The sequence below is a fragment of the Mycobacterium sp. 134 genome, assembly GCF_048282715.1.
Classification (GTDB): Bacteria; Actinomycetota; Actinomycetes; order Mycobacteriales; family Mycobacteriaceae; genus Mycobacterium; species Mycobacterium septicum.
Map to the genome: position 1 here is coordinate 115343 of NZ_JBLVUN010000005.1, position 54142 is coordinate 169484.

Below are 54142 nucleotides of genomic sequence, written 5' to 3' on the forward strand. Positions count from 1 at the left end.
CTCCCAGGAATTCACCGGGCTTGACGGCTGGCCGTTCGGGTCCCGTCGACTATGTGTGCCATGTGCGTGGGCCTACAGCCACAAACTCAGCACCGCGCCCTCGTTGTTGATCACCCCCACCACGGTCGAGGAGTACTCCAAAGGCACCGACCTGTTGGCAGTGCTGTTGGCTGGGCCGCTGACCACCAGCGCTGCGGTGGTATTCCCGACGTCGCGACGCCGCCACATCCTGCCGGCGGCCAAGTGGGGGTGCCTGGCCGTGGATGGCCTGGTGCTGCGCTGGGATACACGAGCAGCCGAGAGGCTCAGGGATGTGGCATGGCTGCGCGGCGAGATCGGAGCAACATGGCCCCAGCTCGGTCAGCCGGCCCCACCCGCTCGTCTACTGACCAGTCGGCCCTCTGATCGGTGGGCGCCGATCATGCGGGCATGGGAGCAGCTGGCTGATTGGCGATCAGTGCCGCCACTGTGGGATGCCGCGCGGATCCTGACCAACCGCCCGCGCGGTGAAAGTGGTGTCGCGGCGGTGATCTGATCACGTTGTGCGACGTATGGTCAGATCACCTGGTAGGAGTGGGAAGGCAAGGCTTGTGCGGGTGCGAGATCTGAGCGTCCGGCGGCGGGCCCGCGATGGCATTGCTGGTTGGCGATGACGGCATCGGACGGACACGACCTGCAGGCGTTGCGGGCGATCGCCGCTGGCCGGCGGGGTCCCGCGGCCTACTCGCACCTGCTCACTCGGATCGGGGAACACCTCGATGCGCATGACGGGTTCGTTTCCTGGAGCGGAGGAAAAGACTCCACCGTCGTCGTCGACCTTGCGCGCCAGGTCGATCCGAACGTGCCGGTCGTGTTCTATGACAGTGGACTGCAGTTCCCCGAAACGCTGGACTACCTTGCCGATCGGGCCGATGAGTGGAACCTCAATTTCGAAGTTGTTCCCGCAGAACCCGATCTGCTGACCGTGCTGATTGCCGGCGGCGGGTTCGACCATGACGCCCCAGACCGTCGCCTGCGTGGTGAATTAGCCGACATCATGATCACCGGCCCAGCCGCCCGCGCCCACCGTCGGCATGGGCCTGGATCCATGTGGGGAGTGCGCGCCGAAGAATCCGCTGGGCGCCGGCACCTGTACCGGGAGCGATTAGCCATTGAAACTGCCGCACACCCCGAGCTGTCGCGGCAGGAGGTGCGTGCCAGGTACGGAGGCATCGTGCGCCGCACCGACGGCACCGTCACCTACGGACCGATCTGGGACTGGCAGCGCCGCCACGTCTTCGAATACCTCGCCGGCCGCGGTGTACCCCTGAACCCGGTCTACACGAAACTCGGTCGCCTCGGTGTTCCCGAACAATTCATCCGCGTTGACTCGATCATCGACGCCGACAAGTTGTCCAATGGGCACGTGGCGTGGCTTCAGAAGGGGTGGCCCGTGCTGTTCAGCCGGCTCGCAGACGCCCTCCCACGCCTACGGGAATGGACATAACCCGGGTACGACGCAGGCGCGCGGTATCATGAGAAGCGTATAGGGCTGGCCACCAGGGTCGAGCCTCCGAAACTTCCGCGAAGGGAAGAGCAGTGAGCACGATGACTATCGAACGCCGAGATTTCAGCAGCCTGCAAAGCAGCTGGAAACCGTCAGATCACCCCGAGAGGGAGCGACCAATCCCCATGGACGAATCATGGCTGCTGGATCCCTTCAAAGTGCCGGAGACAGTCGTTGACGGATCCGATACGTCTTCGGCCTCGGCCAGCGAGGAATCCACCTACCTCTGGTCCGACCTTCTTGCACGTCGAACCGCTCTTGGGTTGCATCCCGAAGTCCTCGCAGAAGTCCTCGATGTGGATCTGGCGAAGTATTGGTCGCGCGAGGCCGGCAACAGGGGGTGGGTCGGTGGCTCTCTGGTCGAGGAGTTGATCGCGATGGAGACCTTTGTCGATCAACTCGTTGGCATGTTCGTCGAGGCTGACGCTGATCAGGCTGCCGCAGACGATGATGACGAGCCCATCGTGCTCTACGCGGTCGGCGGTCAGGCTGAATTTGAGAAGGCCCATCCTGGGGCTGCAACGATCCGCGACAAGATTGCCTACCCGTTCACGTTGCAGCATGTGGCCGTTGGGCGTGCTGCCGCGGAGTTGACTCGTCGGGGGCACCGTGTCGAGGTTTACCGCACCGCAGGCAGTGACGGCCGGCCTGATCGGCGCGCTGACCTGATGGTCCGCCGCGTTGCTGTTGGCTTGACGAAAAATGGTGCCGGCGTCCTGCTGGGCCTGGCGAAGAAGAAGTACTACGACTGGGAGAACGGAACTAAGAAGGCGCCGGCCTCTCTGGGCGGGGGAACTCTGGTGCCGTCGAGCCTGCTAGAAGAGCTGCAGGAGATCGACGACTTCATCGCCGACAGTGCCGCCAGGCTGAAAGTTGCGGACTTGGCCGACGCCGGCATCACTATGGTCGGGATGCTGGACAGCGAGGAGGAATTCCAGAAGGCCTACCCCGATGCGAAGACTCTGCGCGACGGTATTGCTTACCCGTTGAGTGTGCACCGCGTGGCTGCTGCTCGGCGTGCGCAGCAGCTCCAAGCGGGCGGAGCCAGCGTTCGTATCGTGGGTGTACGTCGCGCATAACCTCAGCTGTCGGTAATTCCCACCCCCGCCCCTCCCCGCCGCAGGGGCGGGCCGGGGTGGGAATTACCCAAACGCGTTGCTGGATAGGCAATTGCCGAGCCGATTCTGTCGGTGCCAGTAGGTAGAATCATGCATGTACGGCGAACCAATCGGGTTTGCCCCATGGCCCTGTGGAGGGGACTCGCGCATGAGCGATTTGGAAACCACCGTCACCGTCATCGACGCGGCAGCCCGAGCGCATGTCGGGGTGATTCTGTGGAGCAACCCTGGCATCGGAAAGTCCAGTGTGGTAAGGGCTTTGGCGTCGGCCGATGGGGTTCCGATGGAAACCGTGATCGGGTCGCAACGTGAGCCGGTGGATATCGCCGGTTGGCCGATGGTCGATGACGGCGTTGTCCGTCTGGCGCTCCCCGACTGGGCCAGAAACCTTGTGGACGCCAACGGCGGGTACCTGTTTCTTGACGAGCTGACGACATGCTCGCCAAGCGTCCGCGCTGCCATGCTCACTGTGATTCAGGAACGGATGGTTGGCCGCGTCAAGCTGCCAGATGCGGTCAGGATCGTGGCAGCGGCCAACCCGCCCGATTGTGCGGCAGGTGGCGATGACCTGGACGCTCCGACCGCGAATCGGTTCCTACACATCGAGTTTGAGCCGACCGCCGACGAATGGCTGACCGGTCTGCGGACCAATTTCGCGTCCTTGCCAGCGTCGCGGGCGGTGGCGGCTGACGTTGCACGCCTGGCTGAGGAAATCGGTGCGCTGGCCGCATTCATCGAAGCGCGCCCGAATCTTCGCAACCGGATGCCGACCGTGGACGAGGCGGCAGGACGGCCCTGGCCGTCGCATCGGTCCTGGCATTCGCTGGCGCGAGTGCTCACACATCTACGCCAAGACGACACGGCAGCGATCGCGGCTGCAGCGATGGGCCTGGTCGGTGATGGCGCGGGCAGCGAGTTCGTGCAGTGGCGGGCAAGCGTGGACCTTCCGGCTGTTGCCGACGTGATCGCTGACCCGTCGATCGTGGACTGGGCTGGTGCTCGCCCTGATCGATTGTGGGCGGTGTTGAGCGGCGTGGTGGCGTGGGCGTCGAGCAAGGGCACCAAGGATGCGTGGATGACCGCGTGGGGGCCGCTGGTGGAGGCCGCAACCCACGGCGCTCCGGACGTGGCGGGCGCTGCCGCCCGCGCGTTGAGCGTGGCGATGCCGCCCGGTGCCAAGCCCCCTGCATCTGCGCGGCGATTCAAGGACGTGATGATCGCGGCAGGTCTGGACGAGGGGAACGCGGCGTGATCGAGGTCAGGGCATTGGACGCTGACGAATGGCGCAGGCTGCGGCTAGCGCGTATGGCTGCTGTCGAGACAATGCCCTACTTCGCTCATGCCCTGTTCGCGCTGACACCGGTCGCCGCCCCCGGTCTTGGCACGTTCGCGGTGGATGGTGCGATGAGGTTGTACTGCGACCCAAAGATGTTGGGCACCAACGAGGGATGGACCATTTCTGAGTCTGGGGCGGTTCTGCTCCACGAAGTCGGCCACGTCATCCGCGCCCATTCCGCTCGGGCCGATGCGTTGGGATATCCACTGCACCACAAGATGTGGAACTTCGCTGCCGACGCCGAAATCAACGACGACCTGATCGCGGCTGGACTAGCTTTGCCCGGAAGCCCTGTGACTCCGCACGGCATTGGCTGTGAGGACGGGCACGCTGCCGAGGTCTACTACCGGCATCTGGTGCCGCCCGGTACGCCGTGCAACGACCCGAACGATTCCGACGACGAGGACGGGTACGGATGCGGTTCGGGCGCAGGGGATTTGCCGGTGCCTGGGGAGCTGCCTGCTCACGTAGACCTGGGCAGCGGGCCGGGGCTATCGGGCGCGGCAGTGGACCTGGTGAGGGTTGCCGTTGCAGAGGCCGTGCAGCGCGAGCTGCAGACCGGAGGTATGGGGCGCGGAACCGTCCCAGCGGGCATGGCCCGCTGGGCGCAACGCCAACTCGCCCCGGCAGTAGTTCCTTGGCCCAAGGTACTGCGTGCTGCAGTACGTCGCTCTGTGGAGGACCAGGCGGGGCAAGTGCACCATTCGTGGCGTCGACCTAACCGCCGCGCACCGGCTGGACTGCTGTTGCCGACGCTGCGGGCACCCAAGATCGCCGTCGACCTGGTCATCGATACGTCGGGGTCAATGGGGGAGGACGACCTGGCCGCTGCCTTGTCGGAAACGAGAGCGGTACTGCGCCGCACCGGAGCGACTGTTCGGGTGGTGTGCTGCGACGCTGCGGCCACAGCACCACGGCAGGTTCGCTCGATTGACGACGTGACGCTGACTGGTGGGGGCGGCACCGACTTGCGGGTCGGGATCGATGCGTCGTTGGCCGCGCGGCCAGCTGCCAACGTCGTCGTGGTGTTCACCGATGGCGGCACGCCGTGGCACGAACACCGGTTGGCGGTGCCGATGATCGTGGCCCTGATCGGCAAGCACGCGGTTGATACCACGCCAGCATGGGCCAAGACGGTTCATGTCACCCCGATGGCGGTGGCCGCGTGAGCAAGCAGACTCGTGCACTCGGGTTCGTACAGTGGGCCGAGTCGCTGCTGGCTGGCACCGGATGGTCGCTCGACACTGTTGGCCAGGCTGCCGACCGTGACCGCGACGACCTCGCGACGGCGGCATTGGCAGATGGGTTCGCTGCCGCTGCGTGCGGCCTGGCAGAGGCGAATACCCGAGCGGACGACGCGGGGTGAGCGCAGCGCTGTTCGACCTCGCGTTGCGGGTGGCCGCGCGCGAGCGCTGTAGTCCCGTTCCCCGGCTGCTACATAACCCAGCGCCGGTGCGGGACAACGTGGTGGCAGTTGGTGTGCGCCGCGTGGGGACGGCTGTGCACGTACGGGCGGCGGGCCCTGACGGGCACATTGAGACCGGCAGCGGGCCAGCCGGATTGGCCGCACTGGTGCGGGCTGCCGGATCTTCGGGTTGCGGCCTGGGAACGGGACCGACTGCGCTGATCGCAACGTCAGCGGCGCTGCGGTCGCTGGCAGGGTTGGCCTGCGCCTACGCTGACCCAGCTCGTTGCGGCGATCCCGATGTTGCGGCGGGATCGGCGCTGGCCGGATGGTGGGTGGAACGCGCCGCGCATCCAGGGACCACAGCGGTAGCGAACGTGTTGGCAATCTCGCGACAGCGGTTCGTTCTCGGTGTCACTCCCGGTGCTGATCATGCGGCGGTGTGGCGGCGGGCGCTGGCGGTGCCTGCTGGCCTGGGCGGTCTGCACGCGTGGCATCGCGCGGTGACTGGCGGGCCAGTACTGCCGGGATTGGATGCGCTACGCGAGGACGACGACTGGCTACTGGGGATTCACCAGGAATGTCTCTCGGAGGGGCGTTCGTGGGACCGGGCAGAGACGTTGCACCTTGCAGCGGCGAGATTGGCGAGTCGGTGCGATGCCGCAGACCTCTACGACGCGGCGCTGCTAGGCGACCCGCTGTGGCGGGCACGCGGCGTGCACACCGGATTCGTCTGTCACGGCGAAGCCGTGATCGGGGCAGGACCGCAAGGAAAGCGGGTCACGATCCGAGCGGATCGGCTCGACACCCGGTTAAAGCCGGGAACCGCAGTCGTCGGATGGCCGGGAGTACCAATGTCTGTGATGCCCGATACCGGAAATCGGTTCAGCGGTCAAGTTTTCGATACGTCGGTGACCGAGGACGGCGCGTTGATGGTGACGATCGGCGGACTGCGACGTGGGTATCGGCCCGCAGCCGGGGAACGGGTCACGGTGATGCCCGCACCACCGTCGATATCCACGATCCGATCACGACGCATAGCGATGGCCCGCCTGTACAAGCGTCGGTTCTCATGGCTCTCACAGGGCGTCACGCCGACCGCTGCGCGCCGCCCGGTGCCGTTGGCGGTCATGATCGCAGCCGCCGACGAGGCAGACACCACGGAGGAATGAAATGCGCACATTGCCAGGTGGATTCACCGCACCGACACCAGAGTCACCCAGCATCGCAAGCCTGCCACCGGGTCAGGCCGCCAGTGCGGCGCCGGTGGCAGCGCCGATAGCTACAGATTGGCCCGGGCGCGACCTGCTGGACTCGCCGATGCTGGCGCGGGTGCTACTGGCGGTCTGGGGCGGGGACGCGGCGACGATGGTGGCCGCAGCGCCTGGGAGCGGCAAGTCCCGCTTGGTCGCTCGGCTGGGCAGCGCGCTTACACACCGAGTGGGGCTACGGGTTGCCGTGGCCGCGCAGACCCGCGAGCAAGCCGCCGAGTTGGCGCGGCGCATCACTGCACTCAGCGACCGGGCGTCATTGATCGTGTCCAGTAGCGGAAAGAAGCCCGTCGCGATCGACGGCATCCGCACCGTGGCGGGGGCCAGCGTGCGCTGGCAGCACTCGACGGGCGGTGAAATCCTGATCGGCACAGCGGCGCGCTGGCTCTACGTCGATCCGAACATGGCCGGTGCCGACGTGCTCCTGGTCGATGAAGCGTGGCAATGCACCTACGCCGACCTGGGAGCGTTGGGAGCACTGGCTCGACAGGTGGTCTGCGTTGGTGACCCCGGCCAAGTAGCACCGGTGGTGACCGGATCGACACAACGGTGGGAGGGGCAGGCCACCGGCCCCCATCAACCCGCCCCTGACGCCTTACTGGCAGCCCACGGCGATGCGATCACCGTGCACCAGCTCACCAACTCCTGGCGGCTTGGGCCGCAGACCTGTGCGCTGGTGTCACGGCACTTCTACCCACAGATGCCGTTCACATCGCGCCGACCAAACGAAGCGGTCATCGCACCGGACGGCACCGTTCTCCCCGAAATCGTCAGCCGTTCAATCGAAGCCCGCAACGGGCCGACCGATCCAGCACTGTTGACCGCTCTGGCCGATCGTGTGCGAGAGCTGACCGGGCACGATTACCGGCACGGCGGTGGGCAGGAACCACTCACCGCGCAGGACATAGCAGTCGCCGTACCTCATGTCGCGCAGGCCGGGGCGGTACGAGCGCTCCTGGCCGACATGCCTGACGTTCTTGTCGGCACCGTAAATGCCTTGCAGGGATTGGAACGTGCTGCGGTGGTCGCCCTGCATCCGATGGCCGGATACCGCAGTGTGGAACCGTTCGCCCTCGATGCTGGACGAATGTGCGTGACCCTCACCCGGCACCGCGCACACCTGACCATCCTCACCGACCCGGCTACAGCTGCGCTGCTCGATACCGCGCGGGGAGATGAACAGGCAGCCCAAGCGCGGGCGGTGCTAGACGAGCTGTAAGGACGGGACGCCGGCGAGGGGATGGCCGGCGTCCCAACCCCTCCCCGCCGCTGGGGTTGGCCCGGTGGTTTCTTCCTATTTGAGCCACGGGCGGCGGCGGCAGAGGGGGGAGGAGAGGCGGCCGGCGGCGGGGGAGGGGTCAGTGCAAGTGAACTGTCGGCGCCCGTATGTAGGGTGATTCGCATTGGGCACACCAATCGGGTGGCCCGATGATCCCGAAAGGGGATTCAAGGCATGTGTGTTGAATGGGTACTTCAGCGGTTGGGTGTTCGTCGGTCGGTCGGACTAAGAGACCGCGAGGCCGTCATGTGCGCGGCGACATCCGAAGCTGTCCGAACGAAGACGGTGCGGATCCGTTGGCAAGAAATATCGGACCACGAGGCGGTGCTGCGGGTGGTGGTTGATTTCGATCGGGACAACCGCGACCTCGAAAACGGGCTGGCGGAACTCAAGGATTGGGCCGCGTATCGATTCCTGGGGGTTGAGCGGGAAGTGATTGAGGTCTGTGATGTCGAGGATGACCCGAATGCAGAGTTCTTCGATCCTCCGACATACCGCGACTGACCGGCGAAAGCCGCATATGCTGGCACAAGCGGGTGGTTGTCAGTGGTGGCTGATAGCGTGATCTGTGATAGGGCAAGCCATTCGGGCAGGCCCGGACAGACCCGAAGGGGTGCGTCGTGGAGGATCCCCAGTTTTACCTTGGCACGCATATGCCGGGATGGATCGGCACCGTTGCGGCGCCGTTGTTCGTGTCGCATCGTCGACTGGCTCCGCGTCGCTCCCTGCCGAAGGCGCTGGCCGGCTGGGCTCTGGACAGCGGGGGGTTCTCTGAACTTTCGCTGTTCGGCGGCTGGCGCACCACCCCTTGGGAATACCATGAAGCCGTCAAGCGGTATGACATCGAGATTGGCCGGTTGGAGTGGGCAGCACCGCAAGACTGGATGTGTGAAAGTGAAATGATCACGCGGACAGGGCTATCTGTCGAGGAGCACCAGCGCCGCACGGTCGCCAACTTTATCGAACTGGGACAGCTGTGGAGCAACGATGAGACCGAGGGCCTAAACCCCGAAGCGCCGTATATGCCTGTCCTGCAGGGGCAGTCAGTTCGTGACTACATTCGCTGCTGGGACATGTACGGCGAGGCGGGCGTGGATCTCGGAAACTACCCGCTCGTCGGTGTCGGTTCGGTCTGCCGGCGCCAGCACTCTGAGGAAATCCACGATGTGATCGCGGCGCTCCGCGACCGCGATGAGGAAATTCCCTTGCACGGCTTCGGGGTCAAGCGTGCCGGCCTACAGCGCTACGGGCATCTTCTGGCCAGTGCTGACAGCCTGTCATGGAGCTTCAACGCTCGCCGCAATCCACCGCTGCCAGGGTGTACCCACGCGAGCTGCTCGAACTGTGTGCGCTGGGCGCTGCGTTGGCGAGGATTCGATTGAGGATCTGGCAGGGCTGATCGCGGGCGAGCCTAAGGGCGAACTGTCGGGGGCTGACACTCAGGCTGATGTAGACCGCCGTGCAGGGTGGGGCGCGCATGCGCTTGTCGGCTATGCGAGTCATATGCGCTGCCTGCGAGGAGATATCGAAACGGTGGTTCATGACATGTTTGGCGATCTGCGGCACCTTATCGACGCGCTGGGCTTGGATTGGGAGGCGGCAGTAGAGACGGCGGAGCGGAACTACCGGTACGAGATTCTCGGCCAGCTGTAGCGGAAGGCACGTCGAGGGCTGCTGCTAACAGCCCTTGACGTGCTCACCGCACCCTGCCCCTGCCCTCTCCCCGCCGCCGGAGTGGGCAGGGTATTTCTACTTTAAAATCCCGCGGCTGCGGCGCGGCGGCGAGCTCGTTCGGTCGTCGTCATCACTGGTCGTGGTCTCTCGCCGGCATACTTTGTCGCTTATGTGGTGTGTCGGTGGGTGGTAGTAATCTCGGTTGCTGAGGGGCAGGCCACACGGGCAAGGCCCCACTGCTATGGACCGAAGGGCAGTTAGCGGAAATGACATTGACGATTTCACACAGCCACAAGGCCGGCACGCTGATCGCCGGCACACGTCGTGGGGACGGCACTGCTGAAGTGCTGAAGGCGATCGTGAATCCCCGCACGGGCAGAGCGCGCGCGTGGAGATGGTCGCGCAACGTGGGCAGCTGGTACGTGCAACGCTCGCGAGACGTGGATGCCAACACTGACTTGATCGAGGCGACGGAGATCGCGTTGGAGGCCGCAGGGTTCACCGTGGCTGTCAATATCGACGACTCGCGCCGGTCGACGGCCGAGGTGGAGGCCGACAAGGTAACCCGCCAGGCGGTGCGGGTCGATGCTCTCGACGACGCGGCACGCAGGAAGGAAGCCGTTGCCGAGGCGGCTGATGCCCGAGCACGCGAGCTGTCCGAACGAATGCCACTGGGGCAACCGATTCTCGTGGACCACTACTCGGCGCCGAGGATGCGTAAGGCATATGACGAGATCGAGAAGGCCGCCCGAACAAGCCTTTCCGCCTATCAGGAGGCGAAGTCCGCTGGTGCCAAGGCTGAGGCTGCGAGTACGACGTCAGCTCACAGGTATGCCCCGGGAGTGATTCGACGCAGGATCGAAAGGCTGGAGGCCCAACTGCGGGGCCATGAACGAACCCGTGACGGTCACACTCGGACGCTGTTTGTCGACGGGGCAGGAATCAGCCACGTCGACACTGTCGAGGCGGCCGAAGGGGAGCACCGCGAGCGTGTATTGGCCGCGATCTCACGTGTCACCGACGAAATCGGCTACTGGCGGGGCGAGCTGGACAAGGCGGCGGCCGTCGGTGCACAGCTGTGGGATGCCTCGACAATCGAGGTTGGAGACAAGATCCGCTTCATGGGCGACATGTGGGCGACCGTAGCGAAGGTCAACGCGAAGAGCGTGGGACTGGTCGGGCGCAGTGGCCGGCTGCCGTACAACCGGATCAAGGACGTCCAGACCGGCAGTGGCGACGTGGTGCGCATTGTTGCCGGCGCGCGCGTGATCGGGGCCGACCAGTGAGCGCGGTTGAGGTGGATTTGATCGATGGTGCGTTGTGGGTCGACCCGGCGCAGATTCCCGCTGCGATCGTCGCGATGGAAAAGGCACTCGAGGTGACAGCGGGTACTGGACGCGACACCCTGATCGAGCTGGGCTTCACGCTGACGGTGGATGACGTCAACTTTGCAGTGACCGATTTCCGGGGTGTGTTGGATGGCCCAGCCGATGCGGCTTTGCACGCTCTGGCTCCCTACTCGAAGGACTACAGTGCGCTGCATTGGGAAGACGACAACGGTGTTCGGTGGCGCTACATATTTCGCGCCGGAGAGCTGATCGAACAGGTGCCCGGCAAGCTGTGGCGTGACGTTGACGATCGCACACGTCGGTGTGGCGGTGTGTTGGCGCCGTTGACGATCAGGCGGTCTCCGGAGTTGTTCGAGCAGTGGTGGAAGGAGTCGGGCCGCGCGGCTGACATCACCGAAAGCCTAGCCATGCTGGAGCTGCTCAGCGAAACACCCCAGTGCCTCCACAGCCTGGTGTTGGAGATATTCCAGACAGACCCGTCGGGGGCGATGTGGCTGCAGGTGGACGGACTGGGACGCGGCGTAGGGGTCGACTACGTAATGCTCGACATTGACCCGAGCTTTGACCCGAACGGTGTTGCTGACGGGGTCACTGTAGTCCTGTCGTTACGCGCAATCTGCGCTGACGAGCAGACATTCTGGGTGCAAGTTCCGGTGTATGTCGACAAGCCGCATCGTGCTCTTCTGCCTGCGACATTCGACGACCCGGCCGCGGCGGTGGCCAGCGTGGTGGATGCGGCGCTGGCACTGGTCAACAGTGAGATCACTGAGCGAGACAAGTTCACCTTTGGTGCGCGAGACGTCACGGAGCCGTGATGGTGTGCGGGACGCTGAAAGGCGTTGGGGCGGAGCGTAACGTGCTGCCCCAACGTCTGTATCTCTGATCTGCGTTGTCGGTGGGGCGAGATACCATTTGGAGACGTTGGCGAGCCATTCGGGCGCGCCGTCGATCCCGTGAAGGGGAGAAATCATGTTCTCTGTCAAGTCTCCGTCCGGCCTTATCGCGCTATTGCCGATGATGCTGGGCTATACCCCTGAGCAATCCCTGGTGTTGGCCCTGGTTCAGCGAGGACGACTCGGTGTGGTTATGCGGGTCGAGCTCGGCGACGCCGCCGGAGGCGCCGATGCGTTGGCCGAGCTGGCAAGTCGACAAGACGCCGACAGCGCAATCGCGGTGATCGTATCTGCTGAGGCCGCGACCGATCGCGTGCCGCCGACGGCCTACCGCGTGCTGGCGGAGGCTCTGGCATCGGCTTTGCGGAAGCGCGGAATTGAGCTGCTGGCGGCCCATGTAGCTGACCAGATCACAGACGGAGGGCAGTGGCGATGCATCGACGGGTGCGGTGCGGGCGGTGTCCTCAGCGGGGTTACGCGCCCGGGACCGACGGAGGCCGGCCGCCGCGTTTACGGCAGTCGCGCGGAGCTGGTGGCAGCGCTGCAACCAGCTCCGTCCCGGGTCGCACAGGTGATGCCGCTGATCGGTGAGCCGGTCGCAGTGAGAGATCGCGATAGCGCTGTCGGGCGGGTGACGTCGATCGTCGAGAAGATGGGTCGTGAGGGGACGGTCTTAGATGCTGACCTGGCGGAGGTGGCCGTGCTGTTGCTCAACATCGAAGTGCGCGAAATGTTACTGATCGCTGCGGCGGCGCCAGAGTTGGCGGTGGCCGCTGGTGCGTTGTGGGAGTCGATGGTGGCTGCACTATCGGGGCGGTTTCGTACCGAAGCGCTTGTCATGTACGCCGTATCGGCTTACATGCGTGGTGAGGGCGTGATAGCCAACGAGGCTTTGACCGCAGCTTTAGCTGAGTCGCCCGATCACGTTCTGGCGCAGCGCCTGCTCGCCGCTGTCAGTCGCGGAATGCACCCGGACCATCTGCAGGTGATTCTGTCTGGACTTCCCTCGGTGGACGAGATCCGGATGCCGGCGGCGAGTAGCGCCGCCTAAGAGGCGCGGCCTCGGCGGGTCCTCGCCTGGACGTAGAACCCGCCGAGGACCCGACCCGACCCCTCCCCGCCGCCGGGGTGGGTCGGGCTGTTTAGTCCCATTGCGTCAGAAAGTGGTTCGACGACGACGACGAAGACTCCATCGCCCCGGTGTCGTCGCGCGTGCCTGCTTTGTCGGTGGGGTTGGTTACACTGAGTTGCGTTGGGCCTCGCCAGTCGGGTGAGCCCTGATCTCCCGGAAGGGGAATAGTGGGTATGTCTTCGGCATCTGTTGCAGCGCTGAGTGGTTCGAAGGGCAAGGGGAAGCTGCGGCTGGCGCGTCAGGCGGTGGCTGCGGTGCGCACCGTTGCGGAGTTGGGCGGGGCCGCTCCCGATGATCTCCAGCGCGAGAAGCTGGAAGCGTTTCCGGGCTGGGGACCTGTAGCGAAGCTGTTCGATCCCGACCCGACCGGAGCGTGGGCGAAGCTGATCGATGATCTGGACGAAAGCGCCAGCGATGATATGACGGGCGCCGGCCGAGTGGTCGATACGTCGTTCTTCACACCCCCTGAGCTCATTGCCTCGATCTACAACCTGTTGCGCACTGCTGGGTTCGCCGGAGGAACGGTACTGGACCTAGGGTGCGGCTCGGGCAGGTTCCTTCGCCACGCGCCGACTGACCTGCCGATCCGCCTGACCGGGGTCGACGTCGATCCGACTTCGGTCAAGATCGCTCGTGCGCTGCACCCCGGTCACACCTTCATCTTGGGGGAACTGCAAAAGGTATCCCTGCCGCACAAGCGGTTTGACGTGGCTGTCGGAAACATCCCGTTTTCGTCTGCCAACGTGCATGACGGCGCGATGCGCTATTACGGGTCGCTGCACGAGTATTTCCTGCGGCGGGCGGTGGCAGCAGTGCGGCCCGGCGGTTACGTCGTGGTGGTGACGTCGCGCTACTCGCTTGATGCAACGCACGGCCTGTCCGACGAGATACGGCAGTCTGCGGACTTGCTCGCGGCGGTCCGCCTGCCGTCCGGCTATTTCAGTGGTGAGGGGACCAATGTGGTTGCCGATGTCTTGGTGCTGCGAGTACGCGATGAGGCGGACCGTGAAGTGGGCTGGGATCCCGGCGACCAGCCGACGGTGACGCTCGATGGGACCGTGTCGGGGCGTTACAGCTGCACGCGGGTGAGCCGGTTCTGGGACGAACACCCCGAACTTGTCGCAGGTGAGATGCGGCTGACCGGGTTTGACCGGGAACCCTTGGCGGTGGCGGCTGCTGACCCCGCAGCTGAGGTGTCACGCGCGTTCGCCGCGGTGACGCCGCTGTTGATCGGCTATACGGCCGATGAGTGCCCCGTGGATGATCTGTCCGATGTGGTGCTAGAAGACGCGCAGGGCCGCAAGGAGGGGTCATTGCATGTGGTGGATGGCCAGGTGGTCCGGGTTGTTGAGGGCGAACTGGAACCCGTGTCCCGTGCGAGTGCGGAACTTCGAGCGCTCATCGGGCTGCGGGACGCCGCGGTGGCACTGGTCGAAGCAGAGGCGGATTGGGCCCGGCCGGACACCGAGGTCGAGCAACTGCGGGACACCTGCCGGCAGGTGTACTCGGACTATGTCGAGCGCTTCGGTGGCCTCAATCGTGGTGTCTTGGCCTACGGCAAGCCTGACAGTGAAAGTGGTGAGCCTCGCATCGCTTGGCGGGTTGCGACGTTGGGCGGGTTCCGGTCTGACCCGGATTCCCCGATTGTGCTTGCCTTGGAGGAGTTCGACCAGGACACAGGTGACACTAAGCCCGCACCGATCCTGATGCACAGGGTCAACCGGCGACCGGTGCCGGCTACCCGGGCTGATACTGCTGGTGAAGCATTGGCGATCAGCCTTGGGGAGGGGCGCGGCCTGGATCTCATCAGAATCGCCAATCTGCTCGGCCTCGCTGGTCCAGACGAGGCATTCTCCGCACTAGGGGAACTGGCCTACCGTGACCCGGTCGACGGGAGGCCGATTATTGCCCGTGACTATCTGTCGGGCAACGTTCGCGCCAAGCTGCGCGAGGCGCTGGCTGCGGCCGCTGCCGACAGTAGCTTTGAACGCAACGTCTCGGCGCTGACGGAAGTGCAGCCGCCGTGGCTGGGGCGCAACGAGATCCGAATCGAGCTCGGCTCGCCGTGGGTCACCGCCACAGATATCGCCGACTTCTGTGAAGATACGTTCGGATACCGAGCCCGGGTGCAGCACGTCGCGCCGCTGGCGGCCTGGGAAGTCGAGGGTCATCGGTTATCGAACGAAGCGAAGTTGGCGTACTGCACCACACGTCTGGGTGCGTTCGAACTGCTCCAGATTGGTCTAAACGGGGCCGCCCCCATCGTGTTTGATGAGTACTTCGACGAGGTGAGCCGGTCAAACAAGCGGGTCCGCAACGCCGATGAGACGGAGGCGGCTGAACAGAAGCTTGCCAAGATCGCCGAGCAGTTTTCAATCTGGGTGTGGCAGGACGCAGCTCGGGAGAGCCGTATCGTTGAGCGGTACAACAACACGATGAATGCGCATGTGCTGCGTCGGCATGACGGGTCGCACCTGACATTCCCCGGCTTGGCCGAGGGCATCGAGTTGTGGCCGCATCAGAAGGACTTTGTCGACCGTGCCGTGTCGTCCCCTTGTGCGTTTGCTGCGCACGAAGTCGGGCTTGGCAAGACAAAGTCGGCTATCGCGGTAGCGATGACGCTTCGACAGTTCGGACTAGCCAATCGTGTTGCCTGCGTCGTGCCAAATCATCTGATAGAGCAGATAACCCGAGAAGCGTACCAGACCTGGCCATCGGGCCGGTTCCTGATTGTCAGTCGCGCTGATCTGCATCGCGACGCTCGCCGGCGGTTTGCTGCGCGCGTTGCTACAGGCGATTGGGATCTGGTCATAATGACCCACGAGACCTTCTCATCGATTCCCGTCCCCGCAAGGGTGGAGCGGGCCTGGCGTGACGAACAGTTGGCCGAGTTGGAGAACTACGGCCGCGTCTCGGGCTACTCCGGCAAGCGCATTGCCGCGGCCGTGCGGTCTCAGCAAGCCAGGATTGAGCGGCTTCGCGATTCGGTGAATGATCCGAATGCACTGACGTTTCCGATGCTCGGGCTGGACTACCTGATCATTGACGAAGCTGACCGTTTCCGCAGGCTTCAGGTGAATACACGCGCAGAGGGCTTCAGCCTGGGGCAGTCGAAGCGGGCCGAAGACCTGCGGTTGAAGATTGCCATGCTGCGCCAAGCCAACCCCGACCGGCCATTCGTGACAATGATGACGGGCACCCCGTTTACCAACACCCTGGCCGAGGGATATGTTTGGCAGCAGTTCATGGCTCCCGAGCAGCTGAGAGAAACTGGCCTTGGGCATTTTGACGCATGGGCGGCGCAGTTCGTGCGCTATGAGGTCATCGTCGAGACCAGTCCTGACGGTGGCGGGTTCCGCAGTAAGCGCCGGCCGTCGGTGATTCAGAACGTGCCCGAACTGCGAACCATGCTTTCGTCGTTCATGTCGATGGTTCGGGCTGAGGACACTGGACTGAAGCGACCGACGCCACTGCGCTACACCCACATCAGCCAGCCCACAGAACCGACCGGCCAGTTCATGGACACGCTTGTGGACCGGGCCGATGATCTGCGGGCACGCCGCGTGGGCCCGGAGCAGGACAACATGCTGTTGATCTGCGGAGATGGCCGCAAGGTGGCATTGGACCCGCACCTAGTCGGGATTGGCGGGGGCGCACCGAAGTTGGAAACCGTTGCCGTCAAGGTGGCAGAGATCTACCACGAGACGAAGAGCACCATCTACCACGGTTCAGATAATCCGGGAGGGTTCCAGCTGGTGCTCTGCGATCTTGGAACGCCGAAGAAGGACGACCCGCAGACCTACGGACGCATCCGAGCGGGCTTGATCAAGCAGGGAATCCCGTCGAGCATGATTCGGTTCGTGCACGAGGCGAGCACCCCGAAGGCTCGTGAAGCATTGTTCGCCGCATGCCGCGATGGACGCGTCGCGGTGTTGATCGGAAGTACTTCAAAGGTCGGTATTGGCACCAACATTCAGAACCGGCTCCATTCGCTTCACCACGTCGATCCAACGTGGACGGCAGCGGCGTGGGAGCAGCGCAATGGCCGCGGGATTCGGAACGGAAACCAACACGAAGAGGTGGGGATTCATTCCTACGTGGTCGAAAATACGTTTGACGCCTACATGTTTGGCACGGTCGAGCGGAAGTCGCGCGGTTTCGAGCAGCTGTACCGCAGTGACGGGCAGGCCCGGGAGATCGAGGACATTGGGGAGGCGACGCTGAGTTTCGGGGAGCTGAAGGCTGCGGCAGCCGGAAACGACCTCCTGTTGCGCCAGCACACGTTAACGACCCAGATCCGCAAGCTACGGCTGGCGCATGTATCAGTGCAACAGAACGTGCGCGCACTGTTCAACCAGGCCGCGCGCGCCGACGACCGGGCGGATGCATCCGAGTCGCGAGTGCTGCGCCTGGTGTCGCTGGCCGAGCATCTCCCCACCATGGCGGGGATCAATTTGGAGGATTCGGCTAATGCGGTGTGCGGTACGGGGCGGGGTGCTGTCAGCCTGCACTACAGCCGATGGACAGATCGCCGCGTGGCGATCCGGTTCGTCGATATGGACCCGGGTTATCGGCTGGATCTCAGTTTCGACTACCAGAATGTGTGGTCTGCGAAGCTGCCGCCGAAGGTTCGGCGGAGCGGCGCTGCGGCCGTGCGAGAGTGGGCCGAGCGCACGGTAGCCGATTGGATCAACCGTATCGGCGATGAGATCGCCAGCACCCGTGGGCAAGCCGAACAGGATCGGCGGCAGGCGACCGACGCGCGGGCGACCGCATCGGCGGCAGAGATCACCGAGCCCGATGAGTTGGTGGCGGCGCGCGTAGAACTGGAACGGGTCAACCAAGCGATCGCAGAGGAACTGCGCGCCACCGACAAGGCTGCTGCCGCTGCGTAGAACCCGGCTGAGCTGAGTTTCAGGTAAGCAGCAGCTAATGCGGCTAGTGAGCGGTTGCCAGACAGCGTGACGAAAGGGGAGGACGCGCCGGGCGGCGGGTCCTCCCCTTCCCGTGGCTGGAATGGGTGTGGGTGGCGGCGCTGTAGAACCTGAGATGTGTCCGATGGCCGAGATCGAATGCCGTTGGTGGGCAACGTCATTAGGGCGGGCCTTGACTCAAGCTGGGAGAAATACGTGGATAACGAGACAGTGACTTGCCGGTTCAAGGATCGCGATGAGGACGATGCGCGTGTGTGGCAAGCCCGACAGTTGGCCAACGGACGCTGGCGGGTGTGGGGCGAAGAGGGCCCGGTGGACTGGACCTACGCCACTGACGAGCTGGAACTTCTGACCAGCGAATATCGCGTCACCTGGGTCATAGATTTGTCTGCGACGTCTGTGCGTGATGCGGCCGAACGAGCACTCATCGTGCAGCGTGACCCGACGAGCATCGCCACGGTGTTCACCGTTCAACCACACCTAAAGGGTGGCAACGGCGTTGCCGGCATCGGCCAGGCCGTGACGATCGACCTGGACGAAACGGGACGATGACCGTTGACGAGTGGCCTGCTGCGGTGAGCGCCGCGCAGGCCACTTTTGTCAGTGGCCCGATCTACACTTCGACTAAGTCAAAGGTCCGCCAGATGGGTGGGCCATGTCGAGTCCCATAAGGGGAAACCATGACCAACCTGACCGAGCTGTACATCGCCGTCGCTGTTGACGACGCCCACTTTGACCCGGACTCGCACCGGAGCACGCGGGGCCGAGCCAACGCGGCCCTGACCACGTGCACGGCCGCTGACGTCGCCGCCCACCAGCCCGTTGACATCCAGCAGTTGCGAGAGCTGCTCTCAGATCCGGCCCGCAGCGAGCAGGGGTCGGACGTGTGACCGCGTTGGGCATTCAAGACCTCGAAGACATCAATGTCGGCGATCCCGATGAGATCGACATACAGATCTACGAGCGTCACGCCGCGATCAGCCGCCTGTACAACGAAATTCAAACTCTTGAACTGCAAAGGACCCATCTGTAATGACCACCACGAAGCTCGGAAGAACGCAAAGCGCGGTCTTGCGTCGACTCGCCCAGAAGCGCGATAGCGGAATCTGGTACCCCGGCTGCGGATGGATCTGGGACAACGTCAGTCGCACCGTGCGCATCATGGAATCCTTGGAGCGACGAGACCTCGTCGACGCCATCCCCGGCACCGGAGGCCGGCCAACCCAGTATCGGCTCAACGAAGCCGGCCGGGCCTGGGTCGACCACCACGACCCCGTTCAACAGATCGCCCGCGCCGTGGCCGAACGATCCGCCGCCGCGGAAACACGGTGACCCACGCGGAAACCGGCTGGGCATGCGTTCTGCCGGCGTGTGGCAACACTGCACCCGCACAAGACCAGCCATGCAGCGAATGCGCCGCCGCGTGGGGACCGTTTCTGCGTCCCCGCCTCTCAGAGCGATCGCCGGCCGATGCGCAGCCCATCCTCTGCCACATCACGGACAGATCAGCTGCGGCCGGCGATCTGAACGCCACATCGATCGCTGTCGCACGCGCCGCTTCGGCAGGAAACCACCCGGCCATGACAGCGAAACCGCCCAATGAGCGCAAACGCAACCAGCGATGCTGGCTCTGCGAAGAGAAACACACGTGCACCAAGGAACCCAACGGATGGGAATGTGACCACTGCCGCCAGAACGTGCGGTGAATCACCAGCCCCGTGCGACCAGACCAGACCGACCAGCCCCTCCCCGCCGCGGGGGAGGGGCTGGTCGTTTGTATGCCGTATTACCCTGGTGGGTAACCATATTCGACTGACGGTAAGTGTCGGTAGGGCGCGATAGAATTTGTGGTGTCGGGGCGCGCCATCAGGGTGGCCCCGCGGTCCCGGAAGGGAAGCAGCAGATGGTCAAGACATTGGCGGGGTTGCGGCGTGCTTTGCAACCAGGAGCGGTGATCGAACTGGCATATCGGGAGCGGCCGACGCTACCAGGTGGGATTGATGCCACAGGGGTACCCCAGCGCGTGGTCAAGTCGCAAGGCAACGCCGTGGCTTTGGAGTCTGTGCGGACGGGCTCTGATGCGCCGTCGTGGTTGTACTGGCCGAAGGCCTCGGAGGTGACCTTCTCCATCGAGGCGGGTACCTGTGCGTCGTTGTTCACCATTCGCGGTATGACGTATCGGATCGTGCAGGACTCGCGCGTTGGCGCCGCGGGTGGGGGTCGGTAATGGGGTGCAGAGTCGAAATCGAAGCCGCCGAGTTCTCGGTACCCGAGGAGCGGGCTGAGGAAGCGGCCACTGTACTGGCGGCACTGGGCCTGTGGTGTGGCGAACCGGGGAATAAGGATGGCGTCGATGCCCTCCTGGACGCGCTCGAATCGGCCGGCTTCGAGGCGGAAGCCCGTCAGGACGGAGTAGCTATCGTTGGCTATCTCGGCAAGTCCCGCGAGGAGGATGAGATCCTGGTCGCGCTGGCGCCCTATGTGCCGACGGAGTCATTTGTGCAGTGGCTTGGGGAGGACGGCTATCACTGGCGCAACGTTGTGCGAGACGGCGCAATGGTCAGCCAACGAGTCCGTTGGGATGACGACGGTGTGGGCCCGGTACGGGCGCCGGAATTGGTCACGGTGATCCCGGTGCAGTACCGCGATGCGGCCAATTGGAAGGTGGCGGCCCGGATCCAGTTACGGGGGGCTATCACCGCCAGCCAGATCGCATCTTTGCGGGGTGCGCTGGATGAGGGGTGCTATTTCGTGCCGCAGCAGATCGGTCAGTCGCACCTGGGGGCTTCAGCGTGGTCGTCGTTTCCTTGCGACGATGACCACGGGTGGCACGAGATGGAGCTCGACAGCGTCGAGATTCGGCGCGCCGATGAGATGCAGAGAATTGTCTACTGCGGCGAAGACGACGAATGTGGCACGGTGGCCGACTTCGTCGAACGGGTGGCCCGGGCAGCGGCCGCTGGCTGGGATGCCGGAGGCCACGACGAGGATGAGGCAGAGTGATGGGGCCGGTCGGGCGGGACCATCGGAAAGCGCGTCGTCGAGCGAGTGCATACGCCGGCAAGTTTCATGCCGAAACTACCCGCAAGGGCGTATCTGTTGAGCCTACGGACGAAGTGCTCCGGCAGGTATTCGCAGGGTGTGTGCGTCCAGCCCGTGTGTGCGAGTACAGCCTCATCCGGGATGAGATCGCATCGTTCTATGCCGTAGCGCCTAAGGGTTAATCGCCAAGGGGAGTCCAGGGGTCGGGAGAGGCAAAAGCCGTAAACCTGACCCCTCCCCGCCGCCGGGAGGGGTCAGGTTTACTCAGCGTGATGTGAATCGAGTGGTGGTGGCGTGTGCGAGCACGAATGAAGTGATGTCGGTCCAGGTAGGTAGTGTTGTGCGCTGTGGGGCAGGCCATTCGGGCGAGCCCCAGATGAATGCCCAGAGGGGTGGTTGTGTTGATGAAGTCATTGGCCGAACTGAAGCGTGCGCTGCAACTGGGAGTTGTGGTGACAATGGTGCATCGCGAGGATCCACCGTTGCGCGGTGGGTATGACGCTACAGGTAAGCCGCGCAGGGTGGTCCGAGTCCAGTCGAAGGGCGTGGCGTTCGAGTCGATAGTGCCCGGAATCGACAAGCCATCGTGGCTACATTGGCCGCGCGCTGCCGATGTGTTATTCGCGGTGGAGGAAACCACGGGCGCGGATTTGTTCACGGTCTCAGGCCTGACGTACCGCATAGAGAATTCGGACCGAATGGAGCCTTCGGGGCCATCGGGCGGTGCGGCCTAATGGCCGGCTATGTGCTTGATGTCGGCACTGAGGACATCGGTGTGGTGGTCGCGAGAATGCCGGGTGTGGAGCCGTTTCGCATCATCGACCAGGCGTTTAGCAAGTGGGTCGAAGATCTCGGGGAGGAGCTGGAGTCGGAGCTGCCCAATCCCGCCGAGTTCGGCGCGGGCGTGGAACTGGCCCGTCTGGTGACCTCGGCGCAAGAGGCCGGCGTCTTGGATGGGGATCCGCGGCTGAACATTGCAGTCAACGGTGATGACGAGTACGGCCCAGACGGGGTGGACGGGTATTACGTGCTGGTGGACAACAAAAGCGCCGGCTATCCGAAGACCAGCCTGACGTCGGGATGGAGGGAAGTCTGCGGGCCTCTCGAAGGCACTCCGCCGTGTGAGGCGGCGCGGTTCTATCTGGACATGGTGTGCGATGAAGCCAACACAGTGTTGCAGTCGCCTGTCTGTGCGCCCGTATCAGACTGGCGGACAATGGTTGTCATCCACCAGGCGGACCGGCGCTTTGACCCTGCCGTCGTGCTGTGTCCCAGCGAAACCGCGGCGCTCAGCAGGCTCAGGGACGACTTCAGCGACGAACTCACCGGCCGCGAGATTGCGGACGACGATCTATTGGGTTGGCTGGATCGCGAGTGCTCGGTGAGCGTCAGAATCGCCGAGGTGCACACCCTCTAGGAGGATCGCGGGAGGGTCGCGAGTATCGTGCGGTCCTTCCGCGATTCGCGGAGCGGAATCGGTTGTCGGTGGGGCAATGTAGCGTTCGGGTTGTTCAGGCACACCAGTCGGGTGAGCCTCGGATCCTGAAGGGACAGCCATGGCAGCCACCAAGATCGAGACCCGTGATCGGGGCAATGCCCGTCGCCGCCAGGAGCTGCGCCGCAGCAACGCGGCGACGCCGATCCCCGATGGGCGGCGCAAGCGCACCCGTTCGTGGGGTAAGCAGCAGATCCGCAAGGAGTGGCGCTGATGGACGCTTATGGGCACGGGTACGGCGAGATTCTGCGGGCCGTTGAACGTCGAACCGGACTGGCGTTCGAGATGTTCAACTCCGGTGGGGGAGTCATGATTTTCGAGGCCCGCCTCGAAACCGGTCACTACGTTTGGGTGTCCGATGCCGACGCGGGTGTTTGGTCTCTGCCTCGTCGTCGGGAGATGGAAGCCGCGGGCACGGCTGTCGGCTACCACCTCGCCGTCTACCCGCCAATGACTGCGCCTGAGCGGGCTGCGGAGGTCTACGGCGGCACCGCTGCCGACTACAGCAGGGACTCGAAGGTCGAGTGGCGCGGCGATTGTGACAGCAATCGTTGTGTGGCGTCTGTACATCACGGCACGGCGTCGGCTGAACGACTTCCTGAGTTGGTCGAGTTGGCGGTCTCGAGTCTGCCGCGCAACGCTCACCACAACATCAATGCAGGCGAGTTCGGACGAGCTGTCGGTACTGACCTACCCTGCCCGTGCGAACGAGAGCAGCTCGTCTGCACGGGCGGCACCCACACCGTGACCTACGGCGTCGATGACTACTGAGTCGTACACCGGAATACCCAGCGGTGCAGTGCAAATGAAGGGTTAGAGGAGCTCTGTATGGAGATTGCGGTGTACTTGAATGAGGCCGAGTTGGGTGATGAACGTGCCTTTGCGTCTGAGAGCGCGGTGTTGCGGCTGGCGGTGCAGTTTCAGATGCCTGCTGCCGGCGCATCGGGCGGGCTGCCCGTCGAGCTGCTGGAGACTGTGTTCGACCAGCTCAACATCGGTGGATACCTGATCGCGGCGGAGCCGTGGGCGGCGCGGTACCTGGAAGCAGGAAACCGGTTGCTGTCGGTCGGTGACGTCGTGGTCGTTGCCGGAAGCGCCTACGCGGTGGCAGCCTCCGGATGGGATTTCGTTCCGGCGCCCGAGCTGCAAGAGGCCGTCGATCGCCATGCCCGCATGGCAGTTGGCTGAGCGAGTATGTGACGCTGACGGCCACGCTTGGCCGTCAGGAGGTCATGGTGAGCTGGACCCTGTCCCTCCCCGCCGCAGGAGAGGGGCAGGGATGAGTGTGTCTGAATCGGTTGATGTTTCGGCGGCACCGGTGTTGTCGGTGGGGCCTTGTAGTGTCCTTTTCGGATAGGCCAGCCGGGCTTGTCCAGGCTCCCGCTAGGGGAGCCGCCCCGACTTTCGGGGTGGCATGAGTGAGAGGTGGTCACGGAATGGCCAACGGAGTAGCACGATTCGTCGGGATGGCCACAGGGGCTGTCGTCCACGCGGATGGCCGGGCCGTCACCTGGTACGGCGACGCGCGTCTTTTCGAGCTGTCCCCGCCATTGCAGGGGTTCTCGATGGTGGTTGCTTCGACCCTGAACGATGCCGTGTCCATTCGCGGCGATTCGGATGCTGTGGATCGAGGCGTGGAGACGCTGATATTCGGCGTGTCTGCGAACGGAATGGAAATCGACCCAGAATGGGAGGTTCTGCCGGGCGGCGGACGCGGCAGCTTGGTACAAGATGCCCTGAGCGAAGCCGGATACTCGGTTCTGGCATAGCACAGTGGAAATGGACATCAGCATTTCACGGGATGAGGGCGAGTTGAACTCTGTGGGGAGGAACGGCGCGGTGGTATCTGGCTTGGTTGAGATCGTGGACCTGGCGGCACGGCGCGGATGGACACTGGGAACCACTGCCGAGGGCGGGTTGTGGTGGACCCGAGGTGGCGATGAGGTGCAGGCGACGTTCGCGAAGGCATCGCAACGGTTGATTCGATGCGAGCTGATACAGGTCTACTACCGCGACCACCATGAGTGCGATCCGCGGCCTCAGGGTGTGGAACTGGAGCGCGAGATAGCTGCGGCAGGTGGCAGAGGCGAGCAGGGGTTGTCGCTACTGCGTCACTGGCTGAACGAGCCGCCCCGCAACTTCGGCGATCCCAGCTTGGCCAGCAGGCCGTGCCCCGTTCACGACGAGGAACCACCGCTGGCTCCTGTAGGTGAATGGCCGACGTTCGGCAGGCCTGAGGGAAGCCAGGACGGTGCGTCAGTAGGACGGGTGTGGATTGAGTACACCGAGGAGGACGGCGGCACCGGCTCGGCACGATGGGGCCGCACAGAAGATCGACATGTGGACGCGATTCTGAATGCTGCGGAAGCGGCTATTGGGAGACCACCGGATACGGCGTCGTGAGCGAGCGGCGAGCGGTGGGGAAGTTGTCGGTATGCGGCTGTAATGTTCGTGCTGGTTGGAGCGCACCATTCGGGTGGCTTCCGCAAGCCCCTGGGGGGTAATCGTGTCGGGACAATTGGAGCATTGCGGCGGCGCTAGCTGCTCGACACCCCAAAGTGACTGCGTCCGCTGCGATTCCGCAGGGGTGCCCGTGATGGTGATTCTGCGGGGGCTGCCAGCGTCGGGAAAGTCGACGTGGGCCAAGGCATGGCGCGATGCCGTCCCGGGCCAGCGGCTGATTGTCGGACGCGACCAGATTCGCCACGACGTGTTCGGGTGCTTCCGTGGGCTGACCCAGCTACAGGAGGACACCGTGACCGAGATTGAGGTGAGCCTTGTCGCCCAGGCACTGCTCGAACGCAAGTCAGTGGTGATCGACGACACCAATGTCGAAGACGCTCATTTGGCGCAGTGGACCGACCTGGCCGCACGGCTTGGCGTGCGGTTCGAGATCGTCACGATCGACACCCCGCTGGATGAGTGTTTGGTGCGTAACCGTGAACGCGGGGCTGCCGGTGGACGGTTCGTCCCCGAAGAGATCATCGAGTGGATGCACGAGCTGTCGAAGGAGTCGATCCGCGCGTAGCGCCTGGCGATCCAGATTCCGCCGCCACTGTGAGGAGTGTCATAGTGACGGCGGAATCGCTGTGGAGCCCAGGTACTCACTAGATAAGGGGAATCAGCAATTCGGCCAGCCTGGCCACTGGAGGAATCTAAATGTGCATAGCTCGCGATGAGGTCGGAGGTCCAAAGCGGTGTAGCGGAGACTGCCGGCAGCAGTTGATGTCATCGCAGTCGGAGGTCGAGAACCTGGAGCGTCGCAAAGCGGAGATGCAGAGTCACCTGTCGCGCGCAGACGACGAACCGCAGGCGATTGCCCGGACGGACGATCAAGCCCTCGTCGGCCAACCGCCGGCGCTGTCTAGTGGTCATGGCGGCCAACAGAGCCCAGGCCGAGTGAGGGAAGTGTTCGCTACTAGAGACGCCGCCGTCGCCAGCATGGTGTCGGAAATCGAGTCGATGAATGCGGGCGGCAACGCCTACGCAGACGTGAATGTGCCCGGGCTCGCCGGTGAAGTAGTGATGGGCAACGAGAGGGACGGCTACATCCTGGACCAGGAGGCCCTGCGCTCTGCGAAGCTCCGGCACGAGCGCCTCGATGTGACTCTGGATGGCTTGCCCAGCATCACCGCGCTCCCTCGGCCGCGGAACGCGCAGCAGGTAGCCGCTCGCCTGAATGCTCGGCGCGACGCAGCGCTAGACATAGCAAGCAATGCTGTTGAGCTGGCCGACGCCGTTTTGAAGCGGGGTGACGTCGAGGCGTCGGGTGATCTGTTGAACACGGCGCGTCGGTACCAGGCTGAGGCGTCCCGGATCGACGCCAAGCGGGTCTAAGAAGGGGTCACGTTCCCAGAGTCCGCCCCTCCCCGCCGCAGGGGCGGGCCCGGGAGTCTTGTACGAAGACGTGTCGGTAGTCCGCGGTAGAATTGTTGTGTTGTAGGGCAGGCCATTTGGGCTTGCCTGTAGATCCCGGAAGGGGAGAGTGTTGTTGAACACGGTTATTGGACTGGCCCTGTCGATAAAGGTGGAGAACCACTACAGCGACGGCCACCAGTCCAAGAGGGTCGAATCGGTCGAGGTGGATCCGTTCGATGATATGGAGGGACTGTGGGATCAGCTGCAGGAATTCACCGGTGACGGTCACGGTATCGACAGCGATCTGGGTTACTTGTACACGGTGACCATCGTCGAGGCACCCAAGATGCCGGAGCTGGTTGGCCGAAGCAATGAGTGGTGCGGATCGTGACCGCGCCGCATCCGCCTGCCGCGGTAATCAACGCGGTCACGTCGCTACGCGATGCGTTCGCTGACATCCATGTCATGCATGAGTGCGACGAGACCTGCCCGGACAACTGCGAATTGAGCGACTACAGCGAGTCTGCCCTGCGCGATCACGACGAGACGAACTTCGATGTGCGCGAGACGATCCACGACTGCGCGGAAGCACTCGTGGAGGTATTGGAGGAATGGCTGGGCGTGGACGCGCTAGCCGCCCCGGCCGAGGAAGCGGCGACACAAGGCGCACTTGAAAACGAGCGCTACAGCCCGTAGCGCCAGCTGGTTGCGGCGCGGCCTGGCCGAAGTGGGGCCATGTCCGGTCGGGATGGAGCCCAGGATCTCAACCGAAAAGAGAGAAGCAGATGTCAAACGACGAGCGTAAGACGCGAATCAGGGCAGGGATGTTGGAGCAGTTTGCGAAGAGCGCCCGCCTTCACTTCGGCAGTCACCCGGACACGTGGTCAGTTGCCAAGGCCGCGGAGCGATCTTGGCAGATCGTTGATCAAAGCGGGGTCGACCACTCCGCCCGACGGTGGCCGACGAAGCGGGCGGCGAAGGAGGAGCTTGGAACCGGTCGTCATCACCGGCAGTGGGAGGAAAACACGGCCTGGCTACTGGGCAGTTCTACAGATCCGAGGTTGCGGCAACTGGCCGCCGATGAGCGCGACGTCGTCGACAGCGTCCTGTCGGAGCTTCCGCCGGTGGTATGGACCGACGGTGCTGGTCACCGCCATGTCATCGAGCAGGCCTCCGATGGCCGGTTCTCGGACCATTGCTTTGACCCGCTGGGGTTTGACTTGTGGGGGTACGACGGCGCCGGGAAGTACAGCGCGGCCCATGACCGTGCGCCTTTCCAACGCAGTCCCTTTCGGTCGCGAGACGAAGAATGACCACCCCGATAGGAGTAGTAGGCATGACGACGGAGTTTCCGCGCTACACCAACTGGCGGACCGACACTATGCAGACTGACCAGGCTCGGATGAACATCGCTGCCTTCACTGCTGACGACGAGCGCGTTCGAGCGCTACACGACGAGTCGCACCCAGGCCACAGGCAGGCGAACGCTGATTTCCTGATGTGCTTGGACAAGGGGGACATCGTGTCTCGCTACCAGCTGCTCGAAATGCAGATGAAGTCCCAGCTGTTGAGCCAGCGGACGCATCACGAGCGGGAGGTCAGCCAGTTGCGTGCTCTCGTAGGCGCTGCGGGCGAGTGGTGGAACACGTGTGTGAAGGCACGTCGGGCTGGTCGCAAGACCATCCAGATCGCTCTGATGCCGGAAGGGCATCGGGGGTAGGCGACTCGGTGGGGATCCGCTTGGTCCCCACCCCTCCCCGCCGCAGGGCTGGGGAGGGGTGTTAGTAGATGCTGAGGCTCGATTTATGTTGTGGCGTAGTGGTATAACGCCTTCGAGTGTCGGTGTCCATTGGTAGAATCGACGTAGTGAGGCTGGTCAATCGGGTCGGCCTTCGTGTTCCCGGGAAGGGGAGTTTCGTGACTGCTGTCGTTGAGGGTTCGGTGGATACGGAATCGCGGTCGGTGGCCGAGTTGCTTGGGTCTGGTGTGGAACCAGGGTCGATGGTGTGGGCTACGACGGTGGAGCGTGGCGGGTTGGCGGGTTGGCTGGTGGTTGAGCGTGGCTTGGCACAGGGGCGGGAGCGGCGGTGTGCGGTCGTCATGCCTGATGCGCACGAGGTGGTGGTTGCCGGGCCGATTTCGGAGGTACGGGTCTTGGCTGGCCCGATCCCGACTGACGAGGTGATGCCGGGATGGGCGTCGGCGATCGCTGCAGCTTTCTGGGATACCGAGGATCTGCGTGCCGAGCGGAACGCGGCCCGTGCGGCGTTGGTTGCGAAGGATCAACGCCTTGAAGAGATCGTGGATGCAGCCCACGAGTATGCCGACCGATACCAGCTTTGTGAACGATTTGACGAGTTCATGCTTTCTCAGGCCTTGCCCGCGCGCTCGAATGACTACATCGCGGGAGTCAATGTAACGGTGCGAGTGCGTATTCCGGTGTCGTCGTACAACTCCGACGCTGCGGGTGAAAAGGTAACCGACGAGATGGTGCAAGAGGCGATTTATGCGTTGCGGGGAGGAGATCTCGCCGATGCTATCCAGGACCACGAACTGCTGGACGTTGAGCGTGCCTGAGCGGCACTAATTCAGTGGATTCAGTGGCCGGGCATCTCTAGAGGCCGGCCACTGAATTCCCCACCCCCTCCCCGCCGCTGGAGGGGGCTGGGATGCTTCATAATTCGTTTGCTCAGTCGCCGCCGCCGCCGCCGCCGCCGCTGCCGTTGTCGGCCGGCGTTGTTTGTCGGTGGGGTCGGGTAGCGTTCTTTGTGTTGGGCATGCCAGTCGGGTTGCCTACAGGAGTCCCGAGAGGGGAAGTTGTCGTGGGTGTTGGATTTGCGGCCGATAGTCGGGCGTTCTCAGTGGCATTGCGGGGACTGGCCGGGCAGATCGTCACTGTCGAAGTCGGTCTATCCGCGGGGTTGCCGGGCCTACATATCGCCGGGGTACCGGACACGTTGTCGGTCGAGTCGTGTGATCGTGTCCGAGCTGCCACGCTCAACTCTGTCGGCGGGAGCTGGCCGATGACAGCGGTGACGGTGGCGCTGCACCCAGCGGGCCTGCCCAGGCCCGGATCGGTATGTGACCTGGCGTTAGCGGCGGCGATACTGGCCGCGCAGGACAACTCACGGTCTCGCAGACTTGAGAAGACCATCCTGTTGGGGGAACTGGCCCTCGATGGCCGAGTGCGGCCCGTCCGTGGTGTATTGCCCGCAGTGTTGGCTGCGAAGCAAGCGGGTTGGTCGGCGATCGTGGTCCCAGCGGAGAACCTGGCTGAGGCGGCCTTGGTCGAGGGCATGGAGGTTTGGGGTGTTCGCACGCTTGGCCAGATGATTGCCTGGCTAGACACGGGCAGAACCCTCGATCTAGGGGCCGCGGATCCGGAGCAAGATCGCAAGGTTGAGGATCCGGCTTCCCCACCGGTAGCGGCAGGTTGGACAGAGGTGGGGCAGGCAGTGGAGGTGGCCGCGGCAGGCTGCCATCACATGCTCCTCGTCGGGCAGGACAGCTCCGCCACGGCAGCGATTGCACACAGGTTGGTGGCGGTGCTGCCCGATCTGAACGACGAAGAGGCACTAGAGGTAACCGCGTTGCATTCGGTAGCAGCGATGCTGGAAGCGGCCAATCCACGAATCACCCGACCACAGTTGGTCTCTCCGCCGGCCGCTTCGAGTGTGGGTGCCCTGGTCGGGGGTGGAAGTGGACTTGCCCGTCCCGGCGCGATCAGCCTTGCGCACCGCGGGGTGCTGTTCCTCGACGATGCCGCCGAGATGGGAGTGTCTGCGATGGAGGCCATACGGTTCCCGCTGGAAGACGGCGAGGTCCGGATCGCACGGCGCGCTGGGGTGGTGTGCTACCCAGCACGCTTCCAACTGATCCTGGGGACTAGAGAGTGCGGGTGTGCCGCGGGCAGCCAGACGGACTGCATCTGTTCGGCACCCACGCGGGCGCATTACAACCGCAGGCTGTGTGGGGCGCTGCTCGATCGGATGGATGTACGCGTGCGGTTATCCCCGGTTTCGACTGCAAAGCTGGCAGCGGGCGCAGGAGGCGGTGGTAGGGCTGCTAGTGAGCGAGTGGCGGCGGCGCGGCTGATTGCGATGGAGCGGTGGGGCCCGCATGGCTTCTGCCGCAATGCGGAGGTACCCGGCTCGCTGTTGCGGCGGAAGTTCCGGCCATCGTCGGCCGCGATGGAACCGATGCGCACGGCGCTGGAGCTCGGATCTATCAGCGTCCGGGGTGCCGATCGCTGCTTGCGGGTGGCGTGGACGGTGGCCGACCTTGCAGGGCGGACCTCGCCATCGTTGGCCGATGTGCAGGCGGCGATGAGCTTTCGTCAGGGAGGGGTTGCGTGATGACTGATGAGTTGCGCCGCGCCTGGGCGTATTTGTCGAGAGTTGCGGAAGGGCACTGCGCCCAGTTGAACGCGTTGGTCAGCGAGGTTGGCCCCCTCGATGCAGTAGGCAAGATCAAGGCTGGTGACATCGAACCATCGCTGGCTAGCCTGATCGGGATGCGCGGCGAGTTGGACTGTGCAGCTAATGATCTGGATGTGCTGGATCGAATGGGCGGTCGCCTGATCACTCCGGGCGATGATGAATGGCCATCGCGGGCGTTCGAGGCGTTCAACGCGCCGATTGGCTCCGAGCTGAGCAACGGACACCCCCCGCTGGTGCTGTGGGCGGTAGGCCCGGAGAACCTTGCAGACCTCGCTGACCGCGCGGTAGCGGTTGTCGGCAGCCGAGCCGCAACCGCATATGGCGAACACGTCGCGGCGGACCTGGCCGCCGGCATAGCCGCCCGCGGCGTTGCCGTTGTTTCAGGTGGCGGATACGGCGTCGACGGATCTGCGCACCGTGGCGCTTTGGCCTGTGAGGGGCCGACTGTCGCCGTGATGGCCGCGGGCATTGACACCCCCTATCCGGCGGGGCACAGCGCATTGTTCCGCCGGATCGGCGACGCGGGCCTGCTGGTTAGCGAGTCTCCGCCGGGATCGTCCCCAGGACGTATGCGGTTCGTGGCCCGCAACCGACTCATCGCCGCATTGTCGGCGGCAACGGTGGTGGTTGAGTCCGGTCTACGCGGTGGTGCGATGAACACCGCGGGTTGGGCTAAGACACTGGGTCGACAGCTCGGGGCAGTGCCGGGTCCGGTCACCTCGGCAGCGTCGCAAGGGTGTCACGCACTTCTGCGCGACGGTGCGACTCTGGTCAGCACAGCGGAGCAAGTGGTCGAACTGATGGGCACGCCTGCCGATGATCAGAACCAATTGAACCCGGAGCCTGCGAGATGAAGAGGTCAACATACAGAGTGACCGCGTTGCTGCCCGACCCTAGCGGGAAACTGGTCCGGGACAACCGCTATGCAATGAACAGCGGCATCCGCCGTTCCGAGGACATGGTGCGGCAATACGCACGAGAACTAGGTATGGCGCTTTACGGAGACACCCCAGAGCGCCAAGGGGATACCTACCGCCGGGCGTGGCGAGATGCTGAAGGCGTGGTACGTGCGACAACCGCGGTCGTGAAAGAGCCGAGCCCCTCAACCTAACTGTGTGCATCGCGATCGATTTCGGGGCCAGGCAGAGATCTCGGCCGTCCCGAAAGCCGCTGTTGACGGCCGTGGAGTGAGAGGGGGACTTGCACATGATGTTGCGAATTGTGCAGGTCGCGACCGTCAAGCAACGGTGATTCCAGGTTTACGGTGGGTGCCATGGGCACTATCCCAATGGAGTTCGGGCGTGACGAGCTACCCGACACGTCAGGGTGGCATCTCCGCGCCCGACAGTGGCGTGCAGCCGGCCGACGGTCACGACAAGCCCCACTTTTCCTGGGCGGTAGGCGACGGAAATGCCCTCACGCGCCGGTACTTAACGGGTAGAGACGATAGGCCGGGAGGGTTCGCGGGTGACTGCCAAGCAGTTCGATGAGCTGACGTATTGGGACGCAACGCCGCTGTTGCGGTGGTTTGAGGGCGTTGATCCGGGCTGGAGGCCCCCCGGGCAATCGTGGGCCATTGCTCGGTCGGATCCGTATTGGGGTCGAGTGCTGGAGAAGGCACAGAAGGCCTACGGCGACCCGAACATTCACTTCAACACCGGCAACAAAGCCGCCCAGCGCTATCTGGTGTTCGGTGATGGCACGCGTCTTCCTGCTGACGGAACCATCGTCTATCGCGACGCGGCGTCGGGGCGTTCGTGGATCCAGAACCTCGATGGCACTTCGACCCTCGAAGGCCAGTTCGGGCAGCCCGAAGGCCCGCCGATCACGCCGGCTGATTACCTGCCAGTGGACGGCAAGTTCGTCCCCGTCGACAAGCAAGGCCAGCAGATCGGCCCGCAGGTTGATTCAGTACCGGAGCGCCAGGCCGCGCCCGCAGGCGATGCGCCGGCACTATCGGTGCCATCGGCGATGACGAAGCCGACGTACCCGGATTGGGCCACGGCCCAAGACCCGGACGTCGGAAACAGGATGACCGACGTGCTGGTGAACCTGTTCAAACTGTTCGGCGATGGATCTCCGGCGGCGAGTAGCTCACCGGCATTCCCGTTCAACACCGAGACAGGCAAAGACAGCGGTATCGAGGGATACGACAAGCTCAAGACCAAGTTCAAACAGCTTGAGCGCGAATTCAACTCCACTGCCAAGGCTTTCGATGCCGCCATTGGAGAGTCGAAGGTCACTACGGAGCAGGGACGCAAAGCAATCAACGATGCGATCGCCGACTTCAACAGCAAGGTGAGCGCCCTTCCAGAAGGTCGCTTCGATTCGCTGTTGCAGGCGGAGGTAGACGTTATCGGCCAGGCGCGCGCTGCGGTCTCGAAAGCGTCGAACACAGTTCAGAAGATGCCTGCGGTCCCGAGTCCGGGCGGCTCCGCAACACCGGCGGCGGTGACGCCGCTGTCGAACAGTCCGTTGCAGGATGTGCCGCCACCGGTAGGGGCGATGCCGCCGGCGACAGCGACTGCGGGCATGAGCAGGCCGGCCGCTGACGGCAGACTGGAGGATCTGCTGGCAGGTGCCGCGCCGGTGGCCAGCAGCCTGCTCAACCCGATGTCGACGCTCGGCGGTCTGCCCGGTGCCGCGCTCGGAGGTGGCGCGAATCCGCTTGCCCCGATCGGAGATGTGGTCAGGTCGGTAGCCAAACTCGCGGCCGCCCCAAGCAGCAAGGACGAGCAAAAGCCGGATTTGACAGCGGTACACCCGGCCACGACTCCGCCGCCGTTCGGGACAAAGGTGACGCTGCCCGACGGCCAGGTGGTCGATGCACCAAACGAAAAGGCCGCCGCCGCGGCGACCAACGCCTTGCAAGGCGCTGAGGGCGGCGATGCTGCCCAGCAGGCCTACGACGGTGTGCTCGACCTGGACGACAAGAATCTCGGGGCCAAGATCGAGCCTGCTGATGTGCAGGCAGGCGACATTCTGAAGTGGAAAGACAAGACGATGGTCGCAGTCGGACCCGGATTGGTGGCAGACCCGAACACCCCGGGGGTCGTGCACAAACTCGATGACGTACTCAAAGACCGCGCGGGCTTCGAGGGGATCTTCCGGCCAACTGCCGATGCGCAATTAGAGGTGCCTGCCCACGCAGCTCCCGAACACGCACCGCCCCCATCTGTCGGCGAGCCGCCTAAAACGCCTTCAGAAGCGCCGCCACGACCCGAAACCGTCCAGCCGCCGTCCAGCCGGCAAGACGATTCGACGATGCTGCTGTCAGGGCCAGGCGGACGTGCAGAGGCCCTAGAGTTGCCGCCAATGCCTGTCCCGCAGCCGGCGCCCCCATCGCCGTTCGGGACGTCGGGTCGCAGCCCTGGCCAACCAGGGTTGACCGCGTCGTAAGTGAGCTGACACCCGCTCGGGTTTGATGACGGCCCACACTTCGGTGTCGGAAGGTCGTGGTCGGCGCGTCCCCGCCGGCGGCGCGGCACTGGCTGATTCCTCAGCCAGTGCCGGCGATTGCCCTTCGCGGCGAGTTCGACTGACCGTCTCCCGTCTCCGCTTTGCAAGGGAAGTGCGACCGACGGGTTCCTGCCGAACCGGATGCGAGCGACCTCGATGCCGGGGTTGCCTCGGGGTCTTGAACGCTGCCGGATCGGCTCGATCACTTTCGATCATTCCCAACCCCTCCCCGCCGCTGGGGCGGGGCTGGGAATGGGTCTAATAAGCGGAAAAGGCGTGGTGGCAGGGAGATTTCGCGCTGTGGATGTCGGTGCGCAGAGGTAGAATTGCAGGTGTAGGGCAGGCCATTTGGGCTCGCCCGTGAATCCTGTGAGGGGACGTTGAATGCGTATTGTTGAGCCGATTTCGACGCTGGTGAGCACTGCTGTGGAGTTGCCGACGATGACGAGTCGGGTGGACCCGGAGGGCGCGCGTCGGATGATGGAGATGTTGGTCAACCTCTATGCCGACCGGCGGCTGGCGGTGGTTCGTGAGTATGTGTCTAATGCGGTCGATGCCACACGTGCTGCGGGGGGTAGCGAGCCGGTGGAGGTGTCCACGCCTTCCCTGATCGAACCGAATTTCGTTGTGACCGACCGAGGTACGGGTATGTCGGTTGCTGAGGTGGAGCAGACGTTTCTGGCGTTCGCTGCATCGAGCAAGCGTGAGAGCAACGAGATGATCGGTGGGCTGGGCGTGGGTGCGAAGTCGGCCTGGGCGCTGGCTGAGTCGTTTCTGGTGGACACGGTGAAGGGTGGTCTGCGCACCACGGTGCGCGCCGCGCGCAACCTAGAGCATCAGGTGTTGTTGGCGGGTGTGCCCAGCGACCTGCCGGACGGGACGACGATCATCGTTCCTGTCGAGATCGGTGCACATGGCGAGGCGTGGCGTCGGGCGGTGCGCGAGGTGGCCTGCGCGCACGACGCGGGTGCGGTGCTGGTGGACGGTGCGCCCGTGGCTAGCCTCGCTGGCGGTCCCACGTGGATCGGGCCGGTGTCGTGCCGACGTGTTGACCGCCCAGACCGCAGTGCGGTGATGGTACGTAGCGGCGGCACACTGTTCACCTCGGTGCCCGAGGTCACCCAGCGAGTGACGGAGGTGACCAAGCTGCCGGCGTGTGTGATCGAGTTGCCGATCGGCTCGTTCGACCACACCCCTAGCCGGGAGTCGGTGATCGCCACCGAGCGGACCCTGGCCGCTGTGGACGGGGCGCTGGGCCAGTTCCGGGTGTCCTATGACGCTCTGGTTCAGGAGGTGTCACGGCTGGCTGCCACCGATGTGGCTGCTGCGGTGGGGTTGCGGTCGGCCACCTTGGGCCGTGTGGCTACAGCGGCCACGTTGCCGATCCCGTTCCGAGTGGGTGTGCCCGCAGGGGTGGGGGCCTGGCACGTGGATACCGCGTCGGGGCGGTCGCGGTGGGCGCGGATCGAGGATTCCCGCGCGGACGTGTTCGAAGCGGGAATCCTCGATCCCGCGCCGCCGCGACGCGGTATCCACGTGCAGGGCCCCCCTGCGGGCACGCCCATTCGGAACGGGATCGGCAACGTGGCCGCTGTAGCCAGCGGCCAAGGTGGCCGACCGCAACCCCACCGCAGCAGCCACATCGGTGGCGGCCGGCCGCTGACACCTCCTGAACCAAGAACGTCATCGGGCACCCCGGAACTGGCCCAGCGCCCCGTCCGCACAGCGGCCAGGGTCCCGGTGGCGATCACCGACTCCCGGCTAGGGGTGTGGTCGAACGAGCCGATCGGGCAACTCGATCACACACACCACCATCACTCGCTGGGTGACCTCGGGCACCGAGGTGAACAGTGTGCCGCCGCTACGTCGGCGTGCTGGGCGGTCGACACGTGGGCCGGCGGACGCCGGCCCGATAGCAGTGGGACCGCCAGCAAGGCCGCCACGGGGCGCCGTCCACCAGCGCGCCGCCCGTCGCAGGCCACCTCCGCGCACCGCCCGACGCCACGCCTCGCCATGTGCGCCGGATCAACAGAACGATGGTGGTTCGTCGTCCGGCAGGTCGCTGGGCACACCCGCCGACGACGCCTGATGCTCTAGGTTGCGCACAGCGCACCGTGGTGCGCAGACCACCTTTCACCAGTGTCCACCAGAAACGAAGCCGCCCCGATCATCTCGTTGCTCTCACGCTTGCTCGATGCAGCGAACGCCAGGAACGTTCCTCTCCACCTCAGCAACCGACATACCCCGTACCTCGGTCGGTCACAACGAAATTCGGTTCGATCAGGGAAGGCGTCGACACCTCCAGCCGGCTCGCTACCCGCCGCGCGTGTGGCATCGACCGCATTAGACACATACTCACGAACCACCGCCAGCCGCCGGTCGGCATAGAGGTTGACCAACATCCATCATCCGACGCGCGCCTCCGCGCTCCACCCGACTCGTCATCGTCGGCAACTCCACAGCAGTGCTCACCAGCGTCGAAATCGGCTCAACAATACGCATTCAAGCGTCCCCTCACAGGATTAGCGGCGAGCCCAAATGGCCTGCCCTAACCTGCACTTCTACTCTGCGCACCGACCCACAGCGCGAAATCTCCCTGCCACCACGCCTTTTCCGCTTATTAGACCCATTCCCCAGCCCCCGGCGGCGGAGAGGGAATGATCGAAAGTGATGGGAGCCTGCAAACATTCAAGACCCCGAGGCGACCCTTCCATCGAGGTCGCTCGCATCCGGTTCGGCAGAACCCGTCGGTCGCACTTCCCTTGCAAAGCGGAGACGGGACACGGTCAGCTCAAACTCGGCAGGAATCAGCCAAGTCGCCGCGGGGACGCGCCGACCACGACCTTCCGACACCGAAGTGTGGGCCGGGTGTCAGCTCACTTACGACGCGGTCAAGGCCAGGGCTGCGACCCGAAACAGCGTCCCGAACGGCGATGGGGGCGCCGGCTCGGGACAGGCATTGGCGGCAACTCTAGGCCTGTCCACGTCCGCCTGGCCCTGACAGCAGCATCGTCGAATCGTCTTGCCGGCTGGACGGCGGCTGGACGGTTTCGGTCGTGGCGGCGCGTTCGAGGCGTTTTAGGCGGCTCGCCGACAGATGGGGGTGGTCGTGTTCGGGGAGCTGCGGGCAGGCACCTCTAATTGCGCATCGGCAGTCGGCCGGAACATCTCGAAGCCCGCGCGTTCTTTTAGTACGTCATCGAGTTTGTGCACGACCCCCGGGGTGTTCGGGTCGTCACCAATCCGGTCTCGAGCTCGACCAATCCATGTTTTGTCTTTCCACTTCAGAATGTCGCCTGCCTGCGGCATCAGCAGGCTCGATCTTGGCCCCGAGATTCTTGTCGTCCAGGTCGAGCACACCATCGTGGGCCTACTGTGGCAGCATCGCCGCCCTCAGCGCCTTGCAAGGCGTTGGTCGCCGCGGCGGCGGTTTTCGTTTGGTGCATCGACCACCTGGCCGTCGGGCAGCGTCACCTTTGTCCCGAACGGCGGAAGTCGTGGCCGGTGTACCGCTGTCAAATCCGGCTTTTGCTCGTCCTTGCTGCTTGGGGCGGCCGCGAGTTTGGCTACCGACCTGACCACATCTCCGATCGGGCAAGCGGATTCGCGCCACCTCCGAGCGCGGCGCCGGGCAGACCGCCGAGCGTCGACATCGGGTTGAGCAGGCTGCTGGCCACCGGCGCGGCACCTGCCAGCAGATCCTCCAGTCTGCCGTCAGCGGCCGGCCTGCTCATGCCCGCAGTCGCTGTCGCCGGCGGCATCGCCCCTACCGGTGGCGGCACATCCTGCAACGGACTGTTCGACAGCGGCGTCACCGCCGCCGGTGTTGCGGAGCCGCCCGGACTCGGGACCGCAGGCATCTTCTGAACTGTGTTCGACGCTTTCGAGACCGCAGCGCGCGCCTGGCCGATAACGTCTACCTCCGCCTGCAACAGCGAATCGAAGCGACCTTCTGGAAGGGCGCTCACCTTGCTGTTGAAGTCGGCGATCGCAGTCGTTGATTGCTTTGCGTCCCTGCTCCGTAGTGACCTTCGACTCTCCAATGGCGGCATCGAAAGCCTTGGCAGTGGAGTTGAATTCGCGCTCAAGCTGTTTGAACTTGGTCTTGAGCTTGTCGTATCCCTCGATACCGCTGTCTTTGCCTGTCTCGGTGTTGAACGGGAATGCCGGTGAGCTACGCGCCGCCGGAGATCGCATCGCCGAACAGTTTGAACAGGTTCACCAGCACGTCGGTCATCCTGTTTCCGACGTCCGGGTCTTGAGCCGTGGCCCAACCGGGTACGTCGGCTTCGTCATCGCCGATGGCACCGATAGTGCGGCGCATCGCCTGCGGGCACGGCCTGGCGCTCCGGTACTGAATCGACCTGCGGGCCGATCTGCTGGCCTTGCTTGTCGACGGGGACGAACTTGCCGTCCACTGGCAGGTAATCAGCCGGCGTGATCGGCGGGCCTTCGGGCTCCCCCGAACTGGAATTCGAGGGTCGAAGTGCGGTCAAGGTTCTCGATCCACGAACGCCCCCGACGCCGCGTCGCGATCGACGATGGTTCCGTCGCAGGAAGCACGCGTGCCATCACCGAACACCAGATAGCGCTGGGCGGCTTTGCTTCCGGTGTTAGAAGTGAATGTTCGGGTCACCGTAGGCCTTCTGTGCCCTTCTCCAGCACTCGACCCGAGATACGGATCCGGACCGAGCGATGGCCCACGATTGCCCGGGGGGTCTCCAGGCCCGGATCAACACCTCAAACCACCGCAACAGCGGCGTTGCGTCCCAATACGTAGCTCATCGAACTGCTCGGCACGGAGTCGCCCGCGCAACCCTCCCGGCCTATCGTCTCTACAGGTTCAGTACCGGCGCGTGAGGGCGTCCGTCGCCTGCCGCCCAGGAAAAGTGGGGCTTGTCGTGACCGTCGGCCGGCTGCACGCCACTGTCGGGCGCGGAGATGGCACCTTGAGTGTCGGGTAGCTCGTCACGCCCGAACTCATTGGGATAGTGCCCATGGCACCCACCGTAAACCTGGAATCACCGTTGCTTGACGGTCGCGACCTGCACAATTCGCAACATCATGTGCGGGTCCCTCTCACTCCACGGCCGTGACAGCGGCTTTCGGGACGGCCGAGATCTCTGCCTGGCCCCGAAATCGATCGCGATGCACACAGTTAGGTTGAGGGGCTCGGCTCTTTCGGCCACGGGTTGTCGCACGTACCACGCCTTCAGCATCTCGCCACGCGGCGGTAGGTATCCCCTTGGCGCTCTGGGGTGTCTCCTAAAGCGCGGTGCGCTAGTTCTGGTGCGTATTGCCGCGCCAGTGTCGGAACGGCGGATGCCGCTGTTCGTACCGTAGCGGTTGTCCCGGACCAGTTTCCCGCTAGGGTCGGGCAGCGACGCGGTCACTCTGTATGTTGACCTCTTCATCTCAGGCTCCGGGTTCAATTGGTTCTGATCATCGGCAGGCGTGCCCATCAGTTCGACCACTTGCTCCGCTGTGCTGACCAAGAGTCGCCGTCGCAGAAGCGCGTGACACCCTTGCGACGCTGCCAGGTGACCGGACCGGGCCTGCCCCGAGCTGTCGACCCCAGTGTCTAGCCCAACGCGCGGTGTTCGTCGCACCACCGCGTAGACCGGACTCAACCACCACCGTTGCCGCCGACGATGCGGCGATGAGTCGGTTGCGGGCCACGAACCGCATACGTCCTGGGGCGATCCCGGCGGAGTTCGCTAACCAGCAGGCCCGTGTCGCCGATCCGGCGGAACGATGCGCTGTGCCCCGCCGGATAGGGGGTGTCGATGCCCGCGGCCATCACGGGCGACATCGCGCCTACGGGCCAAAGCGCAGCCGGTGCGCAGATCCGTCGACGCCGTATCCGCCACCGAAACAACGGCAACGCCGCGGGCGGCTAGCCGGCGGCCAGGTCCGCCGCGACGTGTTCGCCATATGCGGTTGCGGCTCGCTGCCGACAACCGCTGCGCGCGGTCAGCGAGGTCTGCAAGGTTCTCCGGCCTGCCACCACGACCGGCGGGGGGTGTCCGTTGTCAGCTCGGAGCCAATCGGCGCGTTGAACGCCTCGAACGCCCGCGATGGCCATCCTATCGCCGGAGTGATCAGGCGACCGCCCATTCCGATACCAGCACATCCAGATCGTTGCTCACGGTCCAACTCGCCACGCATCCGGATCGGCTGCACCAGCGATGGTTCGATGTCACCAGCCTTGATCTTGCCCTTTCTACTGCCGTCGAAGGGGGCCAACCTCGCTGACCAACGCGTTCAACTGGGCGCAGTGCCCTTCCGCAACTCTTTCGACAAATACGCCCAGGCGCCGTCGCAACTCGATCAGTTCATCGCGCAACCCCTCCCTGACGAAAGCTGCATCGCCGCCCTGCACATCGGCCAACGATGGCGAGGTCCAGCCCTGCAAGGTCGGCCACCGTCCACGCCACCGCGAGCGGCGATCGGCACCCCGAGACGCTGATCGATCCGAGCTCCAGCGCCGTGCGCATCGGTTCCATCGCGGCCGAGCGGATCGCCGGAACTTCGCGCAACAGCGAGCCGGGTACCTGCGCATTGCCGGCAGAAGCCGATGCGGGCCCCGCCGCTCCGTCGGCAATCAGCCGCGCCGCGCCACTCGCTCGCTCGCAGCCCTACCACCGCCTCCTGCGCCCGCTGCCAGCTTTGCAGTCGAAACCGGGGATACCCGCTAGCACCGTCCATCCGGTCCGAGCGGCGCCCCACACCAGCCTGCAGGGTTGTAATGCGCCGCGTGGGTGCCGACGGATGCAGTCCGTCTGGCTGCCCGCGGCACGCCCAGGCCACTGTCTATCCCCAGGATAAGTTGGAAGCGTGCTGGGTAGCACACCACCCCGCGCGCCGTGCGATCCGGACCTCGCGTCTTCCAGGCGGAAAGTCATCGCCTCCATCGCAGACACTCCCATCTCGAGCAGCACGTAGACCTCAAGGAACAGCACCCCGCGGTGCGCAAGGTCATAGCACAGGGACGGGCAAGTCCACTTCCACCCCCGACCACGGGCACCCACACTCGAAGCGGCCGGCGGAGACCAACTGTGGTCGGGTGATTGACCTGGATTGGCCGCTTCCATCATCGCTGCTACCGAATGCAACAACATTTCTAGTGCCTCTTCGTCGTTCAGATCGGGCAGCACCGCCACCAACCTGTGTGCAATCGCTGCCGTGGCGGAGCTGTCCTGCCCGACGAGGAGCATGTGATGGCAGCCTGCCGCGGCCACCTCCACTGCCTGCCCACCTGCCAACCTGCCGCTACCGGTGGGGAAGCCGATCCTGGACCTTGCGATCTTGCTCGCGATTGCGGCCCCTGGATCAAGGGTTCTGCCCGTGTCTAGCCAGGCAATCATCTGGCCAAGCGTGAGAACGCCCAAACCTCCATGCCCTCGACCAAGGCCGCCTTGAGCCAGGTTCTCCGCTGGGACCACGATCGCCGACCAACCCGCTTGCTTCGCAGCCAACACTGCGGGCAATACACCACGGACGGGCCGCACTCGGCCATCAAGGGCCAGTTCCCCCAACAGGATGGTCTTCTCAAGTCTGCGAGACCGTGAGTTGTCCTGCGCGGCCAGGTCTCGCCGCCGCTAACGCCAGGTCATCTACGATCCGGGCCTGGGCAGGCCACTGGGTGCAGCTCACCGTCACCGCTGTCATCGGCCAGCTCCCGCCGACAGAGTTGGGGGCGGCGCAGCTCGGACACGATCACACACGACTCGACCGACGAGACATCTACAGTACCGAGGCAATATCCACAGGCAACCCCACAGATAGACCGACTTCGACAGTGACGATATACAGGCCAGTCCCCGCAATGCCACTGAGAACGCCCGACTATCGGCCGCAAATCCAACACCCACAACAGTTCCTCTAGGGACTCCTGTAGGCAACCCGACTGGCATGCCCAACACAAAGAACGCTACCCGACCCCACCGACAAACAACGCCGGCCGCGGCAGCGGCGGCGGCGGCGGCGGCGGCGACGACAAACGGACTCTGGTTAGCCCAGCCCCCTCCGAGCAAGGGAGGGGGTGGGAATTCAGTGGCCGGCCTCTCGGATGCGCGGCCACTGAATCCACTGAATTAGTGCCGCTCAGGCACGCTCAACGTCCAGCAGTTCGTGGTCCTGGATAGCATCGGCGAGATCTCCTCCCCGCAACGCATAAATCGCCTCTTGCACCATCTCGTCGGTTACACTTTCACCCGCGGCGTCGGAGTTGTACGACGACACCGGAATACGCACTCGCACCGTTAATTCATTCCCGCGATGTAGTCATTCGAGCACCAGCAAGGCACCGAGAAAGCATGAACTCGTCAAATCGTTACAAAGCTGGTATCCATCGGCATACTCGTGGGCTGCATCCACCAATATTCTTCAAGGCGTTGATCCTTCGCAACCAACGCCGCACGGGCCGCGTTCCGCTCGGCACGCAGATCCTGGGTGCTCCAGAAAGCTGCAGCGATCGCCGACGCCCATCCCGGCATCGCCTCGTCGGTCGGGATCGGGCCAGCCAAGCCCGTACCTTGAAATCGGCCCGGCAACCACCACCTCGTGCGCATCAGGCATCACGACCGCACACCGCCGCTCCGCACCCTGCGCAAGAGCCACGCTCAACCACCAGCCAACCCGCCAACCCGCCACGCTCCCACAGGTCCATACGCTCCACACCATCGACCCTGGTTCCACACCAGACCCAAGCAACTCGGCCACCGACCACACAATATCCGTATCCACCGAACCCTCAACGACAGCAGTCACGAAACTCCCCTTCCGGGAACACGAAGGCCGACCCGATTGACCAGCCTCACTACGTCAGTCTTACAATGGACACCGACACTCGAAGGCGTTATACCACTACGCCACAACATAAATCGAGCCTCAGCATCTACTAACACCCCTCCCCAGCCCTGCGAGGGAAACGGGCTAGAGCGGATCCCCACCGAGTCGCCTACCCCCGATGCCCTTCCGGCATCAAGCGATCTGGATGGTCTTGCGACCGCCCCGACGTGCCTTCACACACGTGTTCCACCACTCGCCCGCAGCGCCTACGAGAGCACGCAACTGGCTGACCTCCGCTCGTGATGCGTCCGCTGGCTCAACAGCTGGGACTTCATCTGCATTTCGAGCAGCTGGTAGCGAGACACGATGTCCCCTTGTCCAAGCACATCAGGAAATAGGCGTTTGGCCTGCCTGTCGCCTCGGTGACGTGTAGCGCTAGAACGCGCTCGTCGTCAGCAGTGAAGGCAGTCGTCCGACCTGGTCAGTCTGCATAGTGTCGGTCCGCCAGGTGGGCTGACGCGGAAACTCCGTCGTCATGCCTACTACTGTCCTATCGGGGTGGTCATTCTTCGTCTCGCGACCGAAAGGGACTGCGTTTGGAAAGGCGCGCGGGTCATGGGCCGCGCTGTACTTGCAGACGGCATGGTCTACCCCCACAAGTCAAACCCCAGCGGGTCGAAGCAATGGTCCGAACCGGCCATGCAAGGAGGCCTGCTCGATGACATGGCGGTGACCAGCACCGTCGGTCCATACCACCGGCGGAAGCTCCGACAGGACGCTGTCGACGACGTGCCTTGTACATCGGCGGCCAGTTGCCGCAACCTCGGATCTGTAGAACTGCCCAGTAGCCAGGCCGTGTTTTCCTCCCACTGCCGGTGATGACGACCGGTTCCAAGCTCCTCCTTCGCCGCCCGCTTCGTCGGCCACCGTCGGGCGGAGTGGTCGACCCCGCTTTGATGAACGATCTGCCAAGATCGCTCCGCGGCCTTGGCAACTGACCACGTGTCCGGGTGACTGCCGAAGTGAAGGCGGGCGCTCTTCGCGAACTCCTTTAACATCCTGCCCTGATTCTCGCGTCTTACGCTCAGTGGTTTGACATCTGCTTCTCTTCGGTCGAGATCCTGGGCTCCATCACGGACCGGACATGGCCGGCTTCGGCAGGGCCGCGCCGCAACCAGCTGGCGCTGCGGGCTGTAGCGCTCGCTTCAAGTGCGCCTTGTGTCGCCGCTTCCTCGGCCGGGGCGGCTGGCCGCCCACGCCCAGCCATTCCTCCAATACCTCCACGAGTGCTTCCGCGCAGTCGTCGATCGTCTCGCGCACATCGAAGTTCGTCTCGTCGTGATCGCGCAGGGCAGCTCGCTGTAGTCGCTGAATTCGCAGTTGTCCGGGCAGGTCTGCATCGCGCACTCACTGCATGACATGGATGTCAGCGAACGCATCGCGTAGCGACGTGACCGCGTTGATTACCACGGGCCGGCGGTGGGCGCGGTCACGATCCGCACCACTCATTGCTTCGGCCAACCAGCTCCGGCATCTTGGGTGCCTCGACAATCGTGCCGCGTGCGCGACTAACCCAGATCGCTGTCGATACCGTGACCGTCACCGGTGAATTCCTGCAGCTGATCCACAGTCCCTCATCTCGTCGACGGATCCACCTTGACCGATTCGACCCTCTTGGACTGGTGGCCGTCGCTGTAGTGGTTCTCCACCTTTATGACAGGGCCAGTCCAATAACCGTGTTCAACAACACTCTCCCCTTCCGGGATCTCAGGCAAGCCCAAATGGCCTGCCCTACAACACAAGACCATTCTGCGGACTACCGACACGTCTCATTACAAGTCCACACCCCTGCAGAGAAAAAAAAAAAAAAAAAAAAAAAAAAAAAAAAAAAAAAAAAAAAAAAAAAAAAAAAAAAAAAAAAAAAAAAAAAAAAAAAAAAAAAAAAAAAAAAAAAAAAAAAAAAAAAAAAAAAAAAAAAAAAAAAAAAAAAAAAAAAAAAAAAAAAAAAAAAAAAAAAAAAAAAATGGCAAGAAGCATTTGACGAAGCCCAGCCTCCTGGTCCATCACATACCTCCATTTCATCACTCCACCAGCTACAGACATTCCTCATCATTGCCAAGTTCATCAACTTGATTTGGACAAGGCCATCCTGCGGCCTGACATCATCACGAACACTTCCTCCACTGGGCCTGGGCTTTGTTCGTCCCATGGTCACCTCAGCACCACCGCAGTTGGCGCAAGGCTGGATCCTCCAGGGCGATGCGTCCAGTTCGTTGCCTGCCGACCATCTCGTCGCTGGGCTAGTTAAAAAGACCTCGACTGCCGATGGTCAGTCTGGCGGTACTACATTTCGCCTTGAACCTGCAAAGCGCGTGGGGTTGTCGCTTCCATTCCTTCAGTGGCCAGGCTTCGCCGCAACCTGCTGATTCCCCTTATCTCATGAGTACCTGGGCTCCACAGCGATTCCGCCGCTCCGCTCTGACCTTCCTCACAGTGGCGGCGGAATCTGGATCACACAGCGCTCGCGCGGATCGACTCCTTCGACAGCTCGTGCATCCACTCGATATCTTCGGAGACGAACCGTCCACGGAGAAGCCCGCGTTCACGGTTACGCACCAAACACTCATGTGCGGGGTGTCGATCGTCGATCTCTTCGAACCGCACGCAAGCCGTGCGGCCAGGTCGGTCCACTGCGCCAGATCGACGTCTTCGACATTGGTGTCGTCGATCACCACTGACTTGCGTTCGAGCAGTGCCTGGGCGACAAGGGCTCACCTCAATCTCGGTCACGGTGTCCTCCTGTAGCTGGGTCAGCCCACGGAAGCACCCGAACACGTCGTGGCGAATCTGGTCGCGTCCGACAATCAGCCGCTGGCCCGGGACGGCATCGCGCCATGCCCTTGGCCCACGTTCGACTTTCCCGACGCTGGCAGCCCCCGCAGAATCACCATCACGGGCACCCTCCTCGGAATCGCGACGGACGCAGTCACTTGGGGTGTCGAGCAGCTAGCGCCGGCAATTCTCCAATTGTCCCGACACGATTACCCCCAGGGGCTTGCGGAAGCCACCCGAATGGTGCGCTCCAACCAGCACGAACATTACAGCCGCATACCGACAACTTCCCCACCGCTCGCCGCTCGCTCACGACGCCGTATCCGGTGGTCTCCCAATAGCCGCTTCCGCAGCATTCAGAATCGCGTCCACATGTCGATCTTCTGTGCGGCCCCATCGTGCCGAGCCGGTGCCGCCGTCCTCCTCGGTGTACTCAATCCACACCCGTCCTACTGACGCACCGTCCTGGCTTCCCTCAGGCCTGCCGAACGTCGGCCATTCACCTGCGGGCCCAGCGGTGGTTCCTCATGAACGGGGCACGGCCTGCTGGCCAAGCTGGGATCGCCGAAGTTGCGGGGCGGCTCCTTCCAGCCAGTGACGGATGAGCGACAACCCCTGCTCGCCTCTGCCACCTGCCGCAGCTATCTCGCGCTCCAGTTCCACACCCTGAGGCCGCGGATCGCCGCTCATGGTGGTCGCGGGTGGTGGACCCTGTATCAGCCTCATCGAATCAACCGTTGCGATGCCTTCACGAGAACGTCGCCTGCCGCCTCATCGCCACCTCGGGTCCACCACAAACCCGCCCTCGGCAGTGGTTCCCAGTGTCCATCCGCGCCGTGCCGCCAGGTCCACCAGGATTTCGAACCAAGCCAGATACCACCGCGCCGTTCCTCCCCACAGAGTTCAACTCGCCCTCATCCGTGAAATGCTCATGTCCATTTCCACTGTGCTATGCCAGAACCGAGTATCCGGCTTCGCTCAGGGCATCTTGTACCGGCTTGCCGCGTCCACCGCACGGCAGAACCTTTCATTCTGGGTCGATTTCCATTCCGTTCGCAGACACGCCGAATATCAGCGTCTCCACGCCTCGATCCACAGCATCCGAATCGCCGCGAATGGACACGGCATCGTTCAGGGTCGAAGCAACCACCATCGAGAACCCCTGCAATAGCGGGACAGCGAAAAGACGCGCGTCGCCGTACCAGGTGACGGGCCAGGCCATCCGCATGACAGCCGACCCTGTGGCCATCCCGACGAATCGTGCTACTCCGTTGGCCATTCCGTGAGCCACCTCGCTCATCCGCCGAAAGTCGGGGCGGCTCCCTAGCGGGAGCGCTGGGACAAGCAGGCTGGCCTATCCGAAAAGGACACTACAAGGCCCCACCGACAACACCGGTGCCGCCGAAACATCGACGAAGCTCAGACACACTCATCCCTGCCCTCTCTGCAGAAGAAGAACATCGCCATCGCCATGAAGAAGAAGAAGAAGATCGACAGCCTTCAGCTCGGCAACGCCATCGAAGCTCACCGCGTAGGCGCTTCCGGCAACGACCACGACGTCACCGACCGACAGCAACCGGTTTCCTGCTTCCAGGTACCGCGCCGCCCACGGCTCCGCCGCCGATCAGGTATCCACCGATGTTGAGCTGGTCGAACACCGTCTCCAGCAGCTCGACGGGCAGCCCGCCCGATGCGCGGGCACAGGCATCTGAAACTGCACCGCCAGCCGCAACACCGCGCTCTCAGACGCAAAGGCACGTTCATCACCCAACTCGGCCTCATTCAAGTACACCGCAATCTCCATACAGAGCTCCTCTAACCCTTCATTTGCACTGCACCGCTGGGTATTCCGGTGTACGACTCAGTAGTCATCGACGCCGTAGGTCACGGTGTGGGTGCCGCCCGTGCAGACGAGCTGCTCTCGTTCGCACGGGCAGGGTAGGTCAGTACCGACAGCTCGTCCGAACTCGCCTGCATTGATGTTGTGGTGAGCGTTGCGCGGCAGACTCGAGACCGCCAACTCGACCAACTCAGGAAGTCGTTCAGCCGACGCCGTGCCGTGATGTACAGACGCCACACAACGATTGCTGTCACAATCGCCGCGCCACTCGACCTTGAGTCCCTGCTGTAGTCGGCAGCGGTGCCGCCGTAGACCTCCGCAGCCCGCTCAGGCGCCATCATCGGCGGGTGGCGGGCGAGGTGGTAGCCGACAGCCGTGCCCGCGGCTTCCATCTCCCGACGAGACGAGGCAGAGACCAAACACCCGCGTCGGCATCGGACACCCAAACGTAGTGACCGGTTTCAAGGCGGGCCTCGAAAATCATGACTCCCCACCGGAGTTGAACATCTCGAACGCCAGTCCGGTTCAACGTCAACGGCCCGCAAATATTTCGCCGTACCCGTGCTCATAAGCGTCCATCAGCGCCACTCCTTGCGGTCTGTCTGCTTACCCACGAACGGGTGCGCTTGCGCCGCCCATCGGGGATCGGCCGCGCCGCGTTGCTGCGGCGCAGCTCCTGGCGGCGACGGGCATTGCCCCGGATCACCACGGGTCTCGATCTCGTCGCTTGCAGGTGGCTGTCCCTTCAGGATCCGAGGCTCACCCGACTGGTGTGCCTGAACAACCCGAACGCTACATTGCCCCACCGACAACCGATTCCGCTCCGCGAATCGCGGAAGGACCGCACGATACTCGCGAAGACCCTCGCGATCCTCCTAGAGGGTGTGCACCTCGGCGATTCTGACGCTCACCGAGCACTCGCGATCCAGCCAACCCAATAGATCGTCGTCCGCAATCTCGCGGCCGGTGGAGTTCGTCGCTGAAGTCGTCCCTGAGCCTGCTGAGCGCCGCGGTTTCGCTGGGACACAGCACGACGGCAGGGTAAAAGCGCCGGTCCGCCTGGTGGATGACAACCATTGTCCGCCAGTCTGATACGGGCGCACAGACAGGCGACTGCAACACTGTGTTGGCTTCATCGCGCACCGCCATCCCAGATAGAACCGCGCCGCCTCACACGGCGGAGTGCCTTCGAGAGGCCCGCAGACTTCCCTCCATCCCGACGTCAGGCTGGTCTTCGGATAGCCGGCGCTTTTGTTGTCCACCAGCACGTAATACCCGTCCACCCCGTCTGGGCCGTACTCGTCATCACCGTTGACTGCAATGTTCAGCCGCGGATCCCCATCCAAGACGCCGGCCTCTTGCGCCGAGGTCACCAGACGGGCCAGTTCCGCCCGCGCCGAACTCGGCGGGATTGGGCAGCTCCAGCTCCAGCTCCTCCCCGAGATCTTCGACCCACTTGCTAAACGCCTGGTCGATGATGCGGAAACGGCTCCACACCGGCACTCTCGCGACCACGCGATCCTCAGTGCGGCATCAAGCACATAGCCGGCCATTAGGCCGCACCGCCCGATGGCCCCGAAGGCTCCATTCGGTCCGAATTCTCTATGCGGTACATCAGGGCCTGAGACCGTGAACAAATCCGCGCCCGTGGTTTCCTCCACCGCGAATAACACATCGGCAGCGCGCGGCCAATGTAGCCACGATGGCTTGTCGATTCCGGGCACTATCGACTCGAACGCCACGCCCTTCGACTGGACTCGGACCACCCTGCGCGGCTTACCTGTAGCGTCATACCCACCGCGCAACGGTGGATCCTCGCGATGCACCATTGCGCACAACTCCCAGTTGCAGCGCACGCTTCAGTTCGGCCAATGACTTCATCAACACAACCACCCCTCTGGGCATTCATCTGGGGCTCGCCCCAGATGGCCTGCCCCACAGCGCACAACACTACCTACCTGGACCGACATCACTTCATTCGTGCTCGCACACGCCACCACCACTCGATTCACATCACGCTGAGTAAACCTGACCCCTAGCAGCGGCCATGCCATGAAGAAGATCTGATCGCGGCGCTTCGGCGTCGACGATCGATGCGCGTGCAGTAGCTGCTCGCCGGGCCTGCAGCACCACCTGCAACCCTACGAGTTCGTAGGCTCAACAGATACGCCCTTGCGGGTAGTTTCGGCATGAAACTTGCCGGCGTCCGCACTCGCTCGACGACGCGCTTTCCGATGGTCCCGCCCGACCGGCCCCATCGCTCTTGCCCTCATCCTCGTCGTGGCCTCCGGCATCCCAGCCAGCGGCCACTGCCCGGGCCACCCGTCGACGAAGTCGGCCACCGTGCCACATTCGTCGTCTTCGCCGCGGTCGACAATTTTCTGCATCTCATCGGCGCGCCGATCTGGGGACGCTGTCGAGCTCCATCTCGTGCCACCCGTGGTCATCGTCGCAAGGAAACGACGACCACGCTGAAGCCCCCAGGTGCGACTGACCGATCTGCTGCGGCACGAAATAGCACCCCTCATGCAGCACACCCGCAAAGATGCGATCGGCTGGCGGTGATAGCCCCCGTAACTGGATCCGGGCCGCCACCTTCCAATTGGCCGCATCGCGGTACTGCACCGGGATCACCGTGACCAATTCCGGCGCCCGTACCGGGCCCACACCGTCGTCATCCCAACGGACTCGTGGCTGACCATTGCGCCGTCTCGCACAACGTTGCGCCAGTCGATGCCGTCCTCCCCAAGCCACTGCACAAATGACTCCGTCGGCACATAGGGCGCCAGCGCCGACCAGGCTCATCCTCCTCGCGGGACTTGCCGAGATAGCCAACGATAGCTACTCCGTCCTGACGGGCTTCCGCCTCGAAGCCGGCCGATTCGAGCACGTCCAGGAGGGCATCGACGCCATCCTTCTCCCCCGGTTCGCCACACCACAGGCCCAGTGCCGCCAGTACAGTGGCCGCTCCTCGCCCGCTCCTCGGGTACCGGACTCGGCGGCTTCGATTTCGACTCTGCACCCCATTACCGACCCCCGCACCCGCGGCGCCAACGCGCGAGTCCTGCACGATCCGATACGTCATACCGCGAATGGTGAACAACGACGCACAGGTACCCGCCTCGATGGAGAAGGTCACCTCCGAGGCCTTCGGCCAGTACAACGAGACGGCGCATCAGAGCCCGTCCGCACAGACTCCAAAGCCACGGCGTTGCCTTGCGACTTGACCACGCGCTGGGGTACCCCTGTGGCATCAATCCCACCTGGTAGCGTCGGCCGCTCCCGATATGCCAGTTCGATCACCGCTCCTGGTTGCAAAGCACGCCGCAACCCCGCCAATGTCTTGACCATCTGCTGCTTCCCTTCGGGACCGCGGGGCCACCCTGATGGCACGCCCGACCCCACAAATTCTATCGCGCCCTACCGACACTTACCGTCAGTCGAATATGGTTACCCACCGGGGTAATACGGCATACAAACGACCAGCCCCTGCACCGCCGCAGCGCGCGCGCGCGCGCATGCGCGCGCGCGCGATCTAAACAACGTTGGGTTCCTTGGTGCACGTGTGTTTCTCTTCGCAGAGCCAGCATCGCTGGTTGCGTTTGCGCTCATTGGGCGGTTTCGCTGTCATGGCCGGGTGGTTTCCTGCCGAAGCGGCGCGTGCGACAGCGATCGATGTGGCGTTCAGATCGCCGGCCGCAGCTGATCTGTCCGTGATGTGGCAGAGGATGGGCTGCGCATCGGCCGGCGATCGCTCTGAGAGGCGGGGACGCAGAAACGGTCCCCACGCGGCGGCGCATTCGCTGCATGGCTGGTCTTGTGCGGGTGCAGTGTTGCCACACGCCGGCAGAACGCATGCCCAGCCGGTTTCCGCGTGGGTCACCGTGTTTCCGCGGCGGCGGATCGTTCGGCCACGGCGCGGGCGATCTGTTGAACGGGGTCGTGGTGGTCGACCCAGGCCGGCCGGCTTCGTTGAGCCGATACTGGGTTGGCCGGCCTCCGGTGCCGGGGATGGCGTCGACGAGGTCTCGTCGCTCCAAGGATTCCGTGATGCGCACGGTGCGACTGACGTTGTCCCAGATCCATCCGCAGCCGGGGTACCAGATTCCGCTATCGCGCTTCTGGGCGAGTCGACGCAAGACCGCGCTTTGCGTTCTTCCGAGCTTCGTGGTGGTCATTACAGATGGGTCCTTTGCAGTTCAAGAGTTTGAATTTCGTTGTACAGGCGGCTGATCGCGGCGTGACGCTCGTAGATCTGTATGTCGATGCCCATCGGGATCGCCGACATTGATGTCTTCGAGGTCTTGAATGCCCAACGCGGTCACACGTCCGACCCCTGCTCGCTGCGGGCCGGATCTGGAGCAGCTCTCGCAACTGCTGGATGTCAACGGGCTGGTGGGCGGCGACGTCAGCGGCCGTGCACGTGGTCAGGGCCGCGTTGGCTCGGCCCCGCGTGCTCCGGTGCGAGTCCGGGTCAAGTGGGCGTCGTCAACAGCGACGGCGATGTACAGCTCGGTCAGGTTGGTCATGGTTTCCCCTTATGGGACTCGACATGGCCCACCCATCTGGCGGACCTTTGACTTAGTCGAAGTGTAGATCGGGCCACTGACAAAGTGGCCTGCGCGGCGCTCACCGCAGCAGGCCACTCGTCAACGGTCATCGTCCCGTTTCGTCCAGGTCGATCGTCACGGCCTGGCCGATGCCGGCAACGCCGTTGCCGCCCTTTAGGTGTGGTTGAACGGTGAACACCGTGGCGATGCTCGTCGGGTCACGCTGCACGATGAGTGCTCGTTCGGCCGCATCACGCACAGACGTCGCAGACAAATCTTATGACCCAGGTGACGCGATATTCGCTGGTCAGAAGTTCCAGCTCGTAGGTGGCGTAGGTCAGTCCACCGGGCCCTCTTCGCCCCACACCCCGCCAGCGTCCGTTGGCCAACTGTCGGGCTTGCCACACACGCGCATCGTCCTCATCGCGATCCTTGAACCGGCAAGTCACTGTCTCGTTCTTCACGTATTTCTCCCAGCTTGAGTCAAGGCCCGCCCTAATACGTTGCCGCCAACGGCGTTCGATCTCGGCCATCGGACACATCTCAGGTTCTACAGCGCCGCCACCCACACCCATTCCAGCCACGGGAAGGGGAGGACCGCCGCCCGGCGCGTCCTCCCCTTTCGTCACGCTGTCTGGCAACCGCTCCGCTCGCCGCATTAGCTGCTGCTTACCTGAAACTCAGCTCAGCCGGGTTCTACGCAGCGGCAGCGGCCTTGTCGGTGGCGCGCAGTTCCTCTGCGATCGCTTGGTTGACCCGTTCCAGTTCTACGCGCGCCGCCACCAACTTCAACGGGCTCGGTGATGGTGTTTGCCGCCGATGCGGTCGCCCGCGCGTCGGTCGCCTGCCGCCGATCCTGTTCGGCTTGCCCACGGGTGCTGGCGATCTCATCGCCGATACGGTTGATCCAATCGGCTACCGTGCGCTCGGCCCACGCTTCGCACGGCCGCAGCGCCGCTCCGCCGAACCTTCGGCGGCAGCTTTCGCAGACCACACATTCTGGTAGTCGAAACTGAGATCCAGCCGATAACCCGGGTCCGTCTCAGCGGACCGGATCGCCACGCGGCGATCTGGCATCGGCTGTAGTGCAGGCTGACAGCACCCGCCCCGTACCGCACACCGCATTAGCCGAATCCTCCAATTGATCCCCGCCATGGTGGGGAGATGCTGGCCAGCGACGCGGCGCAGCACGCTGGCGACTCGGATGCATCCGCCCGGTCGTCGGCGCGGCCTGGTCCGACGAGTGCGCGCACGTTCTGTTGCACTGATACATGCGCCAGCCGTAGCTTGCGGATCTGGGTAGGGCCGTTAACGTGTGCTGGCGCAACAGGAGGTCGTTTCCGGCTGCCGCAGCCTTCAGCTCCCCGAAACTCAGCGTCGCCTCCCCCAATGTCCTCGATCTCCCGGGCCTGCCCGTCACTGCGGTACAGCTGCTCGAAACCGCGCGACTTTCGCTGGGCGTGCCGAACGTGCATCAACGTATTCCGACCACGTAGGAATGAAACTCCCACCTCTTCGTGTTGGTTTCCGTTCCGAATCCCGCGGCCATTGCGCTGCTCCCACGCCGCTGCCGTCCACGTTGGATCGACGTGGTGAAGCGAATGGAGCCGGTTCTGAATGTTGGTGCCAATACCGACCTTTGAAGTACTTCCGATCAACACCGCAACGCGTCCATCGCGGCATGCGGCGAACAATGCTTCACGAGCCTTCGGGGTGCTCGCCTCGTGCACGAACCGAATCATGCTCGACGGGATTCCCTGCTGATCAAGCCCGCTCGGATGCGTCCGTAGGTCTGCGGGTCGTCCTTCTTCGGCGTTCCAAGATCGCAGAGCACCAGCTGGAACCCTCCCGGATTATCTGAACCGTGGTAGATGGTGCTCTTCGTCTCGTGGTAGAT

The 54142-nt window shown here is 63.9% G+C and carries 51 protein-coding genes; 38 read left to right on the forward strand and 13 right to left on the reverse strand.

All coding sequences use genetic code 11. From position 1 onward, the window contains the following. Positions 1-103: 103 nt before the first annotated feature. The 36 genes from ACNQVK_RS03045 (at position 104) to ACNQVK_RS03220 (ending at position 36327) form a co-directional block, all read left to right on the forward strand. Entirely contained in the window at positions 104-535 is a 432-nt protein-coding gene (locus ACNQVK_RS03045; protein ID WP_418028531.1) for a hypothetical protein, read from the forward strand. 114 nt (positions 536-649) lie between these two features. Then, positions 650-1486 (forward strand): phosphoadenosine phosphosulfate reductase family protein, encoded by an 837-nt coding sequence (locus ACNQVK_RS03050; RefSeq protein WP_418028532.1) that lies wholly within the window; start codon positions 650-652, stop codon positions 1484-1486. Positions 1487-1587: 101 nt separating this feature from the next. Continuing rightward, positions 1588-2625 carry a hypothetical protein gene (locus tag ACNQVK_RS03055; protein WP_418028581.1) on the forward strand — a complete coding sequence of 346 codons (1038 nt, stop codon included), beginning with the start codon at positions 1588-1590 and terminating at the stop codon, positions 2623-2625. A 187-nt stretch (positions 2626-2812) separates the two neighbouring features. Further along, positions 2813-3916, forward strand: a complete 1104-nt coding sequence (locus ACNQVK_RS03060) for an AAA family ATPase (RefSeq protein ID WP_418028533.1) — start codon at positions 2813-2815, stop codon at positions 3914-3916. Beyond that, the gene (locus ACNQVK_RS03065) at positions 3913-5169 is read left to right on the forward strand and encodes a DUF2201 family putative metallopeptidase (protein ID WP_418028534.1); all 1257 of its coding nucleotides are present in this window, start codon (positions 3913-3915) and stop codon (positions 5167-5169) included. The genes ACNQVK_RS03060 and ACNQVK_RS03065 overlap by 4 nt, the downstream gene beginning before the upstream one ends. Further along, the gene (locus ACNQVK_RS03070) at positions 5166-5366 is read left to right on the forward strand and encodes a chemotaxis protein (RefSeq protein WP_418028535.1); all 201 of its coding nucleotides are present in this window, start codon (positions 5166-5168) and stop codon (positions 5364-5366) included. Before ACNQVK_RS03065 ends, ACNQVK_RS03070 begins: the two co-directional genes overlap by 4 nt. Then, positions 5363-6577, forward strand: a complete 1215-nt coding sequence (locus tag ACNQVK_RS03075; RefSeq protein WP_418028536.1) for a hypothetical protein — start codon at positions 5363-5365, stop codon at positions 6575-6577. Before ACNQVK_RS03070 ends, ACNQVK_RS03075 begins: the two co-directional genes overlap by 4 nt. A gap of 1 nt (position 6578) precedes the next feature. Beyond that, on the forward strand, positions 6579-7895 hold the full coding sequence (locus ACNQVK_RS03080) for an AAA family ATPase (RefSeq protein WP_418028537.1): 1317 nt from the start codon (positions 6579-6581) through the stop codon (positions 7893-7895). Between the two features lie 234 nt (positions 7896-8129). After that, complete coding sequence (locus tag ACNQVK_RS03085; RefSeq protein WP_418028538.1) at positions 8130-8459, forward strand: hypothetical protein; 330 nt, start codon at positions 8130-8132, stop codon at positions 8457-8459. 116 nt (positions 8460-8575) lie between these two features. Then, positions 8576-9337 (forward strand): hypothetical protein, encoded by a 762-nt coding sequence (locus ACNQVK_RS03090; protein ID WP_418028539.1) that lies wholly within the window; start codon positions 8576-8578, stop codon positions 9335-9337. 558 nt (positions 9338-9895) lie between these two features. Beyond that, positions 9896-10915, forward strand: a complete 1020-nt coding sequence (locus ACNQVK_RS03095) for a DUF3560 domain-containing protein (RefSeq protein ID WP_418028540.1) — start codon at positions 9896-9898, stop codon at positions 10913-10915. After that, entirely contained in the window at positions 10912-11793 is an 882-nt protein-coding gene (locus ACNQVK_RS03100; protein ID WP_418028541.1) for a hypothetical protein, read from the forward strand. The genes ACNQVK_RS03095 and ACNQVK_RS03100 overlap by 4 nt, the downstream gene beginning before the upstream one ends. A 154-nt stretch (positions 11794-11947) precedes the next feature. Beyond that, entirely contained in the window at positions 11948-12922 is a 975-nt protein-coding gene (locus ACNQVK_RS03105) for a DUF4192 domain-containing protein (protein WP_418028542.1), read from the forward strand. Positions 12923-13176: 254 nt separating this feature from the next. Continuing rightward, positions 13177-17898, forward strand: coding sequence for a methyltransferase domain-containing protein (locus ACNQVK_RS03110; protein ID WP_418028543.1), 4722 nt, complete (start codon positions 13177-13179; stop codon positions 17896-17898). A gap of 186 nt (positions 17899-18084) precedes the next feature. Then, positions 18085-18489 carry a hypothetical protein gene (locus ACNQVK_RS03115; RefSeq protein ID WP_418028544.1) on the forward strand — a complete coding sequence of 135 codons (405 nt, stop codon included), beginning with the start codon at positions 18085-18087 and terminating at the stop codon, positions 18487-18489. A 128-nt stretch (positions 18490-18617) separates the two neighbouring features. Next, positions 18618-18827, forward strand: coding sequence for a hypothetical protein (locus ACNQVK_RS03120; protein ID WP_418028545.1), 210 nt, complete (start codon positions 18618-18620; stop codon positions 18825-18827). After that, the gene (locus ACNQVK_RS03125; protein WP_418028546.1) at positions 18824-18970 is read left to right on the forward strand and encodes a hypothetical protein; all 147 of its coding nucleotides are present in this window, start codon (positions 18824-18826) and stop codon (positions 18968-18970) included. The genes ACNQVK_RS03120 and ACNQVK_RS03125 overlap by 4 nt, the downstream gene beginning before the upstream one ends. Beyond that, the gene (locus ACNQVK_RS03130) at positions 18970-19269 is read left to right on the forward strand and encodes a hypothetical protein (protein ID WP_418028547.1); all 300 of its coding nucleotides are present in this window, start codon (positions 18970-18972) and stop codon (positions 19267-19269) included. Before ACNQVK_RS03125 ends, ACNQVK_RS03130 begins: the two co-directional genes overlap by 1 nt. Before the next feature lie 894 nt (positions 19270-20163). Continuing rightward, positions 20164-20940, forward strand: a complete 777-nt coding sequence (locus ACNQVK_RS03135) for a hypothetical protein (RefSeq protein ID WP_418028548.1) — start codon at positions 20164-20166, stop codon at positions 20938-20940. A 772-nt stretch (positions 20941-21712) separates the two neighbouring features. After that, entirely contained in the window at positions 21713-22396 is a 684-nt protein-coding gene (locus ACNQVK_RS03140) for a hypothetical protein (protein WP_418028549.1), read from the forward strand. A 139-nt stretch (positions 22397-22535) separates the two neighbouring features. After that, positions 22536-22688 carry a hypothetical protein gene (locus ACNQVK_RS03145; RefSeq protein ID WP_418028550.1) on the forward strand — a complete coding sequence of 51 codons (153 nt, stop codon included), beginning with the start codon at positions 22536-22538 and terminating at the stop codon, positions 22686-22688. Then, positions 22688-23245 carry a hypothetical protein gene (locus ACNQVK_RS03150; RefSeq protein WP_418028551.1) on the forward strand — a complete coding sequence of 186 codons (558 nt, stop codon included), beginning with the start codon at positions 22688-22690 and terminating at the stop codon, positions 23243-23245. Before ACNQVK_RS03145 ends, ACNQVK_RS03150 begins: the two co-directional genes overlap by 1 nt. A gap of 57 nt (positions 23246-23302) precedes the next feature. After that, on the forward strand, positions 23303-23662 hold the full coding sequence (locus tag ACNQVK_RS03155) for a hypothetical protein (protein ID WP_418028552.1): 360 nt from the start codon (positions 23303-23305) through the stop codon (positions 23660-23662). Positions 23663-23910: 248 nt separating this feature from the next. After that, positions 23911-24243 (forward strand): hypothetical protein, encoded by a 333-nt coding sequence (locus ACNQVK_RS03160; RefSeq protein ID WP_418028553.1) that lies wholly within the window; start codon positions 23911-23913, stop codon positions 24241-24243. 70 nt (positions 24244-24313) lie between these two features. Then, positions 24314-24877 carry a hypothetical protein gene (locus tag ACNQVK_RS03165; protein ID WP_418028554.1) on the forward strand — a complete coding sequence of 188 codons (564 nt, stop codon included), beginning with the start codon at positions 24314-24316 and terminating at the stop codon, positions 24875-24877. Between the two features lie 103 nt (positions 24878-24980). Next, entirely contained in the window at positions 24981-25502 is a 522-nt protein-coding gene (locus tag ACNQVK_RS03170; RefSeq protein WP_418028582.1) for an AAA family ATPase, read from the forward strand. 197 nt (positions 25503-25699) lie between these two features. Beyond that, positions 25700-26311, forward strand: a complete 612-nt coding sequence (locus tag ACNQVK_RS03175) for a hypothetical protein (RefSeq protein ID WP_418028555.1) — start codon at positions 25700-25702, stop codon at positions 26309-26311. 154 nt (positions 26312-26465) lie between these two features. Next, positions 26466-26723: a hypothetical protein gene (locus ACNQVK_RS03180; protein WP_418028556.1), complete on the forward strand. Its 258-nt coding sequence runs from the start codon at positions 26466-26468 to the stop codon at positions 26721-26723. After that, entirely contained in the window at positions 26720-27028 is a 309-nt protein-coding gene (locus tag ACNQVK_RS03185; RefSeq protein WP_418028557.1) for a hypothetical protein, read from the forward strand. The genes ACNQVK_RS03180 and ACNQVK_RS03185 overlap by 4 nt, the downstream gene beginning before the upstream one ends. An 89-nt stretch (positions 27029-27117) precedes the next feature. Further along, a complete protein-coding gene (locus ACNQVK_RS03190) occupies positions 27118-27645 on the forward strand; it encodes a hypothetical protein (RefSeq protein ID WP_418028558.1) in 528 nt (175 codons plus the stop codon). Between the two features lie 23 nt (positions 27646-27668). Beyond that, positions 27669-28052 (forward strand): hypothetical protein, encoded by a 384-nt coding sequence (locus ACNQVK_RS03195; RefSeq protein ID WP_418028559.1) that lies wholly within the window; start codon positions 27669-27671, stop codon positions 28050-28052. Between the two features lie 197 nt (positions 28053-28249). Further along, a complete protein-coding gene (locus ACNQVK_RS03200) occupies positions 28250-28909 on the forward strand; it encodes a hypothetical protein (protein ID WP_418028560.1) in 660 nt (219 codons plus the stop codon). Positions 28910-29109: 200 nt separating this feature from the next. Next, positions 29110-30687, forward strand: a complete 1578-nt coding sequence (locus ACNQVK_RS03205; RefSeq protein WP_418028561.1) for a YifB family Mg chelatase-like AAA ATPase — start codon at positions 29110-29112, stop codon at positions 30685-30687. Then, a complete protein-coding gene (dprA, locus tag ACNQVK_RS03210; RefSeq protein WP_418028562.1) occupies positions 30687-31625 on the forward strand; it encodes a DNA-processing protein DprA in 939 nt (312 codons plus the stop codon). The genes ACNQVK_RS03205 and dprA overlap by 1 nt, the downstream gene beginning before the upstream one ends. A gap of 613 nt (positions 31626-32238) precedes the next feature. Next, positions 32239-34170, forward strand: coding sequence for a hypothetical protein (locus tag ACNQVK_RS03215; protein ID WP_418028563.1), 1932 nt, complete (start codon positions 32239-32241; stop codon positions 34168-34170). Positions 34171-34614: 444 nt separating this feature from the next. Continuing rightward, a complete protein-coding gene (locus tag ACNQVK_RS03220; RefSeq protein ID WP_418028564.1) occupies positions 34615-36327 on the forward strand; it encodes an ATP-binding protein in 1713 nt (570 codons plus the stop codon). A gap of 1469 nt (positions 36328-37796) precedes the next feature. Here ACNQVK_RS03220 and ACNQVK_RS03225 read toward each other — a convergent pair. Then, positions 37797-38090, reverse strand: coding sequence for a hypothetical protein (locus tag ACNQVK_RS03225; protein ID WP_418028565.1), 294 nt, complete (start codon positions 38088-38090; stop codon positions 37797-37799). Positions 38091-38100: 10 nt separating this feature from the next. Here ACNQVK_RS03225 and ACNQVK_RS03230 point away from each other — a divergent pair, with 10 nt between their 5' ends. After that, positions 38101-38403, forward strand: a complete 303-nt coding sequence (locus tag ACNQVK_RS03230) for a hypothetical protein (RefSeq protein WP_418028566.1) — start codon at positions 38101-38103, stop codon at positions 38401-38403. A 1-nt stretch (position 38404) separates the two neighbouring features. Here ACNQVK_RS03230 and ACNQVK_RS03235 read toward each other — a convergent pair whose 3' ends face one another. From ACNQVK_RS03235 to ACNQVK_RS03270, 8 genes are all read right to left on the reverse strand, one after another. Beyond that, positions 38405-38554: a hypothetical protein gene (locus tag ACNQVK_RS03235; RefSeq protein ID WP_418028567.1), complete on the reverse strand. Its 150-nt coding sequence runs from the start codon at positions 38552-38554 to the stop codon at positions 38405-38407. 1118 nt (positions 38555-39672) lie between these two features. After that, positions 39673-39918, reverse strand: coding sequence for a DNA-processing protein DprA (locus ACNQVK_RS03240; protein ID WP_418028568.1), 246 nt, complete (start codon positions 39916-39918; stop codon positions 39673-39675). Beyond that, positions 39857-40042, reverse strand: coding sequence for a hypothetical protein (locus tag ACNQVK_RS03245; RefSeq protein ID WP_418028587.1), 186 nt, complete (start codon positions 40040-40042; stop codon positions 39857-39859). Before ACNQVK_RS03245 ends, ACNQVK_RS03240 begins: the two co-directional genes overlap by 62 nt. Before the next feature lie 523 nt (positions 40043-40565). Beyond that, positions 40566-40838, reverse strand: coding sequence for a hypothetical protein (locus tag ACNQVK_RS03250; RefSeq protein WP_418028583.1), 273 nt, complete (start codon positions 40836-40838; stop codon positions 40566-40568). A 30-nt stretch (positions 40839-40868) separates the two neighbouring features. Continuing rightward, the gene (locus ACNQVK_RS03255) at positions 40869-41819 is read right to left on the reverse strand and encodes an ATP-binding protein (protein WP_418028584.1); all 951 of its coding nucleotides are present in this window, start codon (positions 41817-41819) and stop codon (positions 40869-40871) included. A gap of 517 nt (positions 41820-42336) precedes the next feature. Beyond that, complete coding sequence (locus ACNQVK_RS03260; protein ID WP_418028569.1) at positions 42337-42486, reverse strand: hypothetical protein; 150 nt, start codon at positions 42484-42486, stop codon at positions 42337-42339. A gap of 71 nt (positions 42487-42557) precedes the next feature. Further along, positions 42558-42758, reverse strand: coding sequence for a hypothetical protein (locus tag ACNQVK_RS03265; protein WP_418028570.1), 201 nt, complete (start codon positions 42756-42758; stop codon positions 42558-42560). A gap of 1396 nt (positions 42759-44154) precedes the next feature. Next, positions 44155-44430 (reverse strand): hypothetical protein, encoded by a 276-nt coding sequence (locus tag ACNQVK_RS03270; protein WP_418028571.1) that lies wholly within the window; start codon positions 44428-44430, stop codon positions 44155-44157. A 185-nt stretch (positions 44431-44615) separates the two neighbouring features. Between ACNQVK_RS03270 and ACNQVK_RS03275 the strand changes: the two genes are divergently transcribed. Beyond that, positions 44616-45449: a hypothetical protein gene (locus ACNQVK_RS03275; protein WP_418028572.1), complete on the forward strand. Its 834-nt coding sequence runs from the start codon at positions 44616-44618 to the stop codon at positions 45447-45449. A 1433-nt stretch (positions 45450-46882) separates the two neighbouring features. On the opposite strand, the gene ACNQVK_RS03280 is transcribed toward ACNQVK_RS03275, so the two are convergent. The 4 genes from ACNQVK_RS03280 to ACNQVK_RS03295 all read right to left on the reverse strand — a co-directional run bounded on the left by ACNQVK_RS03280 (position 46883) and on the right by ACNQVK_RS03295 (position 52778). Then, positions 46883-47155: a hypothetical protein gene (locus ACNQVK_RS03280; RefSeq protein WP_418028573.1), complete on the reverse strand. Its 273-nt coding sequence runs from the start codon at positions 47153-47155 to the stop codon at positions 46883-46885. 129 nt (positions 47156-47284) lie between these two features. Next, complete coding sequence (locus tag ACNQVK_RS03285; RefSeq protein ID WP_418028574.1) at positions 47285-47431, reverse strand: hypothetical protein; 147 nt, start codon at positions 47429-47431, stop codon at positions 47285-47287. 4920 nt (positions 47432-52351) lie between these two features. After that, positions 52352-52474 carry a hypothetical protein gene (locus tag ACNQVK_RS03290; protein ID WP_418028575.1) on the reverse strand — a complete coding sequence of 41 codons (123 nt, stop codon included), beginning with the start codon at positions 52472-52474 and terminating at the stop codon, positions 52352-52354. Positions 52475-52496: 22 nt separating this feature from the next. Further along, the gene (locus ACNQVK_RS03295; protein ID WP_418028576.1) at positions 52497-52778 is read right to left on the reverse strand and encodes a hypothetical protein; all 282 of its coding nucleotides are present in this window, start codon (positions 52776-52778) and stop codon (positions 52497-52499) included. Positions 52779-54142: the final 1364 nt, after the last annotated feature.

What these genes read in the sequence shown, in the direction of transcription:
- ACNQVK_RS03130 (WP_418028547.1), top strand. Translation starts at nt 18,970, where the DNA reads ATGACCACCACGAAGCTCGGAAGAACGCAAAGCGCGGTCTTGCGTCGA.
- ACNQVK_RS03135 (WP_418028548.1), top strand. Translation starts at nt 20,164, where the DNA reads ATGGGGTGCAGAGTCGAAATCGAAGCCGCCGAGTTCTCGGTACCCGAG.
- ACNQVK_RS03080 (WP_418028537.1), top strand. Translation starts at nt 6,579, where the DNA reads ATGCGCACATTGCCAGGTGGATTCACCGCACCGACACCAGAGTCACCC.
- ACNQVK_RS03245 (WP_418028587.1), bottom strand. Translation starts at nt 40,042, where the DNA reads ATGTCGCCCGTGATGGCCGCGGGCATCGACACCCCCTATCCGGCGGGG.
- ACNQVK_RS03140 (WP_418028549.1), top strand. Translation starts at nt 21,713, where the DNA reads ATGGCCGGCTATGTGCTTGATGTCGGCACTGAGGACATCGGTGTGGTG.
- ACNQVK_RS03105 (WP_418028542.1), top strand. Translation starts at nt 11,948, where the DNA reads ATGTTCTCTGTCAAGTCTCCGTCCGGCCTTATCGCGCTATTGCCGATG.
- ACNQVK_RS03120 (WP_418028545.1), top strand. Translation starts at nt 18,618, where the DNA reads ATGACCAACCTGACCGAGCTGTACATCGCCGTCGCTGTTGACGACGCC.
- ACNQVK_RS03145 (WP_418028550.1), top strand. Translation starts at nt 22,536, where the DNA reads ATGGCAGCCACCAAGATCGAGACCCGTGATCGGGGCAATGCCCGTCGC.
- ACNQVK_RS03220 (WP_418028564.1), top strand. Translation starts at nt 34,615, where the DNA reads ATGCGTATTGTTGAGCCGATTTCGACGCTGGTGAGCACTGCTGTGGAG.
- ACNQVK_RS03150 (WP_418028551.1), top strand. Translation starts at nt 22,688, where the DNA reads ATGGACGCTTATGGGCACGGGTACGGCGAGATTCTGCGGGCCGTTGAA.
- ACNQVK_RS03195 (WP_418028559.1), top strand. Translation starts at nt 27,669, where the DNA reads ATGACGACGGAGTTTCCGCGCTACACCAACTGGCGGACCGACACTATG.
- ACNQVK_RS03205 (WP_418028561.1), top strand. Translation starts at nt 29,110, where the DNA reads ATGCCAGTCGGGTTGCCTACAGGAGTCCCGAGAGGGGAAGTTGTCGTG.
- ACNQVK_RS03060 (WP_418028533.1), top strand. Translation starts at nt 2,813, where the DNA reads ATGAGCGATTTGGAAACCACCGTCACCGTCATCGACGCGGCAGCCCGA.
- ACNQVK_RS03190 (WP_418028558.1), top strand. Translation starts at nt 27,118, where the DNA reads ATGTCAAACGACGAGCGTAAGACGCGAATCAGGGCAGGGATGTTGGAG.
- ACNQVK_RS03295 (WP_418028576.1), bottom strand. Translation starts at nt 52,778, where the DNA reads ATGGCCGAGATCGAACGCCGTTGGCGGCAACGTATTAGGGCGGGCCTT.
- ACNQVK_RS03160 (WP_418028553.1), top strand. Translation starts at nt 23,911, where the DNA reads ATGGCCAACGGAGTAGCACGATTCGTCGGGATGGCCACAGGGGCTGTC.
- ACNQVK_RS03235 (WP_418028567.1), bottom strand. Translation starts at nt 38,554, where the DNA reads ATGCGCCGCACTATCGGTGCCATCGGCGATGACGAAGCCGACGTACCC.
- ACNQVK_RS03280 (WP_418028573.1), bottom strand. Translation starts at nt 47,155, where the DNA reads ATGAGCGAGGTGGCTCACGGAATGGCCAACGGAGTAGCACGATTCGTC.
- ACNQVK_RS03085 (WP_418028538.1), top strand. Translation starts at nt 8,130, where the DNA reads ATGTGTGTTGAATGGGTACTTCAGCGGTTGGGTGTTCGTCGGTCGGTC.
- ACNQVK_RS03055 (WP_418028581.1), top strand. Translation starts at nt 1,588, where the DNA reads ATGACTATCGAACGCCGAGATTTCAGCAGCCTGCAAAGCAGCTGGAAA.
- ACNQVK_RS03225 (WP_418028565.1), bottom strand. Translation starts at nt 38,090, where the DNA reads ATGCCTGCGGTCCCGAGTCCGGGCGGCTCCGCAACACCGGCGGCGGTG.
- ACNQVK_RS03175 (WP_418028555.1), top strand. Translation starts at nt 25,700, where the DNA reads ATGTCATCGCAGTCGGAGGTCGAGAACCTGGAGCGTCGCAAAGCGGAG.
- ACNQVK_RS03050 (WP_418028532.1), top strand. Translation starts at nt 650, where the DNA reads ATGACGGCATCGGACGGACACGACCTGCAGGCGTTGCGGGCGATCGCC.
- ACNQVK_RS03110 (WP_418028543.1), top strand. Translation starts at nt 13,177, where the DNA reads ATGTCTTCGGCATCTGTTGCAGCGCTGAGTGGTTCGAAGGGCAAGGGG.
- ACNQVK_RS03155 (WP_418028552.1), top strand. Translation starts at nt 23,303, where the DNA reads ATGGAGATTGCGGTGTACTTGAATGAGGCCGAGTTGGGTGATGAACGT.
- dprA (WP_418028562.1), top strand. Translation starts at nt 30,687, where the DNA reads ATGACTGATGAGTTGCGCCGCGCCTGGGCGTATTTGTCGAGAGTTGCG.
- ACNQVK_RS03095 (WP_418028540.1), top strand. Translation starts at nt 9,896, where the DNA reads ATGACATTGACGATTTCACACAGCCACAAGGCCGGCACGCTGATCGCC.
- ACNQVK_RS03240 (WP_418028568.1), bottom strand. Translation starts at nt 39,918, where the DNA reads ATGCGGTTCGTGGCCCGCAACCGACTCATCGCCGCATCGTCGGCGGCA.